General features: G+C 66.0%; 55 protein-coding genes and 1 pseudogene (2 of these 56 running past the window's edge). 37 read left to right on the top strand and 19 right to left on the bottom strand.

Going from position 1 to position 55,157, the window contains the following annotated elements:
* Both ubiG and ompA read right to left on the bottom strand, forming a co-directional pair.
* Positions 1-34: the beginning of a bifunctional 2-polyprenyl-6-hydroxyphenol methylase/3-demethylubiquinol 3-O-methyltransferase UbiG gene (gene ubiG / locus HWX25_RS04815; protein WP_059530025.1), read on the bottom strand. Its footprint begins 665 nt before the window's first position; only the first 34 of its 699 coding nucleotides appear in the window; it begins with the start codon at positions 32-34; its stop codon lies off the left edge, out of view.
* A 152-nt stretch (positions 35-186) separates the two neighbouring features.
* On the bottom strand, positions 187-855 hold the full coding sequence (ompA, locus tag HWX25_RS04810) for an outer membrane protein OmpA (protein ID WP_006400736.1): 669 nt from the start codon (positions 853-855) through the stop codon (positions 187-189).
* 536 nt (positions 856-1,391) lie between these two features.
* On the opposite strand from ompA, the gene gyrA reads away from it, so the two are divergent.
* The 16 genes from gyrA to cysM all read left to right on the top strand — a co-directional run bounded on the left by gyrA (position 1,392) and on the right by cysM (position 19,141).
* Entirely contained in the window at positions 1,392-3,995 is a 2,604-nt protein-coding gene (gyrA, locus tag HWX25_RS04805; RefSeq protein WP_059816208.1) for a DNA gyrase subunit A, read from the top strand.
* 83 nt (positions 3,996-4,078) lie between these two features.
* Positions 4,079-4,678, top strand: coding sequence for a DUF2059 domain-containing protein (locus tag HWX25_RS04800; RefSeq protein ID WP_059448245.1), 600 nt, complete (start codon positions 4,079-4,081; stop codon positions 4,676-4,678).
* Between the two features lie 161 nt (positions 4,679-4,839).
* Positions 4,840-5,922 (top strand): 3-phosphoserine/phosphohydroxythreonine transaminase, encoded by a 1,083-nt coding sequence (gene serC, locus HWX25_RS04795; protein ID WP_059530019.1) that lies wholly within the window; start codon positions 4,840-4,842, stop codon positions 5,920-5,922.
* A gap of 33 nt (positions 5,923-5,955) precedes the next feature.
* On the top strand, positions 5,956-7,038 hold the full coding sequence (gene pheA, locus HWX25_RS04790; RefSeq protein WP_175907422.1) for a prephenate dehydratase: 1,083 nt from the start codon (positions 5,956-5,958) through the stop codon (positions 7,036-7,038).
* Between the two features lie 187 nt (positions 7,039-7,225).
* On the top strand, positions 7,226-8,152 hold the full coding sequence (locus HWX25_RS04785) for a prephenate dehydrogenase/arogenate dehydrogenase family protein (protein WP_059816204.1): 927 nt from the start codon (positions 7,226-7,228) through the stop codon (positions 8,150-8,152).
* Between the two features lie 20 nt (positions 8,153-8,172).
* On the top strand, positions 8,173-9,477 hold the full coding sequence (gene aroA, locus HWX25_RS04780) for a 3-phosphoshikimate 1-carboxyvinyltransferase (RefSeq protein WP_175907420.1): 1,305 nt from the start codon (positions 8,173-8,175) through the stop codon (positions 9,475-9,477).
* A gap of 13 nt (positions 9,478-9,490) precedes the next feature.
* The gene (gene cmk / locus HWX25_RS04775; protein ID WP_059530008.1) at positions 9,491-10,177 is read left to right on the top strand and encodes a (d)CMP kinase; all 687 of its coding nucleotides are present in this window, start codon (positions 9,491-9,493) and stop codon (positions 10,175-10,177) included.
* Between the two features lie 123 nt (positions 10,178-10,300).
* Positions 10,301-12,031, top strand: a complete 1,731-nt coding sequence (gene rpsA, locus HWX25_RS04770) for a 30S ribosomal protein S1 (RefSeq protein WP_306453748.1) — start codon at positions 10,301-10,303, stop codon at positions 12,029-12,031.
* Positions 12,032-12,053: 22 nt separating this feature from the next.
* Positions 12,054-12,377 (top strand): integration host factor subunit beta, encoded by a 324-nt coding sequence (locus tag HWX25_RS04765; protein WP_006750752.1) that lies wholly within the window; start codon positions 12,054-12,056, stop codon positions 12,375-12,377.
* 211 nt (positions 12,378-12,588) lie between these two features.
* Positions 12,589-12,882 (top strand): LapA family protein, encoded by a 294-nt coding sequence (locus HWX25_RS04760; protein ID WP_059530004.1) that lies wholly within the window; start codon positions 12,589-12,591, stop codon positions 12,880-12,882.
* A gap of 53 nt (positions 12,883-12,935) precedes the next feature.
* Positions 12,936-14,108 carry a lipopolysaccharide assembly protein LapB gene (gene lapB / locus HWX25_RS04755; RefSeq protein ID WP_059816199.1) on the top strand — a complete coding sequence of 391 codons (1,173 nt, stop codon included), beginning with the start codon at positions 12,936-12,938 and terminating at the stop codon, positions 14,106-14,108.
* A gap of 90 nt (positions 14,109-14,198) precedes the next feature.
* Positions 14,199-15,599, top strand: coding sequence for a UDP-glucose/GDP-mannose dehydrogenase family protein (locus HWX25_RS04750; protein WP_175907418.1), 1,401 nt, complete (start codon positions 14,199-14,201; stop codon positions 15,597-15,599).
* A 7-nt stretch (positions 15,600-15,606) separates the two neighbouring features.
* A complete protein-coding gene (rfaE1, locus tag HWX25_RS04745; protein ID WP_175907416.1) occupies positions 15,607-16,557 on the top strand; it encodes a D-glycero-beta-D-manno-heptose-7-phosphate kinase in 951 nt (316 codons plus the stop codon).
* A 64-nt stretch (positions 16,558-16,621) separates the two neighbouring features.
* Entirely contained in the window at positions 16,622-17,614 is a 993-nt protein-coding gene (gene rfaD / locus HWX25_RS04740) for an ADP-glyceromanno-heptose 6-epimerase (RefSeq protein ID WP_175907414.1), read from the top strand.
* Between the two features lie 73 nt (positions 17,615-17,687).
* Positions 17,688-18,032 (top strand): helix-hairpin-helix domain-containing protein, encoded by a 345-nt coding sequence (locus tag HWX25_RS04735; protein ID WP_175907412.1) that lies wholly within the window; start codon positions 17,688-17,690, stop codon positions 18,030-18,032.
* 206 nt (positions 18,033-18,238) lie between these two features.
* The gene (gene cysM, locus HWX25_RS04730) at positions 18,239-19,141 is read left to right on the top strand and encodes a cysteine synthase CysM (protein ID WP_059816187.1); all 903 of its coding nucleotides are present in this window, start codon (positions 18,239-18,241) and stop codon (positions 19,139-19,141) included.
* 76 nt (positions 19,142-19,217) lie between these two features.
* On the opposite strand, the gene mltB is transcribed toward cysM, so the two are convergent.
* Entirely contained in the window at positions 19,218-20,567 is a 1,350-nt protein-coding gene (gene mltB, locus HWX25_RS04725; protein WP_175907410.1) for a lytic murein transglycosylase B, read from the bottom strand.
* Between the two features lie 43 nt (positions 20,568-20,610).
* Between mltB and HWX25_RS04720 the strand changes: the two genes are divergently transcribed.
* Entirely contained in the window at positions 20,611-21,534 is a 924-nt protein-coding gene (locus tag HWX25_RS04720; RefSeq protein WP_059699499.1) for a histone deacetylase family protein, read from the top strand.
* 21 nt (positions 21,535-21,555) lie between these two features.
* Here HWX25_RS04720 and HWX25_RS04715 read toward each other — a convergent pair whose 3' ends face one another.
* On the bottom strand, positions 21,556-22,479 hold the full coding sequence (locus HWX25_RS04715; protein WP_175907408.1) for an alpha/beta hydrolase: 924 nt from the start codon (positions 22,477-22,479) through the stop codon (positions 21,556-21,558).
* 216 nt (positions 22,480-22,695) lie between these two features.
* Between HWX25_RS04715 and HWX25_RS04710 the strand changes: the two genes are divergently transcribed.
* The 5 genes from HWX25_RS04710 to HWX25_RS04690 all read left to right on the top strand — a co-directional run bounded on the left by HWX25_RS04710 (position 22,696) and on the right by HWX25_RS04690 (position 27,127).
* Positions 22,696-23,730, top strand: a complete 1,035-nt coding sequence (locus HWX25_RS04710) for a methionine ABC transporter ATP-binding protein (protein WP_059509785.1) — start codon at positions 22,696-22,698, stop codon at positions 23,728-23,730.
* On the top strand, positions 23,720-24,373 hold the full coding sequence (locus HWX25_RS04705) for a methionine ABC transporter permease (protein WP_059529977.1): 654 nt from the start codon (positions 23,720-23,722) through the stop codon (positions 24,371-24,373). The genes HWX25_RS04710 and HWX25_RS04705 overlap by 11 nt, the downstream gene beginning before the upstream one ends.
* Before the next feature lie 28 nt (positions 24,374-24,401).
* Positions 24,402-25,196, top strand: a complete 795-nt coding sequence (locus HWX25_RS04700; protein ID WP_059529974.1) for a MetQ/NlpA family ABC transporter substrate-binding protein — start codon at positions 24,402-24,404, stop codon at positions 25,194-25,196.
* A gap of 229 nt (positions 25,197-25,425) precedes the next feature.
* Positions 25,426-26,175, top strand: a complete 750-nt coding sequence (locus HWX25_RS04695) for an electron transfer flavoprotein subunit beta/FixA family protein (protein ID WP_059678648.1) — start codon at positions 25,426-25,428, stop codon at positions 26,173-26,175.
* 16 nt (positions 26,176-26,191) lie between these two features.
* Positions 26,192-27,127, top strand: a complete 936-nt coding sequence (locus HWX25_RS04690) for an electron transfer flavoprotein subunit alpha/FixB family protein (protein WP_175907406.1) — start codon at positions 26,192-26,194, stop codon at positions 27,125-27,127.
* A 186-nt stretch (positions 27,128-27,313) separates the two neighbouring features.
* Here the strand turns inward: HWX25_RS04690 and HWX25_RS04685 are convergent, their stop codons facing one another.
* On the bottom strand, positions 27,314-28,600 hold the full coding sequence (locus HWX25_RS04685) for a D-amino acid dehydrogenase (RefSeq protein ID WP_059816173.1): 1,287 nt from the start codon (positions 28,598-28,600) through the stop codon (positions 27,314-27,316).
* 144 nt (positions 28,601-28,744) lie between these two features.
* On the opposite strand from HWX25_RS04685, the gene HWX25_RS04680 reads away from it, so the two are divergent.
* Together HWX25_RS04680 and HWX25_RS04675 are read left to right on the top strand one after the other, a co-directional pair.
* Positions 28,745-29,233 (top strand): Lrp/AsnC ligand binding domain-containing protein, encoded by a 489-nt coding sequence (locus HWX25_RS04680; RefSeq protein ID WP_006762687.1) that lies wholly within the window; start codon positions 28,745-28,747, stop codon positions 29,231-29,233.
* A 91-nt stretch (positions 29,234-29,324) separates the two neighbouring features.
* A pseudogene (locus HWX25_RS04675) lies at positions 29,325-30,502 on the top strand (PA0069 family radical SAM protein).
* Positions 30,503-30,524: 22 nt separating this feature from the next.
* Here the strand turns inward: HWX25_RS04675 and HWX25_RS04670 are convergent.
* Together HWX25_RS04670 and HWX25_RS04665 are read right to left on the bottom strand one after the other, a co-directional pair.
* Positions 30,525-30,992 carry a TM2 domain-containing protein gene (locus tag HWX25_RS04670; RefSeq protein WP_175907404.1) on the bottom strand — a complete coding sequence of 156 codons (468 nt, stop codon included), beginning with the start codon at positions 30,990-30,992 and terminating at the stop codon, positions 30,525-30,527.
* Positions 30,993-31,102: 110 nt separating this feature from the next.
* Complete coding sequence (locus HWX25_RS04665) at positions 31,103-32,242, bottom strand: PQQ-dependent sugar dehydrogenase (RefSeq protein ID WP_175907402.1); 1,140 nt, start codon at positions 32,240-32,242, stop codon at positions 31,103-31,105.
* Between the two features lie 153 nt (positions 32,243-32,395).
* On the opposite strand from HWX25_RS04665, the gene rpsP reads away from it, so the two are divergent.
* From rpsP to HWX25_RS04635, 6 genes are all read left to right on the top strand, one after another.
* On the top strand, positions 32,396-32,650 hold the full coding sequence (rpsP, locus tag HWX25_RS04660; RefSeq protein ID WP_006476550.1) for a 30S ribosomal protein S16: 255 nt from the start codon (positions 32,396-32,398) through the stop codon (positions 32,648-32,650).
* Between the two features lie 42 nt (positions 32,651-32,692).
* On the top strand, positions 32,693-33,370 hold the full coding sequence (rimM, locus tag HWX25_RS04655) for a ribosome maturation factor RimM (RefSeq protein WP_059816162.1): 678 nt from the start codon (positions 32,693-32,695) through the stop codon (positions 33,368-33,370).
* The gene (gene trmD / locus HWX25_RS04650) at positions 33,370-34,164 is read left to right on the top strand and encodes a tRNA (guanosine(37)-N1)-methyltransferase TrmD (protein WP_059447922.1); all 795 of its coding nucleotides are present in this window, start codon (positions 33,370-33,372) and stop codon (positions 34,162-34,164) included. The genes rimM and trmD overlap by 1 nt, the downstream gene beginning before the upstream one ends.
* 133 nt (positions 34,165-34,297) lie before the next feature.
* Positions 34,298-34,690 (top strand): 50S ribosomal protein L19, encoded by a 393-nt coding sequence (rplS, locus tag HWX25_RS04645; RefSeq protein WP_006753174.1) that lies wholly within the window; start codon positions 34,298-34,300, stop codon positions 34,688-34,690.
* A gap of 87 nt (positions 34,691-34,777) precedes the next feature.
* Positions 34,778-35,464, top strand: a complete 687-nt coding sequence (locus tag HWX25_RS04640) for a CoA pyrophosphatase (RefSeq protein ID WP_059816153.1) — start codon at positions 34,778-34,780, stop codon at positions 35,462-35,464.
* Positions 35,465-35,584: 120 nt separating this feature from the next.
* A complete protein-coding gene (locus tag HWX25_RS04635; RefSeq protein ID WP_059523804.1) occupies positions 35,585-36,523 on the top strand; it encodes a CobD/CbiB family protein in 939 nt (312 codons plus the stop codon).
* A gap of 78 nt (positions 36,524-36,601) precedes the next feature.
* Here the strand turns inward: HWX25_RS04635 and HWX25_RS04630 are convergent, their stop codons facing one another.
* From HWX25_RS04630 to HWX25_RS04620, 3 genes are read right to left on the bottom strand one after another with little or no spacing between them, the layout of a single operon-like run.
* Complete coding sequence (locus HWX25_RS04630) at positions 36,602-36,919, bottom strand: DUF2007 domain-containing protein (RefSeq protein WP_059816149.1); 318 nt, start codon at positions 36,917-36,919, stop codon at positions 36,602-36,604.
* Between the two features lie 58 nt (positions 36,920-36,977).
* The gene (gene rsgA, locus HWX25_RS04625; protein WP_175907401.1) at positions 36,978-37,919 is read right to left on the bottom strand and encodes a ribosome small subunit-dependent GTPase A; all 942 of its coding nucleotides are present in this window, start codon (positions 37,917-37,919) and stop codon (positions 36,978-36,980) included.
* On the bottom strand, positions 37,916-39,175 hold the full coding sequence (locus HWX25_RS04620; protein ID WP_175907399.1) for a M48 family metallopeptidase: 1,260 nt from the start codon (positions 39,173-39,175) through the stop codon (positions 37,916-37,918). The genes rsgA and HWX25_RS04620 overlap by 4 nt, the downstream gene beginning before the upstream one ends.
* A gap of 117 nt (positions 39,176-39,292) precedes the next feature.
* Between HWX25_RS04620 and orn the strand changes: the two genes are divergently transcribed.
* The gene (gene orn, locus HWX25_RS04615; RefSeq protein WP_049030222.1) at positions 39,293-39,913 is read left to right on the top strand and encodes an oligoribonuclease; all 621 of its coding nucleotides are present in this window, start codon (positions 39,293-39,295) and stop codon (positions 39,911-39,913) included.
* Positions 39,914-39,929: 16 nt separating this feature from the next.
* Here orn and mog read toward each other — a convergent pair whose 3' ends face one another.
* Together mog and yjgA are read right to left on the bottom strand one after the other, a co-directional pair.
* Complete coding sequence (mog, locus tag HWX25_RS04610) at positions 39,930-40,547, bottom strand: molybdopterin adenylyltransferase (RefSeq protein WP_175907397.1); 618 nt, start codon at positions 40,545-40,547, stop codon at positions 39,930-39,932.
* Complete coding sequence (gene yjgA, locus HWX25_RS04605) at positions 40,531-41,136, bottom strand: ribosome biogenesis factor YjgA (RefSeq protein WP_279610103.1); 606 nt, start codon at positions 41,134-41,136, stop codon at positions 40,531-40,533. The genes mog and yjgA overlap by 17 nt, the downstream gene beginning before the upstream one ends.
* A gap of 128 nt (positions 41,137-41,264) precedes the next feature.
* Between yjgA and pmbA the strand changes: the two genes are divergently transcribed.
* Positions 41,265-42,635: a metalloprotease PmbA gene (gene pmbA / locus HWX25_RS04600; protein ID WP_175907391.1), complete on the top strand. Its 1,371-nt coding sequence runs from the start codon at positions 41,265-41,267 to the stop codon at positions 42,633-42,635.
* An 83-nt stretch (positions 42,636-42,718) separates the two neighbouring features.
* Here the strand turns inward: pmbA and HWX25_RS04595 are convergent, their stop codons facing one another.
* Both HWX25_RS04595 and HWX25_RS04590 read right to left on the bottom strand, forming a co-directional pair.
* The gene (locus HWX25_RS04595; protein WP_175907389.1) at positions 42,719-43,219 is read right to left on the bottom strand and encodes a dihydrofolate reductase; all 501 of its coding nucleotides are present in this window, start codon (positions 43,217-43,219) and stop codon (positions 42,719-42,721) included.
* Between the two features lie 297 nt (positions 43,220-43,516).
* Complete coding sequence (locus tag HWX25_RS04590; RefSeq protein ID WP_244138733.1) at positions 43,517-43,870, bottom strand: hypothetical protein; 354 nt, start codon at positions 43,868-43,870, stop codon at positions 43,517-43,519.
* Between the two features lie 473 nt (positions 43,871-44,343).
* Here HWX25_RS04590 and HWX25_RS04585 point away from each other — a divergent pair, with 473 nt between their 5' ends.
* Both HWX25_RS04585 and HWX25_RS04580 read left to right on the top strand, forming a co-directional pair.
* Positions 44,344-45,741: a sigma-54 dependent transcriptional regulator gene (locus HWX25_RS04585; protein WP_059523787.1), complete on the top strand. Its 1,398-nt coding sequence runs from the start codon at positions 44,344-44,346 to the stop codon at positions 45,739-45,741.
* Between the two features lie 42 nt (positions 45,742-45,783).
* Positions 45,784-46,755, top strand: a complete 972-nt coding sequence (locus HWX25_RS04580; RefSeq protein WP_059816398.1) for a thymidylate synthase — start codon at positions 45,784-45,786, stop codon at positions 46,753-46,755.
* 106 nt (positions 46,756-46,861) lie between these two features.
* Here the strand turns inward: HWX25_RS04580 and HWX25_RS04575 are convergent, their stop codons facing one another.
* Both HWX25_RS04575 and HWX25_RS04570 read right to left on the bottom strand, forming a co-directional pair.
* Positions 46,862-49,381 (bottom strand): DUF6600 domain-containing protein, encoded by a 2,520-nt coding sequence (locus HWX25_RS04575; protein WP_175907387.1) that lies wholly within the window; start codon positions 49,379-49,381, stop codon positions 46,862-46,864.
* 162 nt (positions 49,382-49,543) lie between these two features.
* Complete coding sequence (locus HWX25_RS04570) at positions 49,544-50,251, bottom strand: helix-turn-helix transcriptional regulator (protein ID WP_059523783.1); 708 nt, start codon at positions 50,249-50,251, stop codon at positions 49,544-49,546.
* Between the two features lie 178 nt (positions 50,252-50,429).
* Between HWX25_RS04570 and HWX25_RS04565 the strand changes: the two genes are divergently transcribed.
* Together HWX25_RS04565 and HWX25_RS04560 are read left to right on the top strand one after the other, a co-directional pair.
* Positions 50,430-50,570, top strand: coding sequence for a hypothetical protein (locus HWX25_RS04565; RefSeq protein ID WP_175907385.1), 141 nt, complete (start codon positions 50,430-50,432; stop codon positions 50,568-50,570).
* Between the two features lie 142 nt (positions 50,571-50,712).
* A complete protein-coding gene (locus tag HWX25_RS04560) occupies positions 50,713-51,225 on the top strand; it encodes an acyl-CoA thioesterase (protein WP_014897688.1) in 513 nt (170 codons plus the stop codon).
* A gap of 56 nt (positions 51,226-51,281) precedes the next feature.
* Here HWX25_RS04560 and fumC read toward each other — a convergent pair whose 3' ends face one another.
* From fumC to HWX25_RS04545, 3 genes are all read right to left on the bottom strand, one after another.
* A complete protein-coding gene (gene fumC / locus HWX25_RS04555) occupies positions 51,282-52,676 on the bottom strand; it encodes a class II fumarate hydratase (protein WP_059702519.1) in 1,395 nt (464 codons plus the stop codon).
* Between the two features lie 142 nt (positions 52,677-52,818).
* Positions 52,819-54,207 (bottom strand): multidrug efflux MATE transporter NorM, encoded by a 1,389-nt coding sequence (gene norM, locus HWX25_RS04550; RefSeq protein ID WP_175907383.1) that lies wholly within the window; start codon positions 54,205-54,207, stop codon positions 52,819-52,821.
* Positions 54,208-54,336: 129 nt separating this feature from the next.
* Positions 54,337-54,555: an RNA-binding S4 domain-containing protein gene (locus tag HWX25_RS04545; RefSeq protein WP_006753074.1), complete on the bottom strand. Its 219-nt coding sequence runs from the start codon at positions 54,553-54,555 to the stop codon at positions 54,337-54,339.
* A 280-nt stretch (positions 54,556-54,835) separates the two neighbouring features.
* Here HWX25_RS04545 and HWX25_RS04540 point away from each other — a divergent pair, with 280 nt between their 5' ends.
* A protein-coding gene (locus HWX25_RS04540) for a hypothetical protein (protein ID WP_175907381.1) crosses the window boundary here: on the top strand, positions 54,836-55,157 show its 5' portion. It continues 89 nt past the right edge of the window; 322 of the gene's 411 nt are visible here — the first part of the coding sequence; the start codon lies at positions 54,836-54,838; its stop codon lies beyond the right edge, outside the window.

Here is a 55,157-nt window from a genome sequence, read left to right as displayed (position 1 = left end):
ATTTCTGGAGTTCGTGCGGATCGGCGTTGGTCATGTCGGCAAACGGGCTACGGAAGGAGGGCGGTGCGTCGGTACGTCAGCCCCGAGTATATAAGGGGGCGCACAACGAGGCCAGCGAGCGCCAGGACGGGCGTCAAAGAAAAAGCCCCGCCGGAGCGGGGCTTTGAAGCAGTCGAAAACCGCGGCTTACTGCGCCGGAACGGTCGTCTTCTGGACTTCTTGCGTACCGACCACTTCGACTTCCACGCGGCGGTCCGGTGCGAGGCAGGCGATCAGTTGCTTGCGATTCTTCTGGTTGCAGCCGGTCGTGACCGGGTTGCGCTTGCCCTTGCCTTCCGTGTAGATCTTGTTGGCCGGGACACCCTTGCTGACCAGGTACGACTTGACGGCTTGCGCACGGCGCAGCGACAGACGGTCGTTGTACTTGTCCGAACCGATGCGGTCCGTGTAGCCCGTAGCGACGACCACTTCCGTGTTCATGCCCTGGATCTTCGAAGCCAGTTCGTCCAGCTTTTGCTTGCCCAGCGGCTTGAGCGTTGCCTTGTCGAAGTCGAACAGTGCGTCGGCTTGATACGTGATCTTCTGGCTCGTGATGGCCGGAGCAACCGGAGCGACCGGCGGCTGCGGTGCCTGGGCGACCAGTGCGCCATCGCACTTCGCGTTGGCGGTGGCCGGCGTCCAGAACGCGTCACGCCAGCAGAGCTCGTTCGTGCCGTTCATCCATACCCATTCGCCCGTGCCGTTCACCCAGTTGTCGTTGACGGCTTGACGCGACGCCGGCACCGACTGTGCCGAAGCGGATGCAGCCATAACTGCGGTAGCTGCAATGAACGCGAGCTTTGAAAGTTTATTCATATTTCTCCTCTCGAAATTGAGATTACCGCAGGTTTACTGCGAGCCTGTTGACGGTGACAAGTCATACATTGCTCGAAGTATAACATTGGTGCGGCACAAAAAACGTGGCACCGCTCTGTGTAGACTTCGAGCAGCGTCTAACTTTCAGTGCGTTGGCATTTTGCCATATCGTTCCCTTCCTACGAAAAAAAATCCTCCCCACCCCAAGATCGCTTCAACTTTGTGGTGCATGCGCAACACCCGCCTGCCGTAACTTTTAGGGATTGTCAAGAGCGTGTCCACGAAATTGCGTGAAAGGCGGCAAGGGTTTACGCGCGTGCGTGACAAGGATCCGAACGACGCCCAAGCCTTCTGAAGGGGCGCGATCATGGCCGGTTCGGGTGCCTTTTCCACGGACGGCGATTTTTGCTGTTTACATATAGAGGGGGTGGCGAATTGGCGGCCGATGGGCGCATGTTAGAATCTCGCGTTGCGTTGCGCATGCAGCGCCCACGCGAAAGGCGTTCGCCGTCTTCGCTCCGAAACGATACGGATACATGGATCAATTCGCCAAAGAGACCCTGCCCACCTCCCTAGAGGAGGAAATGCGCCGTTCGTATCTCGATTACGCGATGAGCGTGATCGTCGGACGTGCCCTTCCGGATGTCCGCGATGGCCTGAAGCCCGTGCACCGGCGCGTACTGTTCGCGATGCACGAACTGAACAACGACTGGAACCGCGCGTACAAGAAATCGGCGCGTATCGTCGGTGACGTGATCGGTAAGTATCACCCTCACGGCGATACCGCGGTGTACGACACGATCGTGCGGATGGCGCAGGACTTCTCGCTGCGCTACATGCTGATCGACGGACAGGGCAACTTCGGCTCGATCGACGGCGACAATGCCGCGGCGATGCGTTACACCGAAATTCGCATGGCGAAGATCGGTCACGAACTGCTCGCCGACATCGATAAGGAAACGGTCGACTTCGAGCCGAACTACGACGGCAACGAGATGCAGCCGTCGGTCCTGCCGTCGCGCATCCCGAACCTGCTGATCAACGGCTCGTCGGGTATCGCGGTCGGCATGGCGACCAACATCCCGCCGCACAACCTGAACGAAGTCGTCGACGCGTGCCAGCACCTGCTGAACAACCCGGAAGCGACGATCGACGAGCTGATCGAGATCATCCCGGCACCGGACTTCCCGACGGCCGGCATCATCTACGGTGTCGCCGGCGTGCGCGACGGCTATCGCACCGGGCGCGGCCGCGTCGTGATGCGCGCGGCCACGCACTTCGAGGAGATCGACCGCGGCCAGCGGATGGCGATCATCGTCGACGAGCTGCCGTACCAGGTGAACAAGCGCTCGCTGCTCGAGCGCATCGCCGAGCTCGTCAACGAGAAGAAGCTCGAGGGCATCTCCGACATCCGCGACGAGTCCGACAAGAGCGGCATGCGCGTCGTGATCGAACTGAAGCGCGGCGAAGTGCCCGAAGTGGTGCTGAACAACCTGTACAAGGCGACGCAGCTGCAGGACACGTTCGGCATGAACATGGTCGCGCTGGTCGACGGCCAGCCGAAGCTGCTCAACCTGAAGGAAATCCTGCAGTGCTTCCTGTCGCATCGACGCGAAGTGCTGACGCGCCGCACGATCTATGAACTGCGCAAGGCACGCGAGCGCGGACACGTGCTCGAAGGTCTCGCGGTCGCGCTCGCGAACATCGACGAGTTCATCGCGATCATCAAGGCAGCGCCGACGCCGCCGATCGCGAAGCAGGAGCTGATGGCGAAGCCGTGGGATTCGTCGCTTGTGCGAGAGATGCTGACGCGCGCCGAGACCGAGAATGCGGCGGCGGGCGGCCGCTCCGCGTACCGTCCGGAAGGTCTGAACCCGGCGTTCGGGATGCAGACCGACGGGCTGTACCGTCTGTCCGACACGCAGGCGCAGGAAATCCTTCAGATGCGTCTGCAGCGCCTGACCGGTCTCGAGCAGGACAAGATCATCGGCGAGTACCGCGAAGTGATGGCGCAAATCGCCGACCTGCTGGACATCCTTGCGCGCCCCGAGCGGATCACGACGATGATCGGCGAGGAGCTGACGACGGTGAAGGCCGAATTCGGCGACGCACGCCGCTCGAAGATCGAGCTGAACGCGACCGAATTGAATACCGAAGACCTGATCACGCCGCAAGACATGGTCGTCACGATGTCGCACGCGGGCTACGTGAAGTCGCAGCCGCTGTCCGAGTATCGCGCGCAGAAGCGCGGCGGCCGCGGCAAGCAGGCGACGCAGATGAAGGAAGACGACTGGATCGAGACGCTGTTCATCGCGAACACTCACGACTACATCCTGTGCTTCTCGAACCGCGGCCGCGTGTACTGGGTCAAGGTCTATGAAGTGCCGCAGGGTTCGCGCAACTCGCGCGGCCGTCCGATCGTCAACATGTTCCCGCTGCAGGACGGCGAGAAGATCAACGTCGTGCTGCCGGTCAAGGAGTTCTCGGCCGACAAGTTCGTGTTCATGGCGACGTCGCTCGGCACCGTCAAGAAGACGCCGCTCGAGGCATTCAGCCGCCCGATGAAGAAGGGCATCATCGCGGTCGGTCTCGACGAGGGCGACTTCCTGATCGGTGCATCGATCACCGACGGCGCGCACGACGTGATGCTGTTCTCCGACGCCGGCAAGGCCGTGCGCTTCGACGAGAACGACGTGCGCCCGATGGGCCGGGAAGCGCGCGGCGTGCGCGGCATGCAGCTCGAGGACGGGCAGCAGGTCATCGCGCTGCTGGTTGCCGGCAGCGAGGAGCAGACCGTGCTCACCGCGACCGAGAACGGCTACGGCAAGCGCACGCCGATCACCGAGTACACGCGTCACGGCCGCGGCACGAAGGGGATGATCGCGATCCAGACGTCGGAGCGCAACGGCAAGGTCGTCGCCGCCACGCTCGTCGACGCCGAGGATCAGATCATGCTGATCACGACCGCCGGCGTGTTGATTCGTACCCGCGTGTCCGAGATTCGCGAGATGGGACGTGCCACGCAAGGTGTTACACTCATCAGTCTCGATGAGGGTACCAAGCTCTCCGGCCTGCAGCAGATCGCAGAAGCCGAAGAGGGCGATGGCGAGGCCGACGAGGCGTCGGACGGCGAAGCCTGAAGAACGGATGAGACTCGAGCCGCCGCGCGCGCCAGGCGCCGCGGTCGGCGAGCAACCATTCATATTTCCAAAAGGGAGTGATGATGCAAAAGCAATTCAAGCAACTGGTTCTGCTGGCTGCACTGGTGCCGACGTTCGCGATGGCGCAAGCGCTGTCGAATTCCGCACCGGCTGCGACCGCGGCAGCTGCGCCGATCGACGCCGACAAGAAGGCGGCGATCAAGGATCTGCTCGACGCGATCGACGCGCCGAAGCTCGTGTCGGCTATCGGCAACAGCGCCGAGATGCAGGCAAAGCAGCTCGTGCCGGCGATCCTGTCGGACGCGCTGTCGGAAAACAAGACGCTGAACGACAAGCAAAAGCAAGCCGCCGTGCCGACGCTGCAGAAGAATGCGGTGCCGAAGCTGGTTGACGGCGCGGGCAAGGTGTTCGGCACGCAACAGTTCCAGAGCGACGCGATGTCGGCTCAGTACGACGCCTACGCGAAGTACTACAGCACGTCGGAGATCAAGGATCTGACGACGTTCTACAAGAGCCCGACGGGCCGCAAGTTCATCCAGGTTCAGGATCAGGTCGGCCGCGACGTGGTCAACGGCCTGATGCAGAAGTACATGCCGCAAGCGATCCAGGCAACGCGCGCACAGGCTGACAAGGAAGTCGCGGCAGTCAAGCCGGGCAAGTAAGCCGTCCGGGCACGCCGCCCGGCCGTTCGGCCGGGTTTGGCGGGAGCCTGATGACAGTGCGATAATGGCCGTTTGCGCGCGAGCGCAAGCGGCCATTCTTTTTCTGGCGCGGTTCTTTCTGCCGGCGGCAAGCCGGTCGCGTCCCTCCCGAGGTTTTCACGATGCGCGTCTTTAATTTCTCCGCCGGTCCTGCGGCGCTCCCCGAGGAAGTGCTGCGGCAGGCCGCCGACGAAATGCTCGACTGGCACGGCAGCGGCATGAGCGTGATGGAGATGAGCCATCGCGGCAAGGAATTCATGTCGATCCACGAGGCAGCGCTGACCGACCTGCGCGAACTGCTCGATGTGCCGGCCAGCCACCGGATCCTGTTCCTGCAGGGTGGCGGCATTGCCGAGAACGCAATCGTGCCGATGAACCTGCTTGGTTCGCGTAAGACCGCCGACTTCGTCGTGACGGGCTCGTGGTCGCAGAAGTCGTTCAACGAAGCGAAGAAATACGGCACGCCGCATCTGGCCGCATCCGGCAAGACGGCCGACGGTTTCACGCGCGCGCCCGCCCGCGCCGAATGGCAGCTGTCGGACGATCCGGCCTACGTGCATCTGTGCACGAATGAGACGATCGACGGCGTCGAGACGTTCGAGATTCCCGACCTCGGCGACGTGCCGCTCGTCGCGGACGTGTCGTCGCACATCCTGTCCCGTCCGATGGACGTCGCGAAGTACGGCGTGCTGTTCGGCGGCGCGCAGAAGAACATCGGGATGGCCGGCGTGACGGTCGTGATCGTTCGCGAGGACCTGCTCGATCGCGCGCTGTCGATCTGCCCGTCCGCATTCGAATGGAAGACGGTCGCCGCGAACAACTCGCTGTACAACACGCCGCCCACGTATGCGATCTACATCGCGGGCCTCGTGTTCCAGTGGCTGAAGCGGCAGGGCGGCCTCGAGGCGATCGAGGCGCGCAATATCGAGAAGGCGAAGCTGCTCTACGACACGATCGATGCGAGCAGCTTCTATCTGAACAAGGTCGAGCCGGCGGTGCGTTCGCGTATGAACGTGCCCTTTTTCCTGGCAGACGAAACGCGCAACGAAGACTTCCTTGCCGGCGCAAAGGCGCGCGGGCTGCTGCAGCTGAAGGGCCACAAGTCCGTCGGCGGCATGCGGGCGTCGATCTACAACGCGGTGCCGCTCGAGGGCGTGAAGGCGCTCGTCGAGTACATGAAGGACTTCGAACAGCGCGGCGCCTGAGCGCGCGCTGTTCAAACAGCACGGCAACTACGCATGGACGACGAACTGAATTCCCGCCTGAAACCGCTGCGCGACCGCATCGACGCGATCGACGCGCAGCTGATCGCGCTCCTCAACCAGCGCGCCGCGGTGGCGCTCGAGGTGGGCGAGGTCAAGAAGCATTTCAACGCGCCGGTGTTCCGGCCGGAGCGTGAGCTGCAGGTGATCGCGCGCCTGCAGGACATGAGCGCGGGGCCGCTCGCGAGCGAACACATCAGCGCCATCTGGCGCGAGATCATGGCCGCGAGCCGCGCGCTCGAACAGACAATCCACGTCGCGTTTCTCGGGCCGGTCGGCACGTATAGCGAACAGGCGATGTTCGAGTATTTCGGCCAGTCGATCGAAGGGCTGCCGTGTCCGTCGATCGACGAGGTATTCCGCTCGGTCGAGGCGGGCGCGTCCGCATTCGGCATCGCGCCGGTCGAGAACTCGACCGAAGGCGCGGTGTCGCGCACGCTCGACCTGCTGCTGCAGACGCAGTTGCTGATCAGCGGCGAACTCGCGCTGCCGATCCATCACAACCTGCTCACGCAGAGCGGCACGCTCGACGGCGTGACGCGCGTCTGCGCGCATGCGCAGGCGCTCGCGCAATGCCAGCAGTGGCTTTCCGCGAACGCGCCGCAGCTCGAGCGGCAAGCGGTGTCGAGCAATGCGGAGGCCGCGCGTCTCGCGGCGGCGGACCCGAGCGTCGCGGCGATCGCTGGCGACCGCGCGGCCGCGCACTACGGCCTGCAGATCACGTTCTCGCTGATTCAGGACGATCCGCACAATCGCACGCGTTTCGTTATCGTCGGCAAGCAGCCGGCCGGGCAGAGCGGTCACGACCAGACGTCGCTGATCGTGTCGGTGAAGAACGAGCCGGGCGCGGTGTTCAAGCTGCTCGAACCGCTCGCGCGGCACGGTGTATCGATGACGCGCTTCGAGTCGCGTCCGGCGCGGGTCGGCACGTGGGAGTATTACTTCTACATCGACATCGAAGGGCACCGGGACGAACCAGCCGTGGCCGCCGCGCTCGCGGAGCTCGGCCAGAAGGCCGCGTTCCTGAAGATACTCGGTTCGTATCCGCGCGCGCGCTGACGCGTAGCGGCCCGTCGCCAGCACCGAGCAGGCGGCGCGGCGAAGCGGGCAGGGCAGGCCGGGCGGCGCTGCCCAAGGCGGGTTCGGGCGGTATCCGGCGCAGGTCGCGCCGGGTGCGGGCCCGTTGCCCGGAATCTGGACTTCCGTGCGCGGGGCGTCGTTCCGCGCGCGTCACTTGGCTCTTGTCGTGTCAGGCTTTGCATTCAACAAACTTGTCATCTTCGGCGTCGGCCTGATCGGCGGATCGTTGGCGCGCGCCCTGCGCGAGCGCGCACCGGGCGGCGCGGGCGAAGTTGTCGGCGTCGGTCGTTCGCGTGCGTCGGTCGAGCGCGCCCTCGCGCTCGGCGTGATCGATCGCGCAGCGGCGCTCGACGACGATGCGCAGCTGCGCGACGCGCTCGCCGGCGCCGATCTCGTGTTGCTGGCCGCGCCGGTCGCGCAAACGGGCCCGCTGCTCGCGCGCATCGCGCCGTGGCTCGACGCTGCGACGATCGTCACCGACGCTGGCAGCACCAAGTCCGACGTCGTCGCGGCGGCACGCGATGTGCTCGGTGCGCGGATCGCGCAATTCGTACCGGGCCATCCGATCGCCGGGCGCGAATCGAGCGGCGTCGAGGCCGCGCTGCCGGATCTGTACGTCGGTCGCAACGTCGTGCTGTGTCCGCTGCCGGAGAACGCGCCCGAAGCGGTTGCGCGGATCGATGCGATGTGGCGGGCGACCGGCGCCGACGTGCGCACGATGAGCACGACGCAGCACGATCGCGTGTTTGCGTCGATCAGTCATCTGCCTCATGTGCTGTCGTTCGCGCTCGTCGAGCAGATACTCGGCGAGGCGGATGCCGAACTGAAATTCTCGTACGCCGCGGGCGGCTTCCGCGACTTCACGCGGATTGCGGCGTCGAGCCCGGAAATGTGGCGCGACGTGTGTGTCGCGAATCGCGCGGCGCTACTCGATGAGCTCGACGGCTATACGCGCGTGCTCGCCCGGCTGCGTGCGGCGATCGACGCTGGCGATGGCGCGGCGCTCGAAGCCGTGTTCACGCGCTCGCGCGCTGCACGCAAGGCATGGCAGGAACGTGGCGCGCAGCCCGCTGCCGAACCGGTCAAGAAATAACAGGAAACAGGACGATTCCCATGGACTATCTCGATCTCGGCCCGTATTCCAGCGCATCGGGCATCGTGCGCCTGCCCGGCTCGAAAAGCATCTCGAACCGCGTGCTGCTGCTCGCGGCGCTTGCCGAAGGCGATACGACGATCACCAACCTGCTGGATTCCGACGACACGCGCGTGATGCTCGACGCGCTCGGCAAGCTCGGTGTGAAGCTCGCGCGCGAGGGTGACACCTGTGTCGTCACCGGCACGCGCGGCGCGTTCACCGCGAAGACCGCCGATCTGTTCCTCGGCAACGCGGGCACTGCGGTGCGACCGTTGACGGCGGCGCTCGCAGTCAACGGCGGCGACTATCGCGTGCACGGCGTGCCGCGCATGCACGAGCGGCCGATCGGCGACCTCGTCGACGGCCTGCGGCAGATCGGCGCGCAGATCGACTACGAGCAAAACGAAGGCTTTCCGCCGCTGCGGATCAAGCCTGCGGCGATCACGGTCGACGCGCCGATCCGCGTGCGCGGCGATGTGTCGAGCCAGTTCCTCACCGCGCTGCTGATGACGCTGCCGCTCGTGAAGGCGAAGGACGGCAGGATCGTCGTCGAAGTCGATGGCGAACTGATCTCGAAGCCGTACATCGACATCACGATCCGACTGATGGCCCGCTTCGGCGTGACCGTCGAGCGCGACGGCTGGCAACGCTTCGTCGTGCCGGCCGGCGTCCGCTACCGTTCGCCGGGGCGCATCATGGTCGAGGGTGATGCATCGTCGGCCTCGTACTTCCTCGCGGCCGGCGCGCTCGGCGGCGGCCCGCTGCGCGTCGAGGGTGTGGGGCGCGCGAGCATCCAGGGCGACGTCGGCTTCGCGAATGCGCTGATGCAGATGGGCGCGAACGTATCGATGGGCGACGACTGGATCGAGGTGCGCGGCATCGGCCATGACCACGGCAAGCTTGAGCCGATCGACATGGATTTCAACCTGATTCCCGACGCGGCGATGACCATCGCGGTCGCGGCGCTGTTCGCGAGCGGCACGAGCACGCTGCGCAACATCGCGAGCTGGCGCGTGAAGGAAACAGACCGCATCGCCGCGATGGCGACTGAACTGCGCAAGGTCGGCGCTATCGTCGAGGAAGGCCCCGATTATCTGGTCGTCACGCCGCCGCAACGGCTCACGCCGAACGCAGCGATCGACACGTACGACGATCACCGGATGGCGATGTGTTTCTCGCTCGTCAGCCTGGGCGGCGTGCCCGTGCGGATTAACGATCCGAAGTGCGTCGGCAAGACGTTCCCCGACTATTTCGACCGCTTTGCCGCGCTCGCCAAAGCCTGACCCGACAGTTCCGATGAAATCGACCCGACCCTTTCACCCGACCCCCGTCATCACGATCGACGGTCCGACTGCTTCCGGCAAGGGGACCGTCGCGGCGCTCGTCGCCGCGCATCTCGGCTTCCACCTGCTCGACAGCGGCGCGCTGTACCGTCTCGCGGCGCTCGCGAGCGTGCGCTACGGCATCGCGGCGGAGGATATCGATGCGCTCGTGAAGCTGATCGACGATCTTCACATCACGTTCCGCGAGGGCTGCGCGCAGCTCGACGGCGTCGACGTGTCGAACGACATCCGCGCCGAAGCGGTTGGCAACCGCGCGTCGGCGATTGCCGTGCACGGGCCGGTGCGTACCGCGCTCGTCGCGCGCCAGCGCGCGTTTCGCAAGACACCGGGCCTCGTCGCCGACGGCCGCGACATGGGCACAGTGATCTTCCCGGACGCCGTGCTGAAAGTGTTCCTGACGGCCAGCGCCGAGGCGCGCGCGGCCAGACGGCATAAGCAATTGATGCAAAAAGGTTTTTCTGCTAATATAGATAACTTGCTTCAGGATCTTCGTGAACGTGACGCGCGCGACAGCAATCGCGCGGCCGCGCCGCTGAAGCCTGCGGCAGATGCCAAGCTGCTCGATACGTCGGCGCTTTCGGTCGATGAAGCAGTCGACCAGGTGCTGCAGTGGTACCGGGCGCTCGGTCAGCCGGCCTGAGAAGGCGGGCAGCAGTAGGTGCCTCGCGCGAGAAGCGCGAAGCGTGTTTCGAACCCTTAACCCCGTGTGGCTTCGATCTGGCCCTTTCAGCCTGCCATTCCGGCCGGCGTGGCACAGCGATCCATGCACAATCAGATTTTTATGTCCGACCTGCAAACCTCCACCCCGAATACCGAATCCTTTGCGGCTCTGTTCGAAGAGTCGCTGACCCGCCAAGACATGCGCGCCGGCGAAGTGATTTCCGCCGAAGTCGTGCGCGTCGACCACAACTTCGTGGTCGTCAATGCAGGCCTGAAGTCCGAGGCTTACATTCCGATCGAGGAATTCCTGAACGATCAGGGCGAGGTTGAGGTGCAGTCGGGCGATTTCGTGTCCGTCGCGATCGACGCACTCGAAAACGGCTACGGCGACACGATCCTGTCGCGCGACAAGGCGAAGCGCCTTGCATCGTGGCTGTCGCTGGAAAAGGCCCTCGACAACAACGAACTCGTCACCGGCACGATCACGGGCAAGGTGAAGGGCGGCATGACCGTGATGGTCAACGGCATCCGCGCGTTCCTGCCGGGTTCGCTGGTCGACACGCGTCCGGTCAAGGACACGACCCCGTACGAAGGCAAGACGCTCGAGTTCCGCGTGATCAAGCTCGATCGCAAGCGTAACAACGTCGTGCTGTCGCGTCGTGCAGTGATCGAAGCAACGCAAGGCGAAGAGCGCGCGAAGCTGCTCGAGACGTTGAAGGAAGGCGCGATCGTCAACGGCGTGGTCAAGAACATCACCGACTACGGCGCATTCGTTGACCTCGGCGGCATCGACGGCCTGCTGCACATCACCGACATCGCATGGCGTCGTGTGCGTCACCCGAGCGAAGTCCTGTCGGTTGGCCAGGAAGTCACCGCGAAGATCCTCAAGTTCGACCAAGAGAAGAACCGCGTCTCGCTGGGCATCAAGCAACTGGGCGACGATCCGTGGGAAGGCATCTCGCGCCGTTACCCGTCGGGCACGCGCCTGTTCGGCAAGGTCACGAACATCACCGACTACGGCGCATTCGTCGAAGTGGAATCGGGCATCGAAGGCCTCGTCCACGTGTCGGAAATGGACTGGACCAACAAGAACGTTGCTCCGTCGAAGGTTGTCCAGCTGGGCGACGAAGTCGAAGTCATGGTCCTCGAGATCGACGAAGACCGTCGTCGTATCAGCCTCGGCATGAAGCAGTGCAAGCCGAATCCGTGGGATGACTTCAGCCGCAACTTCAAGAAGGGCGACAAGATCACGGGCGCAATCAAGTCGATCACCGACTTCGGCGTGTTCATCGGTCTGCCGGGCGGCATCGACGGCCTGGTCCACCTGTCGGACCTGTCGTGGAGCGAAGCCGGCGAAGAAGCCGTTCGGAAGTACAAGAAGGGCGACGAAGTCGAAGCGATCGTGCTCGGCATCGACGTCGAGAAGGAGCGTATTTCGCTCGGCATCAAGCAGCTCGAAGGCGACCCGTTCAGCAACTACGTTGCGATGAACGACAAGGGTTCGATCGTCGACGGCGTGGTGAAGTCGGTCGATGCGAAGGGCGCTGTCGTCACGCTGACGGGCGACGTCGAAGGCTACCTGCGTGCATCGGAAATCTCGCAGGATCGCGTTGAAGACGCTCGCAACGTGCTGAAGGAAGGCGACAAGGTCAACGCGATGGTGATCAACATCGATCGCAAGTCGCGTGGCATCAACCTGTCGATCAAGGCGAAGGATTCGGCTGAACAACAGGAAGCGATCCGCGGCCTGCAGTCGGACACCAGCGCTGCTGCGACCGGTACGACCAACCTCGGCGCGCTGCTGAAGGCGAAGCTCGACGGCCAGAACCAGTAAGCCTTACGAGGTCTGCTGAAGTATGACCAAATCCGAGTTGGTCGCGCAGCTGGCACTGCGATTTCCGCAACTTGTCCTCAAGGATGCGGATTTCGCGGTGAAAACGATGCTCGATGCGATGTCCGACGCCTTGTCGAAAGGGCATCGCATCGAAATTCGGGGTTTCGGCAGCTTCGGCCTCAACCGTCGCCCGGCACGCGTCGGACGCAACCCGAAGTCGGGGGAGAAAGTGCAGGTGCCCGAGAAGTTCGTGCCTCACTTCAAGCCCGGCAAGGAATTGCGTGAACGCGTCGACGGCCGCGCCGGCGAGCCGCTGAAAGCTGATGATCCGGACGACGAACGTTGAGCGTCGTTCGGCTTGCCCGGAATCCGTCCGGCGAAGGCTGAAGAAAAAAGCGCCCCTTGCGGGCGCTTTTTTCATTTCCGGCGGCACGCATGACAACGTGCACCCGCAGGATGTGCGGTGACGCGGAAACGCTTCCTTTACAATACGGGTCGATTCGGCGCCGCGAAGGGGAGTCGCGCGCCACGGCAAACCTCAACAAAGAGAGGGCTACATGAAGTTTATCGTCTGGCTGATCCGGGTATTGGTGTTCGTGCTGCTGCTGGTGCTCGCGCTGGCCAATACGCAAACCGCGACGCTGAATTTCGTTGCCGGCTACGCATGGCAAGCGCCGCTGATCCTGATCGGCCTCGCGTTCTTCGTCGTGGGGCTGCTGGCCGGCCTGCTGTCCGCGCTGCCGGCGATCTTCCGCATGCGCCTCGAGAACGGGCGCCTGAAGCGCGATCTGCGTACGGCGCGCGAAACCCCGGCCGTCGTCGACCAGCCGCCGATGCCGCCCGTCATTTAACACGGACGCCGCGCGACCTTCGCGCGGTTTTCGTCTCTGCTTCGATATTTCGCATGGATCTGGATTTCTGGTGGTTGCTCGCGATTCCGGTGGCGTTCGCGCTCGGCTGGGCGGCGTCACGCTATGACCTGAAGAATCTCCTGTCGGAGAGCGCCAACCTGCCGCGATCGTATTTCCGCGGCCTGAACTTTCTGTTGAACGAACAACCGGACAAGGCGATCGACGCGTTCATCGAGGTCGCGAAGCTCGACCCCGAGACGGTCGAGCTGCACTTCGCGCTCGGCAACCTGTTTCGCCGCCGCGGCGAAACGGACCGTGCGATCCGCGTGCATCAGAACCTGCTGAGCCGCACGGACCTGCCGGTAAACGAGCGCGACCACGCGCTGTACGAGCTCGGCCAGGATTTCCTGAAGGCCGGCCTGCTCGATCGTGCGGAGGAGGCCTTCCACCGGCTCGCCGATGGCGATTACGCGCTGGGTGCGCAGCGGGCGCTGCTGACGATCTACGAGATCGAGAAGGACTGGAACAAGTCGATCGATACCGCGAGACGCATCGAGTCGATGAGCGACAAGCCGCTCGGCGCCGAAATCGCGCAGTTCCATTGCGAACTCGCGCAGGACGCGCTGCAACGCAAGAACGCCACGGACGCGGCCGAGCAACTGAAGCTCGCGCTTGCTGCGAACCCGCAGAACGTTCGCGCGACGATCCTGTCCGGCGATGCCGCGCAGGCGGCGGGCGATCACGCGGCCGCGATCGAGCACTGGAAGCGTGTCGAAGCGCAGAATCCGGCGTATCTGCCGCTCGTCGCCGACAAGCTGATGAAGGCTTACGTCGCGCTCGGCAAGCCGGTCGAGGGCGCCGAGTTGCTGATGGGCTACGTCGATCGTTATCCGTCGAACGACCTGCTCGATATTGCTTATCAGCACATCGCAGGGTTGCGCGGCCAGGAAGCGGCGCATACGCTCGCGCGTACGCAGATGGAGAAGTCGCCGAATCTGTCGGGCATGCTGCACCTGCTCGATGCGCAGATCGCGGCCGCCGACGAGCCGCGCCGTAAGGAACTTGAAATGATGCGTGCGCTGATCAAGCAGCGCACCAAGAATCTGCCACGCTATACGTGCCAGAATTGCGGTTTCCGGGCACGGCTCTTCTACTGGCAGTGCCCCGGATGCAGCGGCTGGGAAACCTATGCGCCGCGCCGCGTCGAACCTGCGATGCCGGGCTGATCCCGGCATTCGCCGCGCAAGCGCTGCGGTTGTCGCCGGGCCTGGCCCGGCGGCCAAGTTAGTCATTTACCGGGACGTACCGGAACATCTATGAAAATCACCATCATCGGCACTGGCTATGTCGGTCTCGTCACGGGCTCCTGCCTCGCCGAGATCGGCCACGACGTCTTCTGTCTGGATGTCGATCCGCGCAAGATCGAGATCCTGAACAACGGCGGGATGCCGATTCACGAACCGGGCCTGCTGGACATCATCGCGCGCAACCGCGCGGCAGGGCGTCTGCGCTTCTCGACCGACATCGAGGCGAGCGTTGCGCACGGCGAGATCCAGTTCATCGCGGTCGGCACGCCGCCCGACGAGGACGGTTCGGCCGACCTGCAATATGTGCTCGAGGCCGCGCGGAACATCGGCCGTTACATGACCGGCTTCAAGGTGATCGTCGACAAGTCGACGGTGCCGGTTGGCACCGCGCAGCGCGTGCGCGCGGTGGTCGACGAGGCACTCGGTGCGCGCGGCCTCGCGGGCAGCGTCGCGCACCGTTTCTCGGTCGTGTCGAATCCGGAATTCCTGAAGGAAGGCGCGGCGGTCGAGGACTTCATGCGCCCGGACCGAATCATCATCGGTGTCGACAACGACGAGACGGGCACGGTGGCGCGCGAGAAGATGAAGAAGCTGTATGCGCCGTTCAACCGCAATCACGAGCGCACGATTTACATGGACGTGCGTTCGGCGGAGTTCGCGAAGTATGCGGCGAATGCGATGCTCGCGACGCGCATTTCGTTCATGAACGAAATGTCGAATCTCGCCGACAAGGTCGGTGCCGACATCGAAGCCGTGCGCCGCGGGATCGGTTCCGATCCGCGCATCGGCTATCATTTCCTGTATGCGGGCGTCGGTTACGGCGGCTCCTGCTTCCCGAAGGACGTGCAGGCGTTGATTCGCACCGCGAGCGAAAACGGCCAGCCGCTGCGCATCCTGGAGGCCGTCGAAGCGGCCAACTCCGCCCAGAAGGACGTGCTGATCGGCAAGATCGAGCAGCGCTTCGGCGCAGACCTGACCGGTCGCGAATTCGCGGTCTGGGGCCTCGCGTTCAAGCCGAATACGGACGACATGCGCGAGGCGCCGAGCCGTCGGCTGATCGCCGCGCTGCTCGGGCGTGGCGCGACCGTGCGCGCGTACGATCCAGTCGCGATCGACGAGGCGCGCCGCGTGTTCGCGCTCGATCTTGGCGAGGCTTCCGACGCGCTTGCGCGCCTTCACTTCGTCGATACCCAGGACGCGGCCGTGACCGCCGCGGATGCGCTCGTGATCGTCACCGAATGGAAAGAATTCAGGAGCCCGGATTTCACGCGCCTGAAGGCCGAACTGAAGGCGCCGGTGATCTTCGACGGACGCAATCTGTACGAGCCGGACGCGATGGCCGAACTCGGCTTCGACTACCATGCGATCGGGCGTCCGCATGTCGATCCCCAGTCCTCTCCCCGTGGATGAACGCACGATGACTACCCTTCGCGAAGTGGTGCCGGTACCGCGCGCGCAGCTTACGCGTTCGCGCGTGCTCGTGGTCGGCGACGTGATGCTCGACCGCTACTGGTTCGGCAACGTCGAGCGCATTTCTCCGGAAGCGCCGGTTCCCGTCGTGCACGTGCAGCGCCAGGAAGAGCGGCTTGGCGGTGCGGCCAACGTCGCGCGCAACGCGGTGACGCTCGGCGGTCAGGCCGGGCTCCTGTGCGTGGTCGGCTGCGACGAGCCGGGCGAGCGCATCGTCGAATTGCTCGACAGCAGCGGCGTGACTCCCCATCTCGAACGCGACGCGTCACTGCCGACGACGATCAAGCTGCGCGTGCTCGCGCGCCAGCAGCAGCTGTTGCGCGTCGACTTCGAGGCGATGCCGACGCACGAGGTGCTGCTCGCCGGGCTCGCGCGTTTCGATGCGCTGCTGCCGCAGCACGACGTCGTGCTGATGTCGGATTACGCGAAAGGCGGTCTGACGCACGTGACGACGATGATCGAGAAGGCGCGCGCGGCCGGCAAGCCGGTGCTCGTCGACCCGAAGGGCGGCGACTGGGCGCGCTATCGCGGCGCATCGCTGATCACGCCGAACCGCGCCGAGTTGCGCGAGGTCATCGGTCAGTGGCAATCGGAAGACGACCTGCGTGCGCGTGTCGCGAAGCTGCGTGCGGAGCTCGATCTCGATGCGTTGCTGCTCACGCGTTCGGAAGAGGGGATGACGCTTTTTTCCGCAGCGGGCGAACTGCATGCACCGGCGCTCGCGCGCGAGGTGTATGACGTGTCCGGCGCGGGCGATACCGTGATCGCGACGGTCGCGACGATGCTCGGCGCCGGCGTGCCGCTCGTCGATGCCGTCGTGCTCGCGAATCGCGCAGCAGGCATCGTGGTCGGCAAGCTGGGTACGGCCACGGTAGACTACGACGAACTGTTTCACTGAGCGCATTCGGCGGCGCGCCGAGCGCGCCGCACGTATGTCTTGCAATTTTTCAGGCAGAACGACCATGACCATCATCGTCACCGGCGCAGCCGGTTTTATCGGCGCGAACATCGTCAAGGCGCTCAACGAGCGCGGCGAGTCGCGCATCATCGCGGTCGACAATCTGACGCGCGCGGACAAGTTCCGGAACCTCGTCGATTGCGAGATCGACGACTATCTCGACAAGACGGAATTCGTCGAGCGCTTCTCGCGCGGCGATTTCGGCAAGGTACGCGCGGTGTTCCATGAAGGCGCCTGTTCGGACACGATGGAAACCGACGGCCGCTACATGATGGACAACAACTTCCGCTATAGCCGCGCGGTGCTCGATGCGTGCCTCGCGCAGGGCGCGCAGTTCCTGTACGCGTCGTCGGCCGCGATCTACGGCGGCTCGACGCGATTCGTCGAGGAGCGCGAGGTCGAGGCGCCGCTGAACGTCTACGGCTATTCGAAGTTCCTGTTCGACCAGGTGATCCGCCGCGTGCTGCCGAGCGCGAAGAGCCAGATCGCCGGGTTCCGCTACTTCAACGTGTACGGTCCGCGCGAGACGCACAAGGGCCGCATGGCCTCGGTCGCGTTCCACAACTTCAACCAGTTCCGCGCGGAAGGCAAGGTCAAGCTGTTCGGCGAGTACAACGGTTATGCGCCGGGCGAGCAGACGCGCGACTTCGTGTCGGTCGAGGACGTCGCGAAGGTGAACCTGTTCTTCTTCGACCATCCGGAGAAATCGGGCATCTTCAACCTCGGCGCAGGCCGGGCACAACCGTTCAACGACATCGCATCGACGGTCGTGAACACGCTGCGCGCACTCGACAACCTGCCGCCGCTGACGCTCGCGCAGCAGGTCGAGCAAGGGCTGATCGAATACGTGCCGTTCCCGGATGCGCTGCGCGGCAAGTACCAGTGCTTCACGCAGGCCGACCAGACGAAACTGCGTGCTGCCGGCTACGATGCGCCGTTCCTGACGGTGCAGGAAGGTGTCGACCGCTACGTGCGTTGGCTATCCGGCCAGGTTTAAGCCTGCGCGTCGCATCGCTAGACTGGGTCTCACGGTCGGCAGCCGCCGACCGATTTCATCGGAGATCCAGCACATGATCAGGAAATGGTTTGCCGCCGCCGCGATGCTCGGCGCGATCGCGTCGGCCTGGGCGGCCGTCGACGTCAACACCGCGAACGAGGATGCACTCGTCGGCATCAAGGGCATCGGTCCCGCGCGGGCGAAGGCGATTCTCGACGAGCGCGGCGCACACGGGCCGTTCAGGAATGCAGACGATCTCGCATCGCGCGTGAAAGGCATGGGCGGCCAAACGGTCGAGCGCCTTCAGCGGGAAGGGTTGACGATCGGTGCGGCAGGCTCGGGTGCGGCGGCACCGGCCGCGGGCAAGCCGGCGGCGGCGAAGCCTGCTGCGGCACCTGCCCGCACCGCGCAGAAATAACGCACGCGAGACAAAGGGCTCCTTCAGTCGCCGTCATTGCGACGGCTTCCCGCGGCTTGCCGCGGGTTTTTTGCGTGCATGCTGCACACGCACACGCGTGAATCGTGTGGCGCGTCTATTCCATCGTCACAATGGGGTTGCCGGCGCGAGCCCCGGTGCTGGTTTACAATCAATCGATTGATCGGCCTCGCACTCACGGTATCTCCATGGCTTACAAAACTATCGAAGACACGATCGGCAACACGCCGCTCGTGCAACTGGTCCGCCTGCCGGACGACGAGATTCGCGCACGCAACAACGTGGTGCTCGCGAAGCTGGAAGGCAACAATCCGGCCGGTTCCGTGAAGGATCGTCCGGCGCTGTCGATGATCAGCAAGGCCGAGGCGCGCGGTCGCATCAAGCCGGGTGATACGCTGATCGAGGCGACGAGCGGCAACACGGGCATCGCGCTCGCGATGGCAGCGGCGATCCGCGGCTACAAGATGGTGCTGATCATGCCGGAGGATCTGTCGATCGAGCGCCGCCAGAGCATGGCCGCTTACGGCGCCGAAATCATCCTGACGCCGGTAAAGGGCGGGATGGAACTGGCGCGCGACCTTGCGGAGCAGATGCAGCGCGAAGGCAAGGGCGTGATCCTCGATCAGTTCGGGAACCCCGACAATCCGATCGCGCACTACGAAGGAACGGGCCCGGAGATCTGGCGCGACACCGAAGGGCGCGTCACACACTTCGTGTCGGCGATGGGCACGACGGGCACGATCATGGGCACGTCGCGCTTTCTGAAGGAACAGAATCCGGCGATCGAGATCGTCGGCGCGCAGCCGGAAGAAGGGTCGCGCATTCCGGGCATTCGCAAGTGGCCGGAAGCCTATATGCCGACGATCTTCGATCGCAGCCGCGTCGATCGCGTCGAGAGCGTGAGCCAGGCCGCGTCCGAAACGATGGCGCGCCGGCTCGCGGCTGTCGAAGGCATCTTTGCCGGCATCTCGTCGGGCGGCGCATGCGAAGTCGCGATGCGTATCGCGCGTCAGGTCGAGAACGCGACGATCGTGTTCATCGTCTGCGATCGCGGCGACCGCTATCTGTCGACTGGCGTATTTCCTGCCTGAGCCCGAACGGCATCAGCAGCATCACGCGATAAAAAAGCGCCGCACAAGCGGCGCTTTTTCTTTGCGCGGACCGTGCTTACTGCGCCGGCGCTTCCGTGTCCGCCGCAGGCAGCGGCAGTGCACCATTCGCTTCCATCTGCGCCTTCACGGCTTCGCCGAGCTGGTACACGGCGAGCGCGTAGAAGAAGCTGCGGTTGTAGCGCGTCAGCACGTAGAAGTTCTTGAGGCCGAGCATGTATTCGGTCGCGCTTCCCGGCGAAGGCAGATCGACCACTGTGACTGGCGTGCCGGCTTCGGTGGTGATGTTGACCGTCGGCTCGTTGAGCGTCATGCCGGCGCGCAGCAGTTGCGACAGGGCCCAGTGCGGTTCGGGCTGACCGTCTGCGGCCGCCTGGGCGATGCCGAGGCTGCCCGTGTCGGGCGTGATTCGCCAGACTACCGGGCGATCGGTTTCCCAGCCGTGCTGCTTCAGGTAGTTCGCGACGCTGCCGATCGCATCGGCAGGACTGCTGCGCAGATCGACGTGGCCGCCGCCGTCGTAATCGACCGCATACTCGCGGATGCTGCTCGGCAGGAACTGCGGGATGCCGATCGCGCCCGTGTACGAGCCGAGCACGGTGGTCGGGTCGAGCTGGTTGTCGCGGGTCCAGACGAGGAAGTCCTCGAGATTCTTGCGGAACGTTGCCTGCCGGCTGTCGCGATTCGGCGTGTCCGGGTAGTCGAACGTGAGCGTCGTCAGCGCATCGAGCACGCGGAAGTTGCCCATGTAGCGGCCGTAGATCGTTTCGACGCCGATGATGCCGACGATCACTTCGGGCGGCACGCCGAATTCCTCCGACGCGCGCTGCAGCGTCGCCTTGTTCGCCTTCCAGAATTTCACGCCCGCGTTGACGCGGATCGGTTCGATGAAGCGCGAACGATAGACGCGCCAGTTCTTCACCGAAGGCGTCGGCGCCGGCTTCACGAGCTTCACGGCGGTGGCCGAGTAGCTGATGCGTGAGAACAGCGCATGCAGGCTCGCGGAATCGAAGCCGTTGCGGCTCACCATCTCGTCGATGAACGCATCGACCTTCGCGTTGTTCGCGTAACGCTGCGGAACGATTTCCTCTTCGAAGGTCTGGCCTTGCGGCGCCGGCTGCTGCGGTTGCGCCTGCGCGACGCGCGTGCCGGGGGACTTCGCGGGCTGCGTCTGCGCGATGGCGGGCGCGGCGGCCACGGTAACGGCGACGGCAGCAGCAACGAGCGGGACGCGAACGCTGAACAGTGCGGAGAGAAGGGCGGCAGGCTTGCTGGAATTCATGTCGAAGCGGGCGGACAGGGCGATGGGGTTCGGCGCAGTATACCCGACGCATCCTGCGTGTCGGGGCGAAGCAGCGCACCGTTGTGGTAAGTTAGCGGCGAATTCGCGGCAGACGATGGACATCATTGATGGAGACCTGCGGCGCACCCTGCGTCGCGGATGACAGCTTATGGCAACCGCCTTCTATACGCACCCCGACTGCATGCTGCACGAGATGGGGGAATGGCATCCGGAATGCCCGGCCCGCCTGTCGGCGATCCAGGATCAGCTGATCGCGAGCCGCATCGACGACCTGATCGTGCACGAAACCGCGCCGTTCGCGAGCGAGGTGGCGCTGGGCCGCGTGCATACGCAGGCTCACATCGACTACATCCGCAGCATGACGCCCGTCGACGGCTACGTCGAGATCGATCCCGACACGCTGATGAACCGCGACACGTGGCGCGCCGCGCTGCGTGCGGCCGGCGCGGCGATCGCGGCGACCGACGCCGTGATCGAAGGCCGCTACGCGAATGCGTTCTGCAGCGTGCGGCCCCCCGGCCATCACGCGGAACCCGCGCGCGCGATGGGTTTCTGCTTTTTCAACAACGTCGCGATCGCCGCGCGGCACGCGCTCGATGTCCATGGCCTCGAGCGTGTCGCAATCGTCGATTTCGACGTGCACCACGGCAACGGCACCGAAGCCGCGTTCGCGAACGACGAGCGCGTGCTGATGTGCAGCTTCTTCCAGCATCCGCTGTACCCGTTCTCGGGCGTCGATCACCAGGCGCCGAACATGGTCAACCTGCCGATGCCTGCACGCAGCAACGGGATGGCGATCCGCGAAGCGGTCGACATGTCCTGGCTGCCGCGTCTGGACGCGTTCAAGCCGCAGATGCTGTTCGTGTCGGCCGGTTTCGACGCGCATCGAGAGGACGACATCGGCAACCTCGGTCTCGTCGAGGCCGATTTCGAATGGCTGACCACGCAGATCGTCGACGTCGCGCGCCGGCACGCGCAGGGCCGCATCGTGAGCTGCCTCGAGGGTGGCTACAACTTGTCCGCGCTCGGCCGCAGCGTGGTCGCGCACCTGCGCGTGCTGGCCGGCATCTGACCGGGAGCGACCCGCGCGCGTTCAGCGTGCCGGCACGTGCGCGTGAATCCACGCGATCAGCGCATCGATCACGCGGTCGCGCTCGAGATCGTTCATCGTTTCGTGGAACCCGCCTTCGTATAGCGTCAGCGTGCGGTCTGGCGAGCCGACGCGTGCGCCGAACGCACGGCTTCCGTCCGGTTCGGTCAGCTTGTCCTCGGTGCCGTGATAGACAAGCACCGGCACGCGCAGCGCGCTGCGACCACGCTCGATGCGCGCCATCGCATCGAGGATCTCGGCGCCGGTGCGCGCCGGCACCGCGCCGTGGTGCACGAGCGGATCGGCACGATTGGCCGCGACGACGGCCGGATCGCGCGACAGCAGCGCCGCGTCGATCCTGATCGCGGGGAAGCTCGGCCACACGCGGCTGATGAAGCGGCTCATCGCGAGCATCCAGCGCGGCACGTCGCGTCCCGGCGCGAGCGCCGGGCTCGACAGCACGAGGCCCGCCAGCGCATGGCCGCGAACCGGCGCGCGTTCGATCGCATACAGCGCCGCGACGGCGCCACCCATGCTGTGGCCCATCAGGAAGAGCGGCGTATTGTCGCGGGCGGCTTCGGCGACGAGGGCATCCGCATCGTTCAGGTAATCGTCGAAACGCTCGACCCACGCGCGCTTACCGGGCGACTGGCCGTGCCCGCGCAGATCGATCGCCAGCACGTCGATGCCGGCCGCGTTCAATCTGGCCGCGAGCGCCGCGTAGCGGCCCGCATGCTCGGCAAGGCCATGCACGAGCGCGATCGTCGCGCGCGGCGGCTCCGTGCCGTCGCCGGCCGGCCAGCGATACGACGCCAGTTCGAGCCCGTCCGCGGTACGCAGCCGGCCCATCCGCGGAGCGGGCGGCGCTGCCGTGTCCAGTGCCGCGGTGGCGGCGGGCGCGGCGGTCTGCGTGGTGGTGGCGGTCATCTGGCGGGTCCCCTGTTTAGTTGGCATCGGTGTTCCGGATCATAGTCGCGGCACTCGCACGGCGGGCCAGCAGTGCCCCTCTAATTTCGTCTGGTTATGAAAAGATCGAAATCGATTATTAAGTGGAATGAGGCGTTTGCGGTAAAATCGCCGGCTATTCCAGATGCATCGGCGGCCGACTGGCGGGCTTCGCCTGTCGGCCGCCGTTTTGTTTACATGATCGAATTACGCAATCTGTCGCAGCGTTTCCCCGGGCCGACCGGCTGGGTCGACGCATTGCACAACGTCAATCTGACGATCCCGCAGGGTGAGGTGTTCGGCATCATCGGCCGAAGCGGCGCCGGCAAGAGCACGCTCGTGCGCACCATCAACCTGCTCACGCGGCCGACCGAAGGCAACGTCGTCGTCGGCGGGCGCGATCTCACGCTGTTGCCGGCCGGCGCACTGCGCGAAGCGCGCCGCGAAATCGGCATGATCTTCCAGCACTTCAACCTGCTGTCGTCGCGCACGGTGTTCGACAACGTCGCGTTGCCGCTCGAGCTGGCTGGTGCGAGCCGTGCCGACATCGAGGCCGCCGTGCTGCCGCTGCTCGATCTCGTCGGGCTGTCCGCGCAGAAGGACCGCTACCCGGCGCAGATCAGCGGCGGCCAGAAGCAGCGCGTCGGCATCGCCCGCGCGCTCGCGAGCAAGCCGAAGGTGCTGCTGTCGGACGAAGCGACGTCGGCGCTCGATCCCGAGACCACGCGCGCGATCCTCGACCTGCTGAAGCGCATCAATCGCGAACTCGGCCTGACGATCGTGCTGATCACGCACCAGATGGAAGTGATCAAGCAGGTGTGCGATCGCGTGGCGGTGCTCGACGCGGGGCGCGTGGTCGAGGAAGGCCGCGTGATCGACGTGTTCCTGCAGCCGCATCACGAAGTGACGCGCGCGCTGATCGGCGACGTGATCGCGCAGGAACTGCCGCCCGCGCTGAAGGCACGCGTGGCCGAGCGGCTGAAGACGGGCAGCGGGCATTTGCTGCGGCTCGCATTCACAGGCTCGGGTGTCGACCAGCCGATCCTGTCGGAGACGATTCGCCGGTACGAACTCGATTTCAATATCCTGCACGGCCAGATCGACGAGATCCAGGGGCAGGCGTTCGGGTCACTCGCGGTGCTCGCGGGCGGCGAACCGGGCAAGGTCGGGCAGGCACTCGCGTTCCTGCGCGAGCAAGGTGTGGTGGTAGAGGAGCTTTCGTATGTTGAGTGAGATGTTCGATATGTTCGTGCAGTCGTTCTGGGAGACGCTGATCATGGTCGGCATCTCGGGAGCGGTCGGCGCGCTCGTCGGGATGCCGCTCGGCGTGCTGCTCTACCTGACCGACCGCCAGGGCGTGCTGCAGAACCTCGGCGTGAATCGCGTGCTCGGCGGCATCGTGAACGCGGTGCGCTCGACGCCATTCATCATTCTGTTGGTTGCGGTCATTCCATTTACGCGGCTCGTCACGGGGTCGTCGATCGGCACGGCTGCGGCGGTCGTGCCGCTGACGCTCGCGGCCGCGCCGTTCGTCGCGCGACTGGTCGAGACGGCGCTGCGCGAAGTCGACCGCGGGCTGATCGAGGCCGCGCAGTCGATGGGCGCGACGACGTCGCAAATCGTGTTCAAGGTGCTGCTGCCTGAATCGCTGCCCGGCATCGTCGCTGGCCTGACGATTACGTTCGTGTCGCTCGTCGGCTACTCGGCGATGGCCGGTGCGATCGGCGGCGGCGGGCTCGGCGATCTCGGCATCCGTTACGGCTACCAGCGCTATCTGCCGGAAGTCATGTGGACGGTCGTTGCGATCCTGATCGTGTTCGTGCAGATCGTGCAATCGTTCGGCGACTGGCTCGTGCGGCGGCTGAGCCACAAGTAATAACGACATTCATGGGTAGGGGGAGACGATGCAACGACGTTTCATGCTGAAGTTCGCGGCCGCACTCGGCGCGGCCGCGCTGTTCGCGAGCGCGCACGCGCAGACCGAAACAATCAAGGTGGGCGTGACGGGCGGTCCGCACGCGCAGATCATGGACGTGGTGAAGAAGGTCGCGGCCAAGAGCGGCCTCGATATCCGCATCGTCGAATTCTCGGATTACGTGCAGCCGAACGCGGCGCTCGCGTCGGGCGATCTCGACGCGAACAGCTACCAGCACGATCCTTATCTGCAGGCGCAGGTGAAGGATCGCGGCTACAAGCTGATCAAGGTCGCGGATACCGTCACGTTCCCGATGGGTATCTATTCGAAGCGGGTGAAGTCGCTGGCCGAGTTGAAGCCGGGCGCGCGCATCGCGGTGCCGAACGATCCGACCAATGGCGGCCGCGCGCTGCTGTTGCTGCAGAAGCAGGGCCTGCTGAAGCTGCGTGCGGACGCCGGGCTGAAGGCGACGCCGCTCGACATCGTCGACAATCCGCGCAAGCTGAAGATCGTCGAACTCGATGCGGCACAGATTCCGCGCTCGCTCGGCGACGTCGACGCTGCGGCGATCAACACCAACTATGCGATGGAAGCGGGGTTGAAGCCGAAACAGGACGCGATCGCGATCGAGGGTCCGAACGGTCCTTATGCGAACATCCTCGCGATTCGCGAGGCCGACCGGAGCAAGCCGTGGGTCGCGAAGCTGGTCGCGGCCTACCATTCCGCGGAAGTGAAGCAGTTCATCGAACAGAAGTTCGGCGGCGCGGTCATCGCCGCCTGGTGATACGTGGTGCTGGGCGCGCCCGGTGACGATTAGAGTCGATGATCGAAAACCCGGGCTTTGCGTCCGGGTTTTTTCTCTTTTAAAATAGAACGACCGTTCGCTATTGCCGGCGCACCGAAGAGGAGCGCTATCCTCGATAGCCGCGATGGATTGGTCCGCTTGGCCGCGCAGTCATGAGGCCTCGCTATAGAATGGCCTCTGGTCGTATTCGTAACTTTGGAGCGTGTGCATGAAAATCCTGGTGCCAGTGAAAAGAGTGGTCGATTACAACGTGAAGGTCCGCGTGAAGTCGGACAACACCGGCGTCGACATCGCGAACGTGAAGATGTCGATGAACCCGTTCGACGAAATCGCGGTGGAAGAAGCGGTGCGCCTGAAGGAAGCGGGTGTGGCGACCGAAGTGATCGCGGTGTCGGTCGGTGTGACGCAAGCGCAGGAAACGCTGCGCACGGCGCTGGCGATCGGCGCCGATCGCGCGATCCTCGTCGAGTCGAACGACAGCGTCGAGCCGCTGGCCGTCGCGAAGATCCTGAAGGCGCTGGTCGACAAGGAACAGCCGCAACTCGTGATCCTCGGCAAGCAGGCGATCGACGACGATTCGAACCAGACGGGCCAGATGCTGGCCGCACTGGCTGGCCTGCCGCAAGCGACGTTCGCGTCGAAGGTCACGATCGCCGATGGCCGTGCCACGGTCGCACGTGAAGTCGACGGCGGCGCGGAAACGCTGTCGCTGCAACTGCCGGCAGTCGTGACCACGGACCTGCGCCTGAACGAGCCGCGCTACGTGACGCTGCCGAACATCATGAAGGCGAAGAAGAAGCCGCTGGAAACGGTGAAGCCGGAAGACCTCGGCGTGGATGTCACGCCGCGTCTGAAGACGCTGAAGGTGGCCGAGCCGCCAAAGCGCGCGGCCGGCGTGAAGGTGCCGGACGTGAAGACGCTGGTCGAGAAGCTGAAGACCGAAGCCAAGGTGCTGTAAGAGGGAGCGGAAAGAAATGACGATTCTGGTGATTGCAGAACACGACAACGCGTCGATCAAGGCCGCGACGCTGAACACGGTGGCGGCGGCAGCGAAGATTGGCGGTGACATTCACGTGCTGGTCGCGGGGCACAACGCGCAGGGCGCGGCCGATGCGGCAGCAAAGATCGCAGGCGTGTCGAAGGTGCTGCTGGCCGACGCGCCGCAGCTCGAAGCGGGCCTGGCGGAAAACGTCGAGGCGACCGCGCTGAACATCGCGAAGGACTATTCGCACATCCTCGCGCCGGCAACCGCCTACGGCAAGAACGTCGCGCCGCGCATCGCCTCGAAGCTGGACGTCGCGCAGATTTCGGACATCACGGCGGTCGATTCGGCCGACACGTTCGAGCGTCCGATCTATGCGGGCAACGCGATCGCGACGGTGCAGTCGAGCGATCCGATCAAGGTGATCACGGTGCGTGCGACGGGTTTCGATCCGGTTGCGGCCGAAGGCGGCAGCGCATCGGTCGAGAAGATCGAAGCGGCGGCCGATGCGGGCAAATCGCAGTTCGTGAGCCGTGAAGTGACGAAGCTGGATCGTCCGGAGCTGACGTCGGCGAGCATCATCGTGTCGGGCGGCCGCGGTCTGGGCAGCGGCGAGAACTACACGAAGGTGCTGGAGCCGCTGGCCGACAAGCTGTCGGCAGCACTGGGCGCATCGCGCGCGGCAGTCGACGCCGGCTACGTGCCGAACGACTACCAGGTCGGCCAGACCGGCAAGATCGTCGCGCCGCAGCTGTACATCGCGGTCGGCATCTCGGGCGCGATCCAGCATCTGGCCGGCATGAAGGATTCGAAAGTGATCGTCGCGATCAACAAGGATCCCGAAGCGCCGATCTTCAGCGTGGCCGACTACGGCCTCGTCGGCGATCTGTTCGCGCTCGTGCCGGAACTCGTGAACGAACTGGGCTGACACGGTGTGACTTGACGCTTCGGCGGCAAGTACGCAAGACGAGGGGCGCGATGAGCGCCCCTTTTTTGTGCGATGACGGAAGCGCTGTTTCGAGCCCGCAACGCATTCGCTGTAACGAAAAAGGCGCCCCGTGGGCGCCTTTTTCGTTGATGCGGACCGGCCTGCGTCGCGGCTGACCGTTCCGCCTTATGCGTATGCCGGGCGCGTTTGGCCGGCCACGTCCTTCAGGTAGCGATGCACCGACAGGTCGTCGGCCTGAATTGCCGGCTTCTTGCCCGAAATCAGGTCGGCGAGCAGTTGGCCCGACCCGCACGACATCGTCCAGCCGAGCGTGCCGTGGCCGGTGTTCAGGAACAGGTTCGAGACCGGCGTGCGGCCGACGATCGGCGTGCCGTCCGGCGTCATCGGGCGCAGGCCTGTCCAGAACGTTGCCTTCGACGTGTCGCCGCCGCCCGGGAACAGGTCGTTCACGCACATTTCGAGCGTCTCGCGACGCGCGGCACGCAGGTTCTTGTCGAAGCCGACGATCTCCGCCATGCCGCCGACGCGGATGCGCTGGTCGAAACGCGTGATCGCGATCTTGTAGGTTTCGTCCAGCACCGTCGACACGGGCGCGGCCGTCTCGTCGACGATCGGCGCGGTGATCGAATAACCCTTCAGCGGATAGACGGGGATCTTCATCAGGTTCGAGATGAAGCTGGTGGAGTATGACCCGAGCGCGACGACGTATGCATCCGCGCGCACCGTCTCGCTGCCGCACTGCACGCCGGCGATCTTGCCGCCCGCGATCGCCAGCGCGTCGATTGGCGTGTTGTAGCGGAACTTCACGCCGAGCGATTCCGCGAGCGCCGCGAGGCGCGTCGTGAACAACTGGCAGTCGCCCGTTTCGTCGCCCGGCAGGCGCAGGCCGCCCGTCAGCTTGTGCGACACGGCGGCGAGCGCCGGTTCGGCATTCCTGAGCTCGGCCGGCGACAGCAGTTCGAACGGCACGTTCGCTTCCTGCAGCACCGCGATATCCTTCGCCGCGCCGTCGAGTTGCTGCTGCGTGCGGAACAGCTGCAGCGTGCCGCCCGTGCGGCCTTCGTACTGGATGCCCGTGTCGGCGCGCAGCGCCTGCAGGCAATCGCGGCTGTATTCGGCGAGGCGGACCATGCGGCCCTTGTTGACTGCATAGCGCTCGGCCGTGCAGTTGCGCAGCATCTGCCACATCCACTGGAGCTGGAAGCGCGTGCCGTCGAGGCGGATCGCGAGCGGCGCGTGCTTCTCGAACATCCACTTGACGGCCTTCAGCGGCACGCCGGGCGCGGCCCACGGCGCGGCATAGCCGGGCGAGATCTGACCTGCGTTCGCGAAGCTCGTCTCGAGCGCCGGGCCGGCTTCCCGGTCGATCACCGTGACTTCATGACCGGCGCGCGCGAGGTAATACGCGCTTGCCACGCCCACCACACCGCTGCCCAGAATGACGACTCGCATAGCTGCTCCAGATGGAAGGATCAGGGCGAGGCCGGGCGCACGTGCGTCTCCGTGTAACCTCTAGCTGATCTAGTTTTTTGCGCTATGGTATTGTCGAATGTGCAGGTTTTGTTATCGTATTTTTCAGGTTTTCAGCATAAACAAATGAGAACGCAACGCCAGCCAGTACGCTCGCTCGACAAGCTCGACCGGCGCATCCTCAAACTGCTCCAGGACGACGGCCGGATGGCGATGAAGGACCTCGCGGAGCAGGTGGGGCTGACCGTCACGCCGTGTATCGAACGCGTGCGGCGCATGGAGCGCGACGGTGTCATCACCGGCTATCACGCACGCGTTGATCCGGGGCAGCTCGGCGCCGCGTTGCTGGTGTTCGTCGAGATCACGCTCGGCCACAAGGGCGGCAACATGTTCGAGCAGTTCCGGCGCGAAGTGATGAAGATCGACGAGGTGCTCGAGTGCCATCTCGTGTCCGGCGACTTCGATTACCTGATCAAGGCACGCATCGGTGAAATGGCCGACTATCGCAAGCTGCTGGGCGACATCCTGCTGCAGCTGCCCGGCGCGGTGCAGTCGAAGAGCTATGTCGTGATGGAAGAAATCAAGGAGACGCTGACGATCTCGGTCGGCGAATGACCGGAGCTGCCGCCAGCAGTCCGTCCCTCTATCCCGCCCTTGGCATGCTGCACCCAATACTGTATAAATATACAGCATTGGGTGCAGGCGAATGGGTGAGCGCATGGACGGTCGGTCCGACAACGAATTTCCGATAGCGCCGCCGGCGCCCCGCAAGGGGCGCGGTGCGGTCGACAACCTCCAGGGGCGATACGAAACGGCGCTGCGCGAAGCGGTCGACGACGGCTGGACACACGAATCGGACGACGCCGATCTGCCCGCGCCGCTGCGCACGCAGGTGTTCGAGGAGCACGCTAAGAGCATCCTGACGCACAACCAGTCACCGGACATACCGTTCAGCGTGTCGCTCAATCCGTATCGCGGCTGCGAGCATGGCTGCATCTACTGCTTTGCACGGCCGACCCATAGTTACCTCGGTTTGTCGCCGGGGCTCGATTTCGAGAGTCGCATCTATGCGAAGGTCAACGCTGCCGAATTGCTCGAGCGCGAGATTTCGCGCAAGCGCTACGTGCCGGAGCCGATCGCGCTCGGCGTCAACACCGATGCATACCAGCCGGTCGAACGCGATCTGCGCATCACGCGCAGCGTGATCCAGGTGATGCACGATCACGGGCTGCCGTTCGCCGCGATCACGAAATCGTCCCTGATCGAGCGCGATCTGGATCTGCTGGCCCCGATGGCCGAGCGCGGGCAGGTGATGGCCGCGGTCACGATCACGACCCTCGATGCCGATCTCGCGCGCACGCTCGAGCCGCGTGCGGCGACGCCGGCGCGCCGGCTGCGCACGATCCGCGCGCTGCGCGATGCGGGCGTGCCGGTAGGCGTCAGCATTGCACCGATGATCCCGTTCGTCACCGAGCCGGACATGGAGCGTGTGCTGGAAGCTTGTGCGGAAGCCGGCGCGACACACGCGAGTTACATCATCCTGCGGTTGCCGTGGGAGGTCGCGCCGCTGTTCAAGAACTGGCTCTCCGCGCATTTCCCCGATCGCGCGGAGCGCGTGATGAACCGCGTGCGCGACATGCGCGGCGGGAAGGACTACGACTCGGATTTCGCGAAGCGGATGAAGGGCGAGGGAATCTGGGCCGACCTGTTGCGGCAGCGGTTCCGTCAGGCCGTGAAGCGGCTAGGGTTGAACGAGCGTGCGAACGGCATTCTGGATCTGTCGCAGTTCGCGGTGCGCCGGCGACCGGGGCGGCAGCGCAGCGCACGGTGGCGGGCGCGACCGGCACGAAGTCGCGTGACGACGTGCAACTGAGCCTGTTCTGATCTGGCCGACACGTGTTGGCGCTTACTGCGAGATTTGCTTTGCCGCTTCGACTTGCGATTCGAAGTACGTCTGGAACGACAGGGCGAGGGCGGTCATCAGCAGGAACGCACCGATCAGCAGCGAGAAGATCACGATGAAGATCACCGTCCAGCCTGACTGGCTGTGCTTGCCGGTGTCGGCATTGAATTGTGCGTCCCACTTCTCGTCGGGGCGCAGGCCGTAGACGAGCGCGGCGAGGAACGCAGCCAGAAGCGAGATCGCACCCGGCACGGCGAGCCACCAGCCGAGGTTGGCACTGCGCTGGGTCGCGGCGAGCAGCAGGAAACCCGGGATCCCGACGATCGTCGCGAGCAGGTGCGCCCAGCCGTACACGTCGCGAAAGCCGTACAGGTAGAAGCGGTGCGCGCCGAGCGAACCGAGCAGGAACGCGAGGGCGGCGGTGAGCGTCTTGGAGCGGAAGCGGCGGGACAATGCGGTGCTGCTGGACATGGATGGCGGCGGATTATCGTTGGCATGGGCGGCCGGCAGGCCGGCGCGGGGCGCTCGGCCCGGCACGCATTCTACGATGCCCGGTCGGGCCGGGTCACCCCTTGCCTGCGTCAAGGTGCCGCATAGGTGATGCGGTAGATGGCGCCTGCGTAGTCGTCGCTGACGAGCAGCGAGCCGTCCGGCAGCGGCAGTACGTCGGCCGGGCGCCCCCACACGGTGCCGTCCGCGCGCAGCCAGCCTGTGATGAACGGAGTCTGGCTTGCATGGCTGCCGTCGGCCGACACGACCGCGCGCATTACGCGATAGCCGACCTTCGTGCTGCGATTCCACGAACCATGCTCGGCAATGAAGATGTTGTTGCGGTATGACGCCGGAAACATTGTCCCCGTATAGAAGCGCATGCCGAGTGCCGCGACGTGCGCGCCGAGTTTCAGCACGGGCGGCGCGTAGCGGCGGCACACGTCGGCGCTCCCGAATTCAGGGTCGGGCGTGTCACCGCCGTGGCAGTATGGAAAGCCGAAATCGAGGCCTGCGCGTGGCGCACGATTCAGCTTGTCGTCGGGCACGTCGTCACCCATCAAGTCGCGCCCGTTGTCGGTGAACCACAGCTCGCGCGACTCGGGGTGCCAGGCAAAGCCGACGGTATTGCGCACGCCGCGGGCAAACACTTCCCGGCCGCTGCCGTCCGTGTTCATGCGTGCGATGATCGCGTATCGATCGCGATCGGCGAGGCACACGTTGCATGGGGCGCCGGTCGGCACGTAGAGCTTGCCGTCGGGGCCGAATGCGATGAATTTCCAGCCGTGATGATGATCGGTTGGCAGCGCATCCGTCACGACCGCCGGCGCCGGAGGTCTGGCGAGCCGGTCGTCGATGTGATCGAGGCGCAGAATACGCGACACGGCGGAGATATAGAGCGCGCCGTCGCGATACGCGACGCCGACGGGCATGTCGAGCCCCGATGCGATCACGTAGCGGGTCGTGATCCGGCCCTCCTGCATCACAAATGCATGCACGCGGCCTTCCCGCGAGCCGACATACAGAATTCCGCGCGGCGACCACGCCATTTCGCGGGCGGTCGGCACGGCGTCGGTCAGCACGTCGACGTGGAAGCCGGGTGGCACGACGAGTTTGTCCGCTGGCGTTGCGGCGCAAGCCGCGGTGGCTGCGAGGCAGGCAACGAGGCCGGTCAGCAAGCCCGCGAGGCGGTGCTGCGCGCGGCGCGCCGGGGTGACGCAAGATGGCGGCATGGCGGCGGTAAGCGTCGAGGACACGACGATTGTATGCCCGGCTTGCAGGGCGTCCGTGGAATTTTTGCGCGTAAGTGTTTGTTGTGGCTTTGGTTTCCGGCTATAATCGCACGTTTCAGTAGTTTCGAACCCGGTTTTCCCGAAGGATTTCATATGGTTATCATCCGTCTGGCTCGCGGCGGCTCGAAGAAGCGCCCGTTCTACAACATCGTCGCTACCGATTCGCGCAACCGTCGTGACGGCCGCTTTATCGAGCGCGTCGGCTTCTACAACCCGGTCGCCACGAAGGGCGAATCGCTGCGTATCGCTCAGGACCGCCTGACGTACTGGCAAGGCGTTGGCGCGCAACTGTCGCCGACCGTCCAGCGTCTCGTGAAGGAAGCGCAAAAGGCGCAACCGGCTGCCTAACATGGCGCGGTGTGCCGGTCGTGCCGGCTGCAAGGAGCATTAATGTCCGGTCACGATTCCGGTAACGCAAAGCGCGGGCGAGCGTCATTTGGCGCATTCGTCCGCAAGCCGGTCGAGCGCGACACTGTCGCGAGCGCCGGTGTGGCTGCCGAGCAGGGCAGTCTCGAGGCAGTACAAGCCTGGCCCGACGATGCTGTCGAGGTCGGGGCGGTCGTCGACGCCTATGGCCTGAAAGGCTGGGTCAAGGTGGCGACGCATGCAGACGCCGGTCGCGGCGGCGATGCGCTGCTCAAGGCGCGCCGCTGGTGGCTGGAACGGGGTGGGGAGCGCTTGTCTGCCCGCATCCTGCAGTCGAAGACGCACGGCGACACAGTCGTCGCGCATACCGCGGGTGTCAGCGACCGCGATGCCGCAATGGCTTTGCGCGGCTTTCGCGTGTTCGTGCGCCGGGAAGATTTCCCGGCATTGGCCGCGGACGAATTCTATTGGGTCGACCTGATCGGCCTCGAGGTCGTCAACGAGCAATCGGTGGCGCTCGGGACGGTGAGCGGGATGATCGACAACGGCGTGCATTCGATCATGCGCGTCGAGTATCCGGCAGTCGGCAAGGATGGTCGGCCGACCACCGACGAACGGCTGATTCCGTTCGTCGGCGTCTACGTCAAAACGGTGGATCAGGCGGCACGTCGCATCGTCGTCGACTGGGAAGCCGATTACTAATGAACCAGGTTACGGAGAGCGCGGTGCAGTTCGACGTCGTCACGCTCTTTCCCGAAATGTTCCGCGCGCTGACCGACTGGGGAATCACCAGCCGGGCCGTGAAGCAGGGGCGCTTCGGGCTGCGCACCTGGAATCCGCGTGATTTCACGACGGACAACTACCGCACGGTCGACGATCGTCCGTACGGCGGCGGTCCGGGTATGGTGATGCTGGCCAGGCCGCTCGAGGCCGCGATCGGCGCTGCGAAAGCAGCGCAGGCGGAGCAGGGCGTCGCGAGCACGCGTGTGGTGATGATGTCGCCGCAAGGTGCACCGTTCACGCACGAACGTGCGGTGCGAATGGCGCAGGAGCCTGGTGTCATCGTGCTGTGCGGCCGCTACGAGGCGATCGATCAGCGTCTGCTCGACCGGTGCGTCGACGAGGAAATCAGCCTCGGCGATTTCGTTCTGTCCGGCGGTGAACTGCCGGCGATGGCGATGATGGATGCCGTCGTGCGCCTGCTGCCCGGCGTGCTGAACGACGCGCAGTCGGCTGTGCAGGACAGCTTCGCTGACGGGCTGCTCGATTGTCCGCATTACACGCGCCCCGAGGAGTACGAGGGGATGCGCGTGCCGGACGTGCTGCTCGGCGGCCATCATGCCGAGATCGAGCGGTGGCGGCGCCAGGAAGCATTGAGGAATACATTGCGGAAGCGGCCGGACCTGATCGTCCGGGCGCGCCGCGAGAAGTTGTTGAGCCGTGCCGACGAGGCATGGCTTGCGAACCTCGCACGCGAAGCGAAGAACGCCTCCTGAGGCGGCGGCGCGGGCGGGAATTGGCGGTGCCGTGCATGCGTGCGCGGTGCCTGATGTGAATCCATCCTCTATCGGGGCCAAGCCTGGAAGCAGGCGGGTGCAAACGCCGACAAGATGGCTTTAGGAGTCAGTGATGAATCTGATCGCAAAACTTGAGCAGGAAGAGATCGAGCGCGCGCTCGCCGGCAAGACGATCCCCGAATTCGCCCCGGGCGACACGGTGATCGTGAACGTGAACGTGGTTGAAGGTAACCGCAAGCGCGTTCAGGCGTACGAAGGCGTCGTGATCGCGATTCGCAACCGTGGTCTGAACTCGAACTTCATCGTCCGCAAGATTTCGTCGGGCGAAGGCGTCGAGCGTACGTTCCAGACCTACTCGCCGCTGCTGGCGAGCATCGTCGTGAAGCGTCGCGGTGATGTGCGTCGCGCGAAGCTGTACTACCTGCGCGAGCGTTCGGGCAAGTCGGCTCGAATCAAGGAAAAGCTGGTGTCGAAGGATCGCGCCGCAGCAGCTTCCCAAGAGTAAGAGCTGTAAGGAAAAAGCACCCTTCCGGGTGCTTTTTTCATTCTGGCGCGACAATATGCTCGATACGTCACGAACTCGAGATCCCCATTGAATCGCCGCCCCATCATTGATCCCGAAGTGCTGCCGGTCGAAGGCACTGGCGCCGGCTTGCCGTCCATCGAAACCCGCTTGATGACGCCGCCCGGGCTGCGCGAGCGTTTCGCGCGCACGCTCGAATGGAGCGTCGAGCCCGGAGAGGTACGGCTGCAGGAGGGCGTCGATCCGCGCAGCGCCGCCGTCCTCATCCCGCTCGTCGTTCGCGAGGGCGGCCTCACCGTGCTGCTGACCCAGCGCGCCGACCACCTGAACGATCACGCCGGGCAGATCAGCTTCCCCGGTGGCCGTCGCGAGCCGTTCGATCGCGATGCGACGGCGACCGCGTTGCGCGAGGCGAAGGAGGAAATCGGACTGGCCGCCGAACCGGTGGAGGTGCTCGGTGCGCTGCCCGACTACCTGACGGGGACCGGCTTCTGCGTGACGCCCATCGTGGGGCTCGTGCATCCGCCGTTTACCGTGCAGGCCGACACGTTCGAGGTTGCCGAGATTTTCGAGGTGCCGCTCGCGTTCCTGATGAGTCCGGCGAACCACCAGGTGCGCGTGTTCCGCTGGGAAGGCGGCGAGCGTCGTTTTTTTGCGATGCCCTATCCGAACGGCGAATCGGCCGGGCATTACTTCATCTGGGGCGCAACTGCCGGCATGTTGCGCAATCTGTACCGCTTCTTGGCAGCCGGATAGCATCCGGCCCGAACCCGCGCACGCGGCCGGCTGCCGGCCCGTCGCGTCGGCAGCCATGCGCCGCTTACGCTGTGCTATCGTTATGCAAAAAATGACATAACTCCGAAGACGGCGCCACGCATGACTTTCTTTTCGGTTCTTCTCGCCCTCATCATCGAACAGGTCCGCGCGTTGTCGCCGAGCAATCCGGTGTTCGCCCTGTTCCAGTTTCATGCGGAAACCGTCGCGCATGGCCTCGACGCCGGCAAGCAAAAGCATGGCGTGCTCGCATGGCTTGCAGTCGTGCTGCCGTGGGTGCTGATCGTCGCGCTGATCTACTTTCTGCTGTTCAAGGTGAGCTTCGTGCTCGCGTTCATCTGGAACGTCGTCGTCGTGTATTTCACGCTCGGCTTCCGCCAGTTCAGCCACTATTTCACCGATATCCATCTCGCGCTCAACAACGACGACGTGCCGCGCGCGCGTGAAATCCTGCACGAGTGGACGGGCCTCGACACGGTCGACATGCCGGTCGGCGAAATCGTCCGCCATACGCTGATTCATGCGGTCGTTGCGTCGCATCGCCACGTGTTCGGCGTGTTCTTCTGGTACGTGCTGCCCATCGGTCCGGCCGGTGCCGTGCTGTACCGCATCTCCGAATATCTCGCGCGCAGCTGGTCGACGCCGGGCGACGATCGCACCGCCGCGTTCTCGACGTTCGCGCAGCGCGCGTTCTTCGTGATCGACTGGATTCCGTCGCGACTGACCGCGCTCGGCTTCGCGATCGTTGGCAACTTCGAGGATGCGATCTACGCGTGGCGCAATCACACGCGCCAGTGGCCCGACCCGAACGACGGCGTGCTGCTCGCGGCCGGTAGCGGCGCGCTCGGCGCGCGCCTCGCGGGGCCGCTCGCGGAACCGTCGAGTCTCGACGCGTTGGCGGTCGGCGACAGCGGCCCGTTGACGGTCGGTGATGATTGCACGCCGCGCACGCTGCAGTCCGCGGTCGGCCTGGTTTGGCGCGCCGTGATCCTGTGGATGATCCTGCTGTTGATGCTGACGCTGGCCGTCTGGGTGTCGTGACGCGGCAGCGCAGGTGCGCGATGAAACAAAAAGGCCGGCTTCATGCCGGCCTTTTTGCTATGCGTCAGGTCAGTCCGCTCAGTCGTCGAGCGGATCGCGTACGGCGCCGCATTGCCAGCAGGCGGTGAACTGGGCCTCCAGCGCCTCGCCGCATTGGCGGCAGCGCCACGGAGCGGCGCCGGCCGACGGGCCATGCGACGCCGCATCGAGGAGCCGCCGAGCGAGCGCATCGTCGCGCTCGTCGTCGAGCCACAGCTCGGGGGCGCACGCGTCGGCGGGCAGGCCGCCGAGCGCGCCGGTCGCGTAGCAGTTGTGCAGTTCGCAACCGATGCCGGCCGCCTGCAGCACATTCGCCCAATGCTGCGCGGTGGCGAGATCGGGGGCCTTGAAACGCATCGCGGCTCCTGTCGGTGAAGGCCGGGTCAGCCCCGGCCGCCTTCTGCCCGCCGTGCGGTCAGCGGACGATCTGGCTCGCCTCGTGCACGAGCTGTGCGTAAAGCGCATGCCGCGACGGTGAGATGCGACCGTCGGAGACGGCTTCGAGAATCGCGCAGCCCGGCTCGTGCAGATGATGGCAATTATAGAAACGGCAGTCCGCGAGCAGCGGGCGGAATTCCGGGAACGCGCGCTCGAGGCGGCCTTCCGTCAGGTGGTAGAGGCCGAATTCCTGGAAACCCGGCGAATCGATCAGCGCGCCGCCGCCGTCGAGCGGGTAGAGGCGCGTGAACGTCGTCGTGTGACGGCCGCTGTTGAGCGCGGCCGAGATTTCCCGGGTCGCGGCTTCGGCATCCGGCACGAGCAGGTTCACGAGCGTCGACTTGCCCATTCCGGACTGGCCGAGCAGGATCGTCGAATGCCCGGCCAGATGAGGCATCAGTTGCGCGCGCGCATCGTCGGGCGCGCCCTTCACCGACAGTTCGAGCACGTCGTAGCCGAGCGCGCGGTAGGGCGCGAGGCGCTCGCGGGCGACCGGCAGCGCGGCCTCGACGTCGATCTTGTTCAGCACGACGAGCGGCTTCAGTTCATTCGCTTCGGCCGCGATCAGCGCGCGGCCGAGGAGATCCTCGCTGAAATAGGGCTCGGTCGCGAGCACGATCAGCAACTGATCGAGGTTGGCCGCGAACAGCTTCGACTTGAACTGGTCGGAGCGGTACAGCAGGTTGCGCCGCTCGCCGATCTCGACGATCACGCCCTGGTCGGCCGACGCCTGTTCGTACACGACGCGGTCGCCGACCGCGATCTCGCTTTTCTTGCCGCGCGGGAAGCACTGCAGCATCGGGCCGCCGTCGTCGGGCGCGACGATATAGTGGCGGCCGTGCGCCGCGATCACGCGGCCTTCGACACGCGGCGCGCCCGATGCGCGCGGAGCCGGCTTGCGGGAGGTCGGCCGGCTCATGCGTGCTGCATCAGGCGGTCGATCCGCTGCGACGCCGGCGGATGCGAATAGTAGAAGGCCGTGTAGACGGGGTCCGGCGTGAGGGTCGACGCGTTGTCCTCGTAAAGCTTCACGAGCGCGCTGACGAGATCCTGCGCATCGGTCTGGCTGGCCGCGAACGCATCGGCCTCGAATTCATGCTTGCGCGACGTGAGGCTGCTGAACGGCGTCGCGAAGAACAGGAACACGGGGATCGCGAGGAAGAACAACACGAGCGCGGCGCCCGCGTTGCTCGTGTCGAGCGACGGCGTGACGCCGAGCCCCGTATAGAACCACGTGCGCTGTGCGAGCCAGCCGAGCAGCGCGAGCAGCACGAGGCTCAGCACGAACGACACGAGCATCCGCTTCATTACGTGGCGGCGCTTGAAGTGGCCGAGTTCGTGCGCGAGCACGGCCTCGATTTCCTGGCCGGACAGCCGCGCGAGCAGCGTGTCGAAGAATACGATCCGCTTCGAGGCACCGAAGCCCGTGAAGTACGCATTGCCGTGCGCGGAACGACGGCTGCCGTCCATCACGAACAGGCCCTTCGCCGCGAAGCCGCACCGCTTCATCAGCGACTCGATGCGCGTGCGCAGCGCTTCGTCCTTCAGCGGTTCGAACTTGTTGAAGATCGGCGCGATGAAGGTCGGGTAGATCAGCAGCACGAGCATCTGGAATGCGACCCAGACGATCCAGGTCCACAGCCACCACAGGCTGCCGGCCTGGTTCATCAGCCACAGCACGACGAACAGCAGCGGCAGGCCGAGCACGGCGCCGAGCAGCGTGTTCTTCAGCATGTCGGTGAAGAACAGGCGCTTGGTCATGCGATTGAAGCCGAACCGCTGTTCGATCCCGAACTGGCGGTAATACTCGAACGGCACGTCGATCACGCTCATGATCGCGAGCACGGCGGCAACGAGCGCGACCTGCTGTCCGTAGCCGCGGCCGAACCAGCCCGTCAGCAGCGTGTCGAGGGCGCCGACGCCGCCGAGCAGCGTGAGGCCGACCAGCACGGCCGCGCTGACGACGATTTCAAACATCGCCAACCGGGTGCGCTCGACCGTGTAGTCGGCGGCGCGCTGGTGGGCGGTCAGCGGAATGGTGGCGCTGAACTGCGCGGGCACGCCGTTGCGGTGTGCGGCGACGAAGCGGATCTGCCGCGATGCGAGCCACAGCTTGGTGACGACCATCGCGAGCACGACGATCGCGAACAGCAGGGTGAACGAAAAGGGTGACATCGAAGGCGCCAAAGGGTTCTATGCGAGAATTATATGTTCTTGCGGACCGGGCCCGCTCACGCGATGCCGGCCGCCCGGGCGGCGCCGCGCGCCGTCCGCCATTTTCCAGGATGACTCATGACCGATACCGCCGCTTCCGCCAGCCAGCCCGCGCTCGTGCGCAACGAGTTGAACCTCGTCTGGCTCGACATGGAGATGACGGGCCTCGACCCGGATAACGACCGCATCATCGAAATCGCGGTCGTCGTGACCAATTCCACGCTCGACATCGCGGTGGAAGGCCCCGTGTTCGCGATCCACCAGAGCGACGAAACGCTCGCGAAGATGGACGACTGGAACAAGTCGACGCACGGCCGCTCGGGCCTGATCGATCGCGTGCGCGCGTCGACCGTGACCGAGGCGGAGGCTGCCGCGCAGCTGCAGGCGTTCCTCGCGCAGTATGTATCGCCCGGCAAGTCGCCGATGTGCGGCAATTCGATCTGCCAGGATCGCCGTTTCATGGCGCGCTGGATGCCGGAATTCGAGCGGTTCTTCCACTACCGCAACCTGGACGTCAGCACGCTCAAGGAGCTGTGCCGCCGCTGGCAGCCCGCGATCTACAAGGGCTTCCAGAAGCGCGCGATGCACACGGCGCTCGCGGACATCCACGAGTCGATCGACGAACTGAAGTATTACCGCGAGCATTTTCTGATTCCGGCCGCGTCGGCGCCGGCAGGCGAGTCCGCGCCGGCCGCCTGAGCGGGCCGGCACGCGCTCAGCGCGGCGCGCGTTGCGCGCTCTTCGGCCGGAACGCCGCGACCACCGCGGCGTCGGTCTCGATGTACGGGCCGCCGATCAGGTCGACGCAGTAGGGTACAGCCGCGAAGATGCCGGGCACGGTCGACTTGCCGTCGGCGTCGCGCAGCCCTTCGAGCGTTTCCCGGATCGACTTCGGCTGGCCGGGCAGGTTGATGATCAGCGCCGCGTGGTCGGCCGTCTCGCGGATCACCGCGACCTGCCGCGACAGGATCGCGGTCGGCACGAAATTCAGGCTGATCTGCCGCATCTGTTCGCCGAATCCCGGCATTTCCTTCGTCGCAACGGCCAGCGTGGCTTCCGGCGTCACGTCGCGCCGCGCGGGGCCGGTGCCGCCGGTCGTCAGCACCAGATCGCAGCCCGCGACGTCGACGAGTTCTGCCAGCGTGGCGGAAATCGTCGGCGCGTCGTCCTGGATCAGCCGGGTTTCGGCGCGCCACGGCGAGCGCAATGCGCCGGCGAGCCATTCCTGCAGCGCCGGAATGCCCTTGTCCTCATAAACGCCCGTGCTGGCGCGGTCGCTGATCGACACGAGGCCGACCACGAGCTCGTCCGGGTGGTTACGCTTCGTCGTCATGGTCGTCTCCGGCTTCGTCCGGCGCTTCGTCTGCGTCGGCCTCGTCCGTACCGCTCGCGGTCTTGATCCACTGGAACAGCTCGCGGAAATAGCGCGGCGGCTTGCCTTGCTGCGCTTCCTTGCGTGCGTTGCGGATCAGCATGCGGCCTTCCTGGATGTCGGCTTCGGGGTGCTGGCGGAGGAATTCGGTCAGCGCGTCGTCGCTGGCGAGCAGCTGTTCGCGCGTGCGCTCGATCCAGTGCAGGCGAGCGGTCGCGGCCTTGTTCACGCCTCGCTGGGCGTCCAGCGCGGTGCGCAGCGCGGCCGTTTCCTCGTCCGTCAGCGAGCGCATCACGCGGCCGACGTACTGGAGCTGGCGGCGCTTGCCTTCGTGGTCGGTGATCCGGCGCGCCTCGCGCACGGCGTCGGCGAGGTCCTCGGGCATCGGCATGCGCTTGAGCGCGTCCTTCGGCAGGTCGACCAGGGCCTGGCCGAGCTCCTGCAGCGCGTGCATCTCGCGTTTCAACTGGGATTTGCTGGGGCGATCGTAGCCATTGCCGGCGTCGTCGTCGGCGTGCTCGATCGGCTGGATTCGGGTTTTGCGTGTCATGGGCGGCATTGTATCGCGGCGCGGACACCCCAAGCTTGTCGGTATGTGGCCCCCGACCTTGCTATGATCGCGGGATACGCAACATTTTGAACATGCGGGCGGCTCGCCCGCCACCGGATATCACGACGATGGCAGCCAATCTCGACGTACAAGCGCGCTATTTCCCGCACACGCAGGACCAGCTCAAAGAAATTGCCTCGGACATCCTTCGCCATGCGAAGGCGCTCGGCGCGACGGACGCCGCGACCGAAATCTCCGAAGGCGACGGCCTGTCGGTGTCGGTGCGCCGCGGCGAGGTCGAGACGATCGAACACAACCGCGACAAGATGGTCGGCGTGACGGTGTTCATCGGCAAGAAGCGCGGCAACGCGAGCACGTCGGATTTCTCGCCGGCCGCGATCAAGGATACCGTCGCCGCCGCGTACAACATCGCGCGCTTCACGGCCGAGGACGACGCGGCCGGCCTCGCCGAGGCCGAACTGCTCGAAACCGACCCGCGCGACCTCGATCTCTACCACCCGTGGGCGCTGACGGCCGACGAGGCCGTCGAGCTTGCCCGCCGCGCGGAAGACGCCGCGTTCGCGGTCAGCCCGCAGATCGGCAACTCGGAAGGCGCGAGCGTGTCGGCACAGCATTCGCAGTTCGTGCTCGCGACGTCGCGCGGCTTCCTCGCCGGCTACCCGTACTCGCGCCACTACATCGCGTGTGCGCCGATCGCGGGCACCGGCCGCCACATGCAGCGGGACGACTGGTATTCGTCGAAGCGCAGCGCGGTCGACCTCGCTGCACCGGAAGCCGTCGGGCGCTATGCGGCCGAGCGTGCGCTGGCGCGGATGGGTGCGCGCCGTCTCGACACCCGCAAGGTGCCCGTGCTGTTCGAGGCGCCGCTCGCGGCCGGCCTGCTCGGCGCATTCGTGCAGGCCGTCAGCGGCGGCGCGCTGTACCGCAAGACGTCGTTCCTCGTCGACAGCCTCGGCAAGCCGGTGTTCGCGCCGCACGTGCAGGTCGTCGAGGATCCGCACGTGCCGCGCGCGATGGGCAGCGCGCCGTTCGACGAGGAAGGCGTGCGCACGCGTGCGCGCAGCGTCGTCAGCGACGGCGTCGTCGAAGGCTACTTCCTGTCGACCTATTCGGCGCGCAAGCTCGGCACGCAGACGACCGGCAACGCGGGCGGCTCGCACAACCTCGCGCTGCGCAGTTCGAACACGCAGCCGGGCGACAATTTCGACGCGATGCTGAAGAAGCTCGGCACGGGCCTGCTGTTGACCGAGCTGATGGGGCAGGGCGTGAACTACGTGACCGGCGATTATTCGCGCGGCGCGGCTGGCTTCTGGGTCGAGAACGGCGTGATCCAGTATCCGGTCGAGGAAATCACCGTCGCGAGCACGTTGCAGGAGATGTTCCGGCATATCGTCGCGATCGGTGCGGATTCGATCGTGCGCGGTACGAAGGAAACGGGCTCGGTGCTGATCGAGCAGATGACGATCGCCGGGCAGTAAACGGCGCGGCGTCGGCCGCCAGGAAACAAAAAAGCCCGACCGGCGTGGATGCGCCGGTCGGGCTTTTTGTCGTGGGCCGCGTGTCAGCCGCGCTTGCGCGCGTAGACGACGAACGCATAGCCGAACGTGTTCGGCGCGGCGGCCTGGTGCGGGTCGCGCGACACTTCGTGCCAGTGCGCGGGATCGGGCGCCGGGAACGACGCATCGCCGTCGAAGTCCGCGTCGATTTCGGTGACGATCAGCTTGTCGGCGAGTTCCAGGCCTTCCGCATAGAGCTGTGCGCCGCCGATCAGGAATGCTTCGGCGACCCCGTCGCGCGCGGCGAGCGCGAGCGCATCCGCGAGGGACGTGACGGTGTCGCAACCGTCGAAGCGGCGCGTTGCGTCGCGCGTGACGACGATATTGCGGCGGCCCGGTAGCGGCCGACCGATCGACTCGTGGGTCTTGCGGCCCATCACGATCGGCGCGCCCATCGTCGTGCGCTTGAAGAACGCGAGGTCCTCGGGAAGTTTCCAGGGCAACTGGTTGTCGCGGCCGATGATGCCGTTGCGGGCGCGCGCGACGATCAGGGTCAACGTCGTCATGAAGGTCGGGGAAGAAGAGAACCGGAATGGCGCCGATTCTACCGGAATGGCGGCGCGCGACCGCATCGATGCGGGCGCGCGGGCGCATTGGCGGTGTTCGGTCCGCCGCGCCTCGTCGGCGGTGGCGACGAGGTGCGGCCTTTGCGCCGTGATGTCCAGAATAAAAAGAGTGCCCGCCGGGGGACGGACACAAAAAACGGTTCGCGTCGAGATATCGACGCTGCGTGAAACGACCGGACCCATCCCATTCGATCTGTAATCCTCATCGATTGAGCGGCATGTGGCGTCGTGAGCGGATTATTGATGCATGCGGTTTCCGGTGTTTCCCTCCATCGCATGTTGCGCGTTGCCGGGAAGCGGAACAGGAATCGGGACCGGCAGCGGAGCAGGCGGGGCGAGCTCGTCCCACAGCGTCACCCATGTGTTGCCCGACGAACGCGGTTTGGGTGCGGCGATCGGCACGATACCGATGCGGTTGTCCTGTTGCATGCGCGGCGCGTTATCGGCAAGCAGCATCGCGCGTTCGGGCCGCGCGCCTTCTTCCGAGCGTGCCGGCATGAACGGGCACGCGAGCGCAAACGCAATCGTCATCTGCACGCAAGACCGTGAAAAAAGTGTTCGCATGGCCGCCTTCTCCGATCCGTTGCACATTCAGCGAAATGCATGCCATCGGGCGAAGAGCATTGTCGCGTCTGCGATTTGCGGGGGAGCGTCACGAATCGCAATCGAAAACGCCGGGAAATGTTTCAGGCGTGAAACGACGGGGCTTGGGAATACTGCGGATTCAATCAAAACGCTTCAAGGATGAAAATCTGCGCGTGTGTCGATGCAGGTACGCGTCGCTGCGCGTGTGCTATGTGCAGATGATTGATAAACGTCGACCATTGAGCGATTCGGCCGCTCGCCCCTTTGCGCTGCAATTGGTTTGTCGTATTCAGCGCCTATAACTAAGCCGTCGTGACCAAAAAATAACTGGACGCGAGATAAGCGCCATCATGCGAGGCTGGTCGCCGCCGCGCATCGGCATGGCGAATCGAGCCGCTTCGGCTGACCCGGTTCGATCCTTTTGCACGCGACTTGGCGTGTACGGCAATCGTTAGACGGTTGATGAACGGGGTGGGCATATGGGAGCCGAGCAGCGGCATGTGATCTATTTCTCGCGCGAGCCGAACGACGCGTTGCGCGGGCATTTCGACGAATGCGGGTGGCGCGTCGATCTTGCGGAAAGCGCACGCGACGTGCGGCGTGTCGTGCAGCACGGCGTGGCAACCGCCGGCCTGCTCGATTTCTCGCCGGGTTTTCGGCCCGCGGATCTGCGCGAACTCGAAACGTGCTTGAGCATCCAGCAAATCGGCTGGATCGCGGCGACCCGGCGTGGGCAGTTGCAGGACGCCACGCTGCGACATCTCATTCGCGACTATTGCTTCGACTACGTGACGATGCCGTACGAGGCGTCGCGCATCGTCGAGACCATCGGCCATGCGCACGGCATGGTCGCGCTGACCGACCCGGTGGCGTCGCCCGTCGGCGCCGGGCGCGCCGAAGGTGAGATGGTCGGCACCTGCGACGCGATGCTCGGCCTCTTCAGGACGATCCGGCGCGTCGCCACGACCGATGCACCGGTGTTCATCTCCGGCGAATCGGGTACCGGCAAGGAACTGACGGCCGTTGCGATCCACGAGCGCTCGGCGCGCGCGCAGGCGCCGTTCGTCGCGATCAATTGCGGTGCGATTCCGTCGACGCTGCTGCAAGCCGAACTGTTCGGCTACGAGCGCGGTGCTTTTACGGGCGCGAATCAGCGCAAGATCGGCCGCGTCGAGGCCGCGAACGGCGGCACGCTGTTTCTCGACGAGATCGGCGACCTGCCGCTCGAGAGCCAGGCGAGCCTGCTGCGATTCCTGCAGGAAGGCAAGATCGAGCGGCTCGGCGCGCATGTGTCGGTGCCGGTCGACGTGCGCGTGATCTGCGCGACGCACGTGGACATGGAAGCGGCGCTGCGCGACGGGCGGTTCCGCGAGGATCTGTTCCATCGGCTGTGCGTGCTGAAGATCGAGGAGCCGCCGCTGCGCGCGCGCGGCAAGGACATCGAGCTGCTGGCGCGCCACATGCTCGAGCGTTTCAAGGGCGATGCGCATCGCCGTCTGCGCGGTTTCTCGCCGGACGCGATCGCCGCGCTGTACGGTTATTCGTGGCCGGGCAACGTGCGCGAGCTGATCAATCGCGTGCGCCGCGCGATCGTGATGTCGGAGGGCCGGATGATTACCGCGGCCGATCTCGAGCTCAACGAATTTGCGATCCTGGCGCCCGTCTCGCTCACCGAGGCGCGGGAAGCGGCCGAACGGCAGGCGATCGAGCAGGCGCTGCTGCGCCACCGCGGCCGTTTCGCCGATGCGGCGCGCGAACTCGGCGTGTCGCGCGTCACGTTGTACCGGCTGATGTGCGCGCATGGCATGCGCGATCGCAGCGACCCGCTGGGAGGGTTTTCGGCGCCGTTGCCGGAGGTTCCGCGTCACGCTTGCTAAAATTGGCGGGTGACGGCCGCCCTCGCGGCCGAAGGAACCCGCATGAAACAGTACCTCGACCTCGTTCGCACCATCCTCGACACCGGCACCTGGCAGGAGAACCGCACGGGCATCCGCACCATCAGCATGCCCGGTGCGATGCTGCGGTTCGACCTGCAGCAAGGTTTCCCGGCCGTGACGACCAAGAAGCTCGCGTTCAAGTCCGCGATCGGCGAACTGGTCGGCTTCCTGCGGGCATCGCGCAGTGCGGCCGATTTCCGCGCGCTCGGCTGCAAGGTGTGGGACGCGAACGCGAACGACAACGCGCAGTGGCTCGCGAACCCGTACCGCCAGGGCGTCGACGACCTGGGCGACGTGTACGGCGTGCAATGGCGCCAGTGGCCCGGCTACAAGGTGCTCGACGCGGACGCCGACGCGCAGATCGCCGACGCGACGCGCCGCGGTTTCCGGATCGTCACGCGCTTCGACGAGGACGGTGCGCCGAAGGTGCTGCTGTACAAGGCGATCGACCAGTTGCGCCAGTGTCTCGACACGATCATGGAGAACCCGGCCGATCGCCGCATCCTGTTTCACGCGTGGAATCCGGCCGTACTCGACCAGATCGCGCTGCCCGCGTGCCATCTGCTGTACCAATTCCTGCCGAACGTCACGAAGCGCGAGATTTCGCTGTGCCTGTACATCCGCAGCAACGACGTCGGGCTCGGCACGCCGTTCAACCTGACGGAAGGGGCCGCGCTGCTGTCGCTCGTCGGCCGGCTGACGGGTTACACGCCGCGCTGGTTCACGTACTTCATCGGTGACGCGCACATCTACGAGAACCAGCTCGACATGCTGCAGCAGCAGCTCACGCGCGAACCGTACGATAGCCCGCGGCTCGAGATCGCCGAGCGCGTGCCGGACTACGCGAAGACGGGCGTTTATGCACCCGAATGGCTCGAGCAGATCGAGCCGTCCGACTTCTCGCTCGTCGGCTACCGGCATCATGAGCCGTTGACCGCGCCGATGGCGGTCTGAGCCCCGGCGTTCGACGGCGGCGCGGGTTACGCGATCCGCGACAGATGGAATGAAGAAGGCCCGACCGGCATTCGCCGGTCGGGCCTTTTCGTTTCATCGGGCGCGGTTACTGGCGGTGCCGCTCCTCGTGGCCGCCGGGCGGCGGATTGCTCGGGCGCGGCGCCTCGACGTGCGGCGCCGGTTGCGGCCGCGGTTCCATGTGCGGCGCGGGCATCGACGGCCGCGGCTCCATGCGCGGCGCCTGCGGCTGCGGCCGCGGCATGTCGTGCACGGCCGGCGCGGGCGGGCGGTACTCGTTCACGCGCGGCGGCGCGACCTCGCGCCGCGGTGCCGGTTGCGCGTATTCGGGGCGCGGTTGCGGTGTCGGGGTCGCCCGCTCGGGCCGCGGCTGCGCATGCTGGGCCGGTGCCGCGAAGTCAGGACGCGGACGTGGCTGCGGAATCTGCGCGGTCGTATCGATTCGTGGTTGCGGTAACGCGCGCGGCGTTTCCTGCCGCGCATCGGGTTGCGTGCCGTGCGCGGCTTCCGGATGCGGGACCGCCGCCGCACTGCGCACGGGCGGCAGTGCATTCTGTCCGGCTGCGTGGAGTGCCGTCGGCGGCGTCGGGCGCTGACGTTCCATCGGCGTATGCGGCTGCATCCACGCGGGCGCGGGCGCCGCGGCAGCGTGCGTGTTGTCGTGCCCGGTCGGCGCGTTGACGGCCGTCGGCGGGTGCGGGACGCCATTTCCGGCGCCGGGCGCCTGATGCGGAGCCGGATTGCCCGGCGCCTGCGGCGTGGCGCCGTTCGCGACACGCGGCGCATTGGGGCCTTCGCCGTTCATCGGCCGCGCGCCATTCGGCATGATCGGCATCGGCGCACCCGGCCGTGCGGCCTGTGCCTGTGCCGGAGCGGGCTGCCCGTCGCGCGGCGCGTGCGCCGGTTGCACGACGGGACCGTGCGGATTCACGAGCTGCACGTTGCGCATCGCCCATGCTCCGGCTTTCGGGTTGCCCGGAACGCGGACCGGGCGAGCCGTATAGTCGGCCGGCACATTCGTCCTCGCGACGGGCGCGCCCGCGCCCGGCACGCGCCCGCCTTGCCGGGCGAGATGCGCGGCCGCCTGGTCGCGATACGCGGCCGGCACCGCCGGATTGCGCGTCGCGACGAACGTGTGCTGTCCGATCGCCGCCGGCGGGCGGTAGCTGGCCGTGCGCAGTCCGCTGGTAAAGCTCTGGCGTACCGGCGCGATGCCGGGGGTGCCCGGCATCACGTGCGCATTGCGCCATTGCTGCGGATCGACGCGCTGCGAGAAGTGGGCGACCGGCTGACCGTGCACGAACGCGGACGCCGGCACGGCCGTGATCGCATGCGGCGCCCGGAAGTTCACGTACGTCTTGTTGATGTTCGTGATGTTGGTGACGTTGTTGATGTTCGTCACGTTCACGGTCTTGTTGACCGTCACGTTGTTGACCACGATGTTCCGGTTCACGCGATCGTAGTAATGCGGGCTCCAGCCGCCCCAGCCGGGATGCCAGGGTTCGCCCGGGCCGAGTGCGAACCACGCGCAGCCGGCCGCGGCGACGCCGCCGACCGTCAGCGCGACGCTCCAGTCGGGACCGCCGCCTCCACCCACGAACGCGACCAGCGCCGGCGCGTAGACGGGCGGCTGACTGACGACCATCGGGCCGGGCACCCACGCCCAGCTGTCGTCGACATAGGCCCAGCGGCCGTAGTGATAAGGCGCGAAGCCCCACGGTGCATCGTCGACCCACGTCCAGCCCCACGGCGCCTGCCAGATCCAGTGACCGTCGTGATACGGCGCCCAGTCGGCCGGCGTGTCGTTCGGCACCCAGACGTTGCCGTAATTCGGCGTTTCGCGCCAAGTACCGTTCGCGTCGAGGTCCTGATAGCCGGGAACGTCGCGCGATACGTAGCGGGCCGACACCGAGCGCTGCTCGGCCGCATCGCGGCCGGCGGCCCACTGGTCGAGCGCGTCGGGGGCCGGTGCGGCCGATTGCTGCGCGACCTGCAGGTTGGTGCCGGTGAACACGACCTGCTGCCCGGGCGACAGCGGATACTGCCCGTTGCTGCCGTAGACGGTCGCGCTGCCGCTGCGGACGGTGACCGTCGTCGTCTCGCCGTTCGGCGCGACATCGACGCGATAGTCGCCCGGGCCCGTGACGCCGAGCGCGAGATTGGGCGTGTCGATTTCGTAGGTCCCGCCCGGCGGCAGATCGCGCACGTGCGTCGACACGGTGCCGAGCCCGACCTTCAGCTGCGTCGTGTTGTCGTCGAGGTTCAGGACCGACAGGCTCGTCGATTCGCCGAGACGCACCGCGGTCGAGCCGATGTGCAGCTCCGAGCGCGCGCCGGCATCGTTCCACAGCTGGTCGCCGGTCGTCAGCGGCCGGTTCACGGCGGCGTACGACCAGGTATCGGTGCCGGCGGGCTCCGTCGTCACGGCACCCGACATGTAGTTGAGCCGGGCGACGCGGCTCGGCGGATCGCCGCCCGGTTGTCGGGCGGCGGCCGCATACGCCGCGGCCTGTGTCGCTTGCGCGAATGCGGAGGGCAGGGTCGCCAGCGTGGCGAACGCGAGCAGCGTGCAGTGGGCGGTTCGCTTGAGCGTGAACAGGGAGGCCATGATGAGCGTCTTCGTCGTTATCGCGGCGCGTCGATTCGTGCCGTTGAGTTCACAATATCCGCTCGGCCTGTTTCAGTGCTCGGTGTTTTGTAAGTCTAATGGCACGCGATGTAACAAAACCTGTCCATCGCGCGCCGTTGTCGTCCGGTCGCAATGTGCGCGTCAAGCGGACGTAAGCCAGTCGTCGAAAATCTGCTGTCCGGGCACGGTGACGCGCAGCACGCGCGGCCGCGCGGCACGCTCGATCCAGCCGTGCGCGCAGAAGCTGTCGAGGAGTGCCGCGCCCAGCGCGCCGCCGAGATGCGGGCGGCGTTCGCTCCAGTCGAGACAGCCGCATGCGAAACGGCGGCGGCGCGTGCGCTGCTGTGCGACGTCGATGCCCCAGCGCGCGAGCGCTTGCGTGCCGAGCTCGGTCGCCTCGATCGCGTCGCCGTCCGCCTGCAGCCAGCCGCGCGCGGTGAGCCCGTCGAAGATGCGGACCGCGAGTTCGCCGGCCATGTGGTCGTAGCAGGTGCGCGCGTAGCGCAGTTCGGCCGGCACCGTGCGCGACGGCGGCGGCACCGGACGGTTCGGCGCGGCCGCGCGGGCCACGTTCGCCAGTGCCTCGAGCGACGCCGCGATGTCGGCCGACGCGAGCCGGTAGTAGCGGTGCCGGCCACGCACGTCGAGCGCGAGCAGGCCACCTTCGGTCAGGCGCGCAAGGTGCGCGCTCGCCGCGGACGGCGACAGCCCCGCGATCATCGTCAGTTCGCCGGCCGGCCGCGCGCTGCCGTCCATCAGCACCCACAGCATCGCGGCGCGCCCGGGATCGGCGATCAGTGCGCCGATCCGGCTCAGGCCTGGAAAGTGGTGGTCGTCTTGATCGGTCATCGTCGTGTCTCGTCAGTCGGAATGACTGCAGTGTAGGCGCTGCGCGCATTCGATGTTTCGCGTTCGGATGAAATGTCGGATGCGGCGGGGCGGTGCGCGACCGGTGGTCGCCGGCCGCGCGCGCGTAGAATGACCCGACGCGGCGGCAGTGGGCCGCCGGATGCGTCACGATGCAACGATGAAGACGATTTTCTGCTTGTTGGCGGCCGCGCTCCTCTGCGCGGCCTGTGCGCAGGGCGGCGCGGGCGCCGCCGGCGTGCGGGGCGGCAGCCTCGAGATGTACGGGACGATCGACCAAGGGATCACGGTGCGCCGCTGACGAGCGCCGATTTCCGGCGCCGACGCCGGCTCAGCGTGCGCGGGCGTGCCGTCGCGGCCGCGCGGTGGGTGCCGCGACGTGTTGCCGCAGTGCAACGTATAATGCGCCGATTGCAGTGCCCCCGCCGCCTGGAGCTACCACGATGTCCCAACCGTCCCCCGTACCGGCCGCCCTCGACCGCACCGAAACCGTATTCCGCTTCCTCGCCGAGCCGTCGTCCGTGAACTTCGGCGGCAAGGTGCATGGCGGCGCGTTGATGAAGTGGATCGACGAGGTCGCGTATGCGTGTGCGGCGGTCTGGTCGAGCCGCTATTGCGTGACGGTCAGCGTTGGCAACATCCGCTTCCAGCGTCCGATTCTCGTCGGCAACCTGGTCGAACTGAAGGCGCGCGTCGTCGCGACGGGGCGCACCAGCATGCACATTCATGTGTCCGTGCATGCCGGCGATCCGAAGGGCGGCGTGTTGCGCCAGACGACCGATTGCCTCGTCGTGTTCGTCGCGGTCGACGAGAACGGCAACCCGGTGCCGGTGCCGCCGTTCGTGCCCGAGACCGACGAGCAGAAGGTGCTCGCCAAATATGCGGCCGACGTGCGCGCCGCGCTCGACAAGATCGTCGAGATGAAGCCCGAGGAAGTGGCGAAGGGCACCGTCTGACGACAACGGGCGCCGCGCATGCGTGCCGCGCCCGTCATCGCGTCACCTCCCCGCGATTACCGCGCTCCGATCATCTCTTCGGGGCGCACCCACGCGTCGAATTCCGCCTCGGTCAGGTAGCCGAGCGCGAGCGCGGCGGCCTTCAGCGTCGTGCCTTCCTTGTGCGCCTTCTTCGCGATCTGCGCGGCCTTGTCGTAGCCGATGTGCGGATTGAGCGCCGTCACGAGCATCAGCGATTCGTTCAGCAGCAGGTCGATGCGCGCGCGGTTCGGCTCGATGCCCACCGCGCAGTGGTCGTTGAAGCTCTGCGCGCCGTCGGCGAGCAGCCGCACCGACTGCAGCACGTTGTGCGCGATCATCGGCCGGAACACGTTCAGCTCGAAATTGCCGCTGGCGCCGCCGACGTTGACCGCGACGTCGTTGCCGAACACCTGGCAGCACAGCATCGTCACGGCTTCCGACTGCGTCGGGTTCACCTTGCCCGGCATGATCGAGCTGCCCGGTTCGTTTTCCGGAATCGACAGTTCGCCGAGCCCGCAGCGCGGCCCGCTCGCGAGCCAGCGGACGTCGTTGGCGATCTTCATCAGGCCGGCCGCGACCGTCTTCAGCGCGCCGTGCGCGAACACCAGCGCATCGGCGGCCGCCATCACCTCGAACTTGCTCGGTGCGGTCACGAACGGCAGCTTCGTCAGCCGGCCGATCTCGTCGGCCACGCGCACCGCGAACTCCGGATGCGCGTTCAGCCCGGTGCCGACGGCGGTGCCGCCGAGCGCGAGTTCGTACAGGTGCGGCAGCGCCGATTCGACGTGCCGGACGCCCTGGTCGAGCTGCGCGACATAGCCGGAAAACTCCTGCCCGAGCGTGAGCGGTGTCGCGTCCTGCAGGTGCGTGCGGCCGATCTTCACGATGTCGGCGAAAGCCTTCGACTTCGCGTCGAGCGTCGCGCGCAGCGTGCGCAGCGCGGGCAGCAGGTGGTTGACGATCGCGTAGGCGGCCGCGACATGCATCGCGGTCGGGAACACGTCGTTCGACGACTGGCCGCGGTTCACGTCGTCGTTCGGGTGGACCTTGCGTGCTTCGCCGCGCTCGCCGCCGAGCAGCTCGCTCGCCCGGTTCGCGATCACCTCGTTGAGGTTCATGTTGGTCTGCGTGCCGGAGCCCGTCTGCCAGACCGCGAGCGGGAATTCGCGCGGATGCTTGCCCGCGATGATCTCGTCGGCCGCGTCGATGATCGCGCGCGCCTTGTCGTCGGCCAGCACGCCGAGCGACTGGTTCACGGCGGCCGCGGCGCGCTTGACGATCGCGAGCGCGTGGATCAGCTCGGGCGACTGCTTCTCTGTCGAGATCCGGAAATTCTGCAGCGAGCGTTCCGTCTGCGCGCCCCAGAGCCGGTTGGCCGGCACGGCGATCTCGCCGAACGTGTCGCGTTCCATCCGAACTGCTTCGTTCATGATGCACTCCTCTTGGGAAGGGGAAAGGCCGCGCGTGGCGCGGCGTCTGGCGTATCGTGAGGCAGTCGCGCCGCTGGCGCGGCGTCCTTGGGTCTTCAGCCGACAAGCATAGCGCCGGCCGCGATTTCGCGTCGTGCCGAGTTCAACGCGTCGGCGCGACGAGAGACGATGTCTTCCGGTGAAAGCGCCAGGCCATCAGCACGGCGACGCTCGCGAGGCCGGCCGCGAGCCCCCACCACAGGCCGCGCGCGCCGAGGCCGGCATGGAACGCCAGCCAGTAACCGGTCGGGAAACCGATGCCCCAGTAGCCGAAGGTCGCCGCGAGCATCGGGATGCGCGTGTCCCGCAGCCCGCGCAGTGCACCCGACCCGACGGTCTGCATGCCGTCGACGATCTGGAACACCGCGGCGATGCCGAGGAGCGACGCGGCCAGCGACACGGTCGCCGCGTTGGCCGGGTCGTCGAGTTGCAGATACAGGCCGACGATCGCATGCGGCGCGACGATCAGCACGAGCCCCGACAGCGACATGAACGCGACGCCGAGCCCGAGCGCGACGAAGCCCGCATGCCGCGCGGCGACCGGCTGGCCGGCGCCGACCCAGTAGCCGACCCGCACGTTGGCGGCTTGGCCGATCGCAAGCGGCACCATGAACGCGACCGACGCGACGTTCAGCGCGATCTGATGCGCGGCCAGCGACGTCGCGCCGAGCACGCCGATGGTGAGGCCCGTGGCGAGGAAGAGCGTCGATTCGACCCCGTACGTGATCGCCACCGGCCAGCCGATGCCGATCAGCTCGCCCATCACCGGCAGTTTCGGGCGGGCGGCGGTCACGAAATGACGGAACCGCTGGCGGCCGTGCAGCAGCCAGATCAGCGCGAGCGCGGTGAGCCAGATGGTGATGGTCGTCGCGACCGCCGAGCCGAGGAAACCGAGCCGCGGCAAGCCGAACGCGCCGTGGATCAGCCCATAGTTCAGCACGCCGTTGACGCCGACGCCGCCGATCGACACCCACAGGAGGCGTCGTGCGGCGCCGATCGCCGGCAGGAATGCGCGCATCAGTCCGACGCCGATCAGGCTGCCGAGCGCCGCGAACCGCAAGATGCCGGTGTACTCGCCGACGTGATGCGCGAGCGTCGGCGGCTCGTGGAACATCAGCAGGATCGGTTCGGACAGCGACAGCGCGACGATCGCCGGAATCGCGAGCAGCACGGACAGCACGAAGCCGGTCCAGTAGATGTGCGGCACGCGATGTTCCGCCTGCGCGCCGCGCGCATGCGCGACGCTCACGCTGATCGACGACAGCACGCCCTGCAGCACGGTGACGATGACGAAGAAGAAGTTGGCGCCGAGGCCGCCCGCCGCGAGCGAATCGGGGCCGAGCGAGCCGAGCAGGACCGTGTCGGTGACGCTCATCGCCATCTGCGAGAGTTGCGCGATCGCGAGCGGCGCGGCGAGGCGCGCGGTATCGGCGGCATGGCTGGACAGCGACGGCGGCGCGGCGGCCGTCCGCGTAAGACCGGAATGCGACATGGAGTGAGCGCTCGCGCGGGTGCGGGCCCGCGCTGTCTGTATTTATTTTGAGAGACGGCTAGCTTACGGCTTTATTCGAACGGTGTCGAACGCGCGCGCCGATGGCCATGTCGCGGTCAGGGGGAACCGCTACGCGTCGTGAACCGCGATCCGCGTATCGCCGAACAGCACGACCTGACCCGCGCGGATCTTGCAGGTCTTGCGCAGCTCGACCACGCCGTCGACTTTCACCGCGCCGGACGCGACGAACATCTTCGCGGTGCCGCCGCTATCCGCGAGGCCGGTGATCTTGAGAAGGTTGTGCAGCTCGACGTATTCGCCGGTCAGCGTGAAATCCAGATTGGGCATGACGAAGGGAGCGCGCGATGCGCGGGAGGAATCGCCCCGCATCATACGGCACCGACGGCCGGCGCGCGAGTGCGGACGCTCGTGCAGGCCCGCGCGCCGCAGTTGTTAAGGACTGTGAGCGATTCGTCAGCAAATGAAACGGTGGGTAACAGTCTGAGAGATTCGAGAACCGGACGTGCGGCCCGCGGGTCTTTCGTCGTACCTGCTGCGCGTTGCGGCAGGGGACGCGACGGATCGCATCGACGCGGTCCGCGCCCACAACTTCTTGAGGAGGATTGTCATGTCCAAGATTCGTACGATGCTGATCGGTGCCGCGCTGACGGCGTTCGCCACTTCGGCCGCATTCGCGCAGACGGGTGTCGCGGCACAGGGCACCGCAGGTGCCGGCGTGCAGGCGCAGGCGCCGGCAACAGGGGCTGGCGCAGGTGCGGGCATGCAGGGTGATGCCGGCGCGAATGCGTCGGGCAATGCGGTCGGCGGCGCAACCGACGCGGTCGGCGCGGCAGCCGACGGCGCGAAGGATACGGCGTCGTCGGCGGTCCACTCGGCCAAGAAGCACACGAAGCATGCGGCGAAGTCGGCCAAGCATCATGCCGGCACGG

It is taken from the genome of Burkholderia sp. BCC1640, from assembly GCF_902833125.1.
GTDB classification, from domain to species: Bacteria; Pseudomonadota; Gammaproteobacteria; order Burkholderiales; family Burkholderiaceae; genus Burkholderia; species Burkholderia diffusa.
This window is presented reverse-complemented; position numbering and strand designations above follow the sequence as displayed.

Excerpts from the sequence above, each read along its gene's own strand:
- ompA (WP_006400736.1), bottom strand. The coding sequence starts at position 855 with ATGAATAAACTTTCAAAGCTCGCGTTCATTGCAGCTACCGCAGTTATG.
- gyrA (WP_059816208.1), top strand. The coding sequence starts at position 1,392 with ATGGATCAATTCGCCAAAGAGACCCTGCCCACCTCCCTAGAGGAGGAA.
- HWX25_RS04800 (WP_059448245.1), top strand. The coding sequence starts at position 4,079 with ATGCAAAAGCAATTCAAGCAACTGGTTCTGCTGGCTGCACTGGTGCCG.
- serC (WP_059530019.1), top strand. The coding sequence starts at position 4,840 with ATGCGCGTCTTTAATTTCTCCGCCGGTCCTGCGGCGCTCCCCGAGGAA.
- pheA (WP_175907422.1), top strand. The coding sequence starts at position 5,956 with ATGGACGACGAACTGAATTCCCGCCTGAAACCGCTGCGCGACCGCATC.
- aroA (WP_175907420.1), top strand. The coding sequence starts at position 8,173 with ATGGACTATCTCGATCTCGGCCCGTATTCCAGCGCATCGGGCATCGTG.
- cmk (WP_059530008.1), top strand. The coding sequence starts at position 9,491 with ATGAAATCGACCCGACCCTTTCACCCGACCCCCGTCATCACGATCGAC.
- rpsA (WP_306453748.1), top strand. The coding sequence starts at position 10,301 with ATGCACAATCAGATTTTTATGTCCGACCTGCAAACCTCCACCCCGAAT.
- HWX25_RS04765 (WP_006750752.1), top strand. The coding sequence starts at position 12,054 with ATGACCAAATCCGAGTTGGTCGCGCAGCTGGCACTGCGATTTCCGCAA.
- HWX25_RS04760 (WP_059530004.1), top strand. The coding sequence starts at position 12,589 with ATGAAGTTTATCGTCTGGCTGATCCGGGTATTGGTGTTCGTGCTGCTG.
- lapB (WP_059816199.1), top strand. The coding sequence starts at position 12,936 with ATGGATCTGGATTTCTGGTGGTTGCTCGCGATTCCGGTGGCGTTCGCG.
- HWX25_RS04750 (WP_175907418.1), top strand. The coding sequence starts at position 14,199 with ATGAAAATCACCATCATCGGCACTGGCTATGTCGGTCTCGTCACGGGC.
- rfaE1 (WP_175907416.1), top strand. The coding sequence starts at position 15,607 with ATGACTACCCTTCGCGAAGTGGTGCCGGTACCGCGCGCGCAGCTTACG.
- rfaD (WP_175907414.1), top strand. The coding sequence starts at position 16,622 with ATGACCATCATCGTCACCGGCGCAGCCGGTTTTATCGGCGCGAACATC.
- HWX25_RS04735 (WP_175907412.1), top strand. The coding sequence starts at position 17,688 with ATGATCAGGAAATGGTTTGCCGCCGCCGCGATGCTCGGCGCGATCGCG.
- cysM (WP_059816187.1), top strand. The coding sequence starts at position 18,239 with ATGGCTTACAAAACTATCGAAGACACGATCGGCAACACGCCGCTCGTG.
- mltB (WP_175907410.1), bottom strand. The coding sequence starts at position 20,567 with ATGATGTCCATCGTCTGCCGCGAATTCGCCGCTAACTTACCACAACGG.
- HWX25_RS04720 (WP_059699499.1), top strand. The coding sequence starts at position 20,611 with ATGGCAACCGCCTTCTATACGCACCCCGACTGCATGCTGCACGAGATG.
- HWX25_RS04715 (WP_175907408.1), bottom strand. The coding sequence starts at position 22,479 with ATGACCGCCACCACCACGCAGACCGCCGCGCCCGCCGCCACCGCGGCA.
- HWX25_RS04710 (WP_059509785.1), top strand. The coding sequence starts at position 22,696 with ATGATCGAATTACGCAATCTGTCGCAGCGTTTCCCCGGGCCGACCGGC.
- HWX25_RS04705 (WP_059529977.1), top strand. The coding sequence starts at position 23,720 with ATGTTGAGTGAGATGTTCGATATGTTCGTGCAGTCGTTCTGGGAGACG.
- HWX25_RS04700 (WP_059529974.1), top strand. The coding sequence starts at position 24,402 with ATGCAACGACGTTTCATGCTGAAGTTCGCGGCCGCACTCGGCGCGGCC.
- HWX25_RS04695 (WP_059678648.1), top strand. The coding sequence starts at position 25,426 with ATGAAAATCCTGGTGCCAGTGAAAAGAGTGGTCGATTACAACGTGAAG.
- HWX25_RS04690 (WP_175907406.1), top strand. The coding sequence starts at position 26,192 with ATGACGATTCTGGTGATTGCAGAACACGACAACGCGTCGATCAAGGCC.
- HWX25_RS04685 (WP_059816173.1), bottom strand. The coding sequence starts at position 28,600 with ATGCGAGTCGTCATTCTGGGCAGCGGTGTGGTGGGCGTGGCAAGCGCG.
- HWX25_RS04680 (WP_006762687.1), top strand. The coding sequence starts at position 28,745 with ATGAGAACGCAACGCCAGCCAGTACGCTCGCTCGACAAGCTCGACCGG.
- HWX25_RS04670 (WP_175907404.1), bottom strand. The coding sequence starts at position 30,992 with ATGTCCAGCAGCACCGCATTGTCCCGCCGCTTCCGCTCCAAGACGCTC.
- HWX25_RS04665 (WP_175907402.1), bottom strand. The coding sequence starts at position 32,242 with ATGCCGCCATCTTGCGTCACCCCGGCGCGCCGCGCGCAGCACCGCCTC.
- rpsP (WP_006476550.1), top strand. The coding sequence starts at position 32,396 with ATGGTTATCATCCGTCTGGCTCGCGGCGGCTCGAAGAAGCGCCCGTTC.
- rimM (WP_059816162.1), top strand. The coding sequence starts at position 32,693 with ATGTCCGGTCACGATTCCGGTAACGCAAAGCGCGGGCGAGCGTCATTT.
- trmD (WP_059447922.1), top strand. The coding sequence starts at position 33,370 with ATGAACCAGGTTACGGAGAGCGCGGTGCAGTTCGACGTCGTCACGCTC.
- rplS (WP_006753174.1), top strand. The coding sequence starts at position 34,298 with ATGAATCTGATCGCAAAACTTGAGCAGGAAGAGATCGAGCGCGCGCTC.
- HWX25_RS04635 (WP_059523804.1), top strand. The coding sequence starts at position 35,585 with ATGACTTTCTTTTCGGTTCTTCTCGCCCTCATCATCGAACAGGTCCGC.
- HWX25_RS04630 (WP_059816149.1), bottom strand. The coding sequence starts at position 36,919 with ATGCGTTTCAAGGCCCCCGATCTCGCCACCGCGCAGCATTGGGCGAAT.
- rsgA (WP_175907401.1), bottom strand. The coding sequence starts at position 37,919 with ATGAGCCGGCCGACCTCCCGCAAGCCGGCTCCGCGCGCATCGGGCGCG.
- HWX25_RS04620 (WP_175907399.1), bottom strand. The coding sequence starts at position 39,175 with ATGTCACCCTTTTCGTTCACCCTGCTGTTCGCGATCGTCGTGCTCGCG.
- orn (WP_049030222.1), top strand. The coding sequence starts at position 39,293 with ATGACCGATACCGCCGCTTCCGCCAGCCAGCCCGCGCTCGTGCGCAAC.
- mog (WP_175907397.1), bottom strand. The coding sequence starts at position 40,547 with ATGACGACGAAGCGTAACCACCCGGACGAGCTCGTGGTCGGCCTCGTG.
- yjgA (WP_279610103.1), bottom strand. The coding sequence starts at position 41,136 with ATGACACGCAAAACCCGAATCCAGCCGATCGAGCACGCCGACGACGAC.
- pmbA (WP_175907391.1), top strand. The coding sequence starts at position 41,265 with ATGGCAGCCAATCTCGACGTACAAGCGCGCTATTTCCCGCACACGCAG.
- HWX25_RS04595 (WP_175907389.1), bottom strand. The coding sequence starts at position 43,219 with ATGACGACGTTGACCCTGATCGTCGCGCGCGCCCGCAACGGCATCATC.
- HWX25_RS04590 (WP_244138733.1), bottom strand. The coding sequence starts at position 43,870 with ATGTGCAACGGATCGGAGAAGGCGGCCATGCGAACACTTTTTTCACGG.
- HWX25_RS04585 (WP_059523787.1), top strand. The coding sequence starts at position 44,344 with ATGGGAGCCGAGCAGCGGCATGTGATCTATTTCTCGCGCGAGCCGAAC.
- HWX25_RS04580 (WP_059816398.1), top strand. The coding sequence starts at position 45,784 with ATGAAACAGTACCTCGACCTCGTTCGCACCATCCTCGACACCGGCACC.
- HWX25_RS04575 (WP_175907387.1), bottom strand. The coding sequence starts at position 49,381 with ATGGCCTCCCTGTTCACGCTCAAGCGAACCGCCCACTGCACGCTGCTC.
- HWX25_RS04570 (WP_059523783.1), bottom strand. The coding sequence starts at position 50,251 with ATGACCGATCAAGACGACCACCACTTTCCAGGCCTGAGCCGGATCGGC.
- HWX25_RS04565 (WP_175907385.1), top strand. The coding sequence starts at position 50,430 with ATGAAGACGATTTTCTGCTTGTTGGCGGCCGCGCTCCTCTGCGCGGCC.
- HWX25_RS04560 (WP_014897688.1), top strand. The coding sequence starts at position 50,713 with ATGTCCCAACCGTCCCCCGTACCGGCCGCCCTCGACCGCACCGAAACC.
- fumC (WP_059702519.1), bottom strand. The coding sequence starts at position 52,676 with ATGAACGAAGCAGTTCGGATGGAACGCGACACGTTCGGCGAGATCGCC.
- norM (WP_175907383.1), bottom strand. The coding sequence starts at position 54,207 with ATGTCGCATTCCGGTCTTACGCGGACGGCCGCCGCGCCGCCGTCGCTG.
- HWX25_RS04545 (WP_006753074.1), bottom strand. The coding sequence starts at position 54,555 with ATGCCCAATCTGGATTTCACGCTGACCGGCGAATACGTCGAGCTGCAC.